The sequence below is a fragment of the Belliella filtrata genome (genome assembly GCF_022549775.1).
GTDB classification, from domain to species: domain Bacteria; phylum Bacteroidota; class Bacteroidia; order Cytophagales; family Cyclobacteriaceae; genus Belliella; species Belliella filtrata.
Map to the genome: position 1 here is coordinate 1 of NZ_JAKZGP010000040.1, position 48,367 is coordinate 48,367.

Genomic DNA, 48,367 nt, shown 5'->3' on the forward strand with positions numbered 1-48,367 from the left:
ATGTATTCCTGTCGGACTATTACCAAAAGGTTAGAATCAAAACTTAAAGAACCGCCGTATACCGAACGGTACGTACGGTGGTGTGAGAGGACAGATAGGGAAATAATCCCTATCTTCCTACTCTATTGGGTATAATTGCGATTTTAATCAAAACTATTATAATTACCAGTTTATGGAATTATTCTATGGAAAGACCCTTTTATAGCATAATTAATTTGCCTAATGCTTCATTAAACAAGGTGTACTGAAAATACCAACTAGAGAATAAATTTTTAAAATTTTGATAAATACTACATTTATTGAGAATTCTCTCTTTATATATGTAAAAGATTATTTAAGGATCCAGCTTGATTTATGTGCTTCTAAAAATTTCAAAACTTGAAATTTTCGGGCTAGTCTCAGGTATACCATCTTCTATATTAGGATCATTCGAAGTATAAGTATACATCTTCATTCGCCCGACTTGATTCTGACATATTAAAGTCTATTGCTGCAAGTCCTAAATATATTTTCTACCATTCTTCAAATTGGAAGAAAAAATTTCATGAAATCGGTTGCATTGCATTTTTTATTTATTCATGTTTACTAAAAATATCAATGATTACATCGTCGATATATTAGTATTCCCGATTAATAACATTTTAAAAAACTTATTTTGTTTAAGGTTCGCCTATATATACTATTTCTGCCTTTTACGCTATTCATAATTTCAGCAGAGGCTCAAATTAAGCTTCCTAAACTAATCAGCAATGGCATGGTTATCCAGCGTAATGCTGATGTGAATATTTGGGGTTGGTCAGATGAGATGGCTGATGTGAAGATGAGTTTTGATAATGTTGATTTTGAAACCAAAGCTGACCAGGATGGCCGGTGGCATTTTGTTTTACCTACCAAAAGTGCTGGCGGGCCTTATGAGATGAGAATTTCTTCAAATGAGGATGAGAAAATTATAAATGACATTTGGATAGGAGAGGTGTGGGTATGTTCAGGTCAGTCTAACATGGAGACTACTATGGAACGAGTAGAACCAATGTTTCCAGAGGAATTTATAGATCCAGGAAACAATTTAATTAGGTATTTTGATGTACCAGATGATTATAGTTTCACTAGTGTGAAAGAAGATCTCAAAGGTGGTAAATGGGTGTCGGTGACTCCGGAGTCTATTAAAAGTATAGCTGCGGTAAGCTATTTTTTTGCAAAAAATTTGAGTAATAAATATGGATTGGCAGTAGGAATGATCAATGCTAGTGTGGGTGGGTCTCCAATTGAATCTTGGCTCAGTGAAGATGCATTAAGAGAATTCCCAAAAGATCATGAAGAAGCACTCCATTTTCAAAAACCAGGAGTTATCGAAGAGATTGAAGCTAATGATAGGGAGAAGATGAATGCTTGGAGAAGTGCCTTAAATCAGAGTGATCTAGGGATACAGGATGATCAAATTCCTTGGTATGATGAGCGTTTTCAACCAAAAAACTGGCACAGCATGAGTGAAGTCAATCTATGGCCAACTGAAAATGGTAGACCTGTCAATGGTGTATATTGGTTTAGAAAGGAATTTAGTATCGATGATCCTGATCAAGTTGGCCAAGAGGCAAAACTACTTTTGGGAACATTGATAGATAGTGATGAAGCTTATATCAATGGTACACTTGTGGGGAACACAAGTTATCAATATCCGCCTAGGAGGTATGATGTTCCTAAGGAAGTCCTAAGGTTAGGAAAGAATACTTTGGTGGTAAGAATAGTAAATGAAAGTGGAAGAGGAGGTTTTGTGAAGGATAAGCCTTATCAATTAGAGATTGGAGATCATATCATAGATTTGAGTACGGATTGGCGCTATCAAGTCGGTGCAACCTCACGGCCTGCACCAAGACAGACGGCTGTTAGGTTCAAGCCTATGGGATTGTACAATGCCATGGTAGCACCACTACACTCAATGACAGTAAAAGGTGTGCTTTGGTATCAAGGCGAGTCAAACGCAGGTCAGGCATTCAAATATGAAAAGCAATTTAAAGCGCTTTTGGATGGATGGAGATCGTCTTGGTCTGAACCTGATCTTCCCTTTATCCTTGTACAACTTCCAAATTATATGGAAATATCAGAACAGCCTCAAGAAAGTGGTTGGGCTGAGATGCGTGAAGTTCAGCGAAGAGCACTAAGTTACCCAAATGTCGGACTAGCAATTACTATTGATGTTGGTGAAGCAAATGATATTCATCCATTAGATAAGAAAAGCGTAGGAGATAGACTTGCACTTCAAGCCTATAAGATTGCATATGGAGAAACTGATAGTGTTTTTTCAGGTCCCTTATTAAATAGCGTTATTAGTAAAAAAAATAACATAACCTTGAAGTTTACTGAAGTGGGACGAGGTTTGCAAACTAAATACAATGAGCCATTAGGCGGTTTTGCAATCACTTATGATGGGGGAAATTATCAATGGATAACTTCAGTAAGCCTAAAAGGCAAAAACAAAGTTGAAATTCTTTTAGATAAAGGGGAAAAGCCAATAGCCATTAGGTACGGATGGGCTAATAATCCTCACAATGCTAATTTGGTGAATTCAGATGGACTGCCAGCGTCACCATTTCAAGTAAAATTATAAACGGAATTATTTCGCTAATTTAAGATTGAATATAGTGGGCTAGCACTATTTATTGGTCTCACTCGGAGGTATACCTATCAATAGGTCCATAAAATGTTATTTTTAATAACTCCCTTATTATCATAAGGTATTTGCAGTTTTGTAAATAGTAAATTCAAACCGGAGATGGATTTTTGTAAATTATTTTCCCTAGTAAATAGGACTTTCTAAGTATTTTCTTAAAAGTTACAACGCAGTGATTTTTATATGTTATTTCTCAAGTTTGAGAAGATATTTTAACAACACAAAGTTTAATTTTTCTCTTTTTTCATTATCGACTACTTTGATCCTTTTATTAAATTATCGGTTAAAGACGATGCTATTGTTCAATTCCAAAGGATCAGCTTAAATTCTAAATAGGAAACTTGTCCGCTTGATAGGATCTAATATTAATCAATATTTTTTATCGTCACTTATAATATTACCAATATACATTTTCTCTTTTATGACTCTCCGTGATTTTACACGTAGCCAAATATTCTATGATAGCTAGTGTCAACTAGTTTCTCAAAAGGATAAAATGATGTTACTTGAAGAAAATTTAGAATCATGAACATCATTGACTTTATAACCCATTTCCCTGACGAAGAGAGTTGTGAGAAATTTCTGAAAGCATACAGGGAAAAGGAAGGAGTTTACTGCAAAACATGTAGCAGTTTCACCAGACAATATTGGTTTAGTGGAAAGAAATTCTTCGAATACAGTAAGTGCAGAAGAAGGACTTCTTTAAAAGCAGGAACAATAATGGAATCCAGTAATCTTACATTGCACACTTGGTTTACTGCTTTTTTATTGATGTCTGCGACTAAGAAGGGGTTTTCTTGTCTCGAATTCCAAAGACAGCTAGGCTTAAGTCGGTATGAAACTGCATTTAACCTTATGCATAAAATAAGGTCTATAATGGGTAAAAGAGATAGCACCTATATGCTAAAAGGAATGGTTGAATATGATGAAGCATATGTTGAAAAGGCAGTTGATGAAGAATTAAAGAATCAACTGAAACGAGGAAAAGGTAGCCAAAGACAAGCAATAGTTGCTGTTGCAGCTGAATCGACCCCGCTTGAAGATGAAAATACAGGAGAGAAATCAAAACATTGTGGCTTTTTCAAAATGAAGGTGATTCCTGATGCTTCAGCGAGTTCTTTTGAAGGGTTTGTTAATGATGCAATTGATAAAGAATCGGTATTAATCACGGATAAAAATCAGGCTTATGTTAATTTGGAGAAGCTTGTAGAATGTCATATAAAAGTGAAATCATCTGAAAAATCGACAAATGATGAACTGAATTGGGTTCACACAGCTATAAGTAATCTGAAAAAGAATCTATTGGGCATTTACCATATGGTTACAGAAAAATACCTACAGAATTATCTTGATGAATTTGTCTACAAGCTAAACAGAAGGTATTTTGGTGAAAAATTATTTGACAGACTAATTATCGCAGCTATTCAAACATACGTGTAAGATTGTGGATAGTCATATTCTCTTTTATTACCATGTTATGACGATCGATTAATGCAACATTTTCCTGGCTAATTGTGAATTAATTATTGTAAAAATGAATAGACTACATTAAATGACTGTTGTTTGAGGAATGGCGTGATTTATATTTGGGAATTTTGTTTTGAATAAAAATTTTAAAGTATGTTGTTGTTTACTTTAAAAAATAAAAATTATTTTTTTTTAGTAAAATAATAAATGTAAGTATCTGAAAATCAGAAAGTATACTTAAGCGAAATGCAGAGGTTTCTGTTAATTTTCAAAAAGGGCTAAATTTCATAAAAAAGGCACTTTTTGAATACAAAATAATGTTTTCGTAAACAAAACACAAAAAATAAATAACTGTAAATCAGTTATTTGTGTCTTATGTGCAAATTGTTCTTTTTGTAAAAGGATTTATATATTTGATTTAGTCAAGTACAACAAAAACCCAAAAATTATGAAAAGAATTATACTACCACTTAACTTCAAATTGAAATCGGTTTCACTATCTCCCATGATAGATTTTTAGAACCTATCCTTAAGAATGTAATTTCTTATTTGTAAAAAATAATTAAACAAATAGTTTATTTAGGTTAAATCACATGCAGTGCAAATGAAATTTATCAAGATCTTAAATGGGTCTCAATAAATCTCAAAATGATATTCATGCTGATTTATAATTGTTGAAGAAGTTCAATTAATAGTTTAACCCAAAACCTTTAAAACAATGCATCCATATAGAAATTCCACATAGCCATTCTTTTGATAGGGATCTCATTTTCTTATCAGATCTTATCGATTTTGAATAAAAATCATTTAACCTTTTAAAAGAAAAAAATCAATTAGTATGAATAAAATTTTACATAGGCGATTCTCCAATATATTAGGGAGGATTACTGGTGTGGTAATGGTAACAATAATGCTTACAATACCATATTACGCACAAGCAGATGATGCCAATGTACATTCTATAGATGAATCTACTTTAGCGGTAGGTTTCAATATATTGAATGACTTTGCAAACAGAAATTCAGGGAAAGAGGTAAGAAAAAATATAACTTCAGAAAAGTCAAAAGACAAATCTGAAACTAAAATACTTTCTAATTCTGGAAATATCGTTGGTACTGAAAAAACTGCACTTGGTTTACCAAGAATCAACAGTAATTTATTGAACTCATCCAATGCTTCAATAAATTTAAAAATAGCACAGATCACTGGAGTTGTAACAGATGCAAGAGATGGCTTGCCTATCCCTGGTGTGACTGTTCTTGTGAAAGGAACCACAAGAGGAGTTGCAACTGGTATTGATGGAGAATATAGCATAAATGTCGAGCCTGGAGATGTTTTGGTTTTTAGCTTTATTGGATATAAAGCCAAAGAAGTTTTAATTGGCCAAAGCAATACTGTCTACAATATATCTTTAAATGAAGATGAAACTTCTTTGGATGAAGTTGTGGTAGTAGGTTACGCTGAGCAAAAGAGAGAAACTGTGGTAGGTTCAGTTGTACAAACTAAAGGTGAGGTTCTTCAAAGAGCTGGAGGTGTATCAAACGTTGGTCAAGCACTCACAGGTAACCTTCCAGGTGTGATTACAACTTCAAGTGTTGGAATACCTGGTCAGGAGATGCCACAAATTGTTATAAGAGGTCAAAATAGTTGGAATGGAAATTCTCCACTTATATTAGTTGATGGAGTAGAAAGGCCAGAGTTTTTTAATCAGATGGATATTGCTTCAGTTGAATCAATATCTGTTTTGAAAGATGCATCTGCTACAGCAGTATTTGGTTCCCGAGGTGCAAATGGGGTTATTATTGTAACAACCAAACGTGGTAAAGAAGGTAAAGCTGAGATTACTGCCAATTTCAGTTCAACCTTAAAGTCTGCATCAAAACTTCCAGGAAAGCTTGATTCTTATGACGCCATTGGTATAAGAAACCAAGCAATAGAAAGGGAGCTTTCTTTAAGTCCAAACAGTTGGGCAGAGATGATTCCAGAGGATATGAGGTTGAGGTATAGATACCCTCAAAGCTTAGAAGAAATGGAAAGGTATCCAAATGTTGACTGGCAAAAGGCTGTTTTCAAAGATCAGGCCATGGCTTATAATGCAAATGTTGCTATAAGAGGAGGTACTGATTTTGTTAAATATTTCTCAAGTATCGATTATCAACATGAAGGCGACTTATTTAGACAATTTGATACAGGTAGAGGCTATCAAGCGGGTTTCAATTTTGATAGAATTAACTTCAGGAGCAATTTAGATTTTCAATTGACCCCTACAACAAAATTGGGGGTTAATTTAGGTGGATCGTATGGGGTTCGTCAAGCTCCTTGGGCATATGATTTTCCGCAAAGTTATTGGAACTCCGCCTACAGGAGTCCACCAGATGCCTTCTTGCCAAGATACTCTGATGGATCATATGGTACGTATTGGCCAGATGATTATGCAGTCACAAACTCCTTGTTGAATCTTGCTATTAGTGGATCGAATCAGATTACTACCACCTTATTGTCAACAAATTTTGTTTTGGAGCAAGATCTTGGAGTAATATTAAAAGGTTTAAGTTTTAGAGGGACACTGGCCGTTGATAACTCGTTCCAAGAAACCAATAGAGGAATAAATGACCTGTACAATAATCCAAATACGAAATGGATTAATCCTTTAACTGGTGAGTCTTTCTACAGGAATATACTTGATGGAAATACAAGATTTGACTTTGTGGAAGCAATTACTTGGGGAAATGCTGGTGGTACAGTTAATAACAACGAGTCTCAAAGGAGGCTTTTCTATCAGACTCAATTAAATTATGTCAAGAGCATTGAAGGTGTTCACAATTTTTCAGCAATGGGACTTCTAAGTCGTCAAGAAGATGCAAAAGGTAGTATCATTCCTTCTTACCGAGAAGATTGGGTTTTTAGGACCGCTTATGATTACAAAAGTAAATACTTGATCGAATACAATGGTGCTTACAATGGATCAGAAAAGTTCTCCCCAGAGAATCGTTTTGCTTTCTTTTCATCAGGTGGCATTGGTTGGAATATTTCAGAAGAAAACTTCATGAAGAACGTGAGAGCTGTAGATGTTCTGAAAATCAGAGGTTCTTATGGTGAAGTTGGAGATGATAATATTGGAGGAAGGTTCCTTTTTATGGATGAGTGGTTATTTGGAGAGAATTCTCAATTAGGGGTTATTGGCGAAAGTGGAGAGAGTAGTCCATATACATGGTTCAGGCAAAATGCAGTGGGAAATCCAAATGTTAGATGGGAAACTGTATATAAATATAATTTTGGTACAGAATTCAGGTTTTTTCAAGGATTGTTTTTTGGTAGTGTAGATTGGTTCAGAGACAATAGAGTAGATATACTAATGACTAGCGGGCGATCCATTCCAACTTATTATGGAGCAAATGCACCTGCGGCTAACCTTGGAAGAGTAGAAACTACTGGATATGAATTGATGCTTGGTTTTAATCGAATTCTTAAGAATGGTATAAGGATATGGGGTGATTTTGCTATGACTCATGCAATTGACCAAGTTATTCAAAGGGATGATCCATTTTTACGCCCAGATTATCAAAAACAAGCTGGATTTCAGTTGGGTCAATACCGAAGTCACATCAGTGCTGGTTACTATAACACATGGGATGAGTTATATGGTAGTCCACAACATAACACAAACGATATGGCAAAACTTCCGGGGAACTATTACATCGCTGATTTTAATGGAGATGGAGTTGTGGATGATTTTGATTCTGCACCATATGGGTTTTCTGGTGTCCCTCAAAACACTTACAATACTAATATAGGAGTGGAGTGGAAAGGACTAAGCCTGTTTCTTCAGTTTTATGGAGTTAACAATGTAACAAGAGATGTTGGCTTAAGTAGTCTTAGCAATGGTCTCAACTTGGTATATGAAGAAGGAACTTATTGGTCTAAAGATGATCCAAATGCAGATTCCCCATTACCTAGATGGCGCTCTCAACCTTCTAATTTCAATTACGGACCAAGATACTTATTTGATGGATCATATTTGAGACTAAAGAATGCAGAGATAGCATATAATTTCCAACCTGAGTTGGTAAGAAGTTTTGGAATGGGAAATATGCGGGTCTACATAAATGGTAACAACCTACTATTATGGACAAAGATGCCAGATGATAGGGAGTCAAATTTTGGTGGACCTTCAGGTCAAGGAGCTTATCCAACGATAAGAAGGGTGAATTTGGGAATAAATGTTACATTCTAAGTGAGCTAATACAATGAAAAAGTATATAAAATTAATAATGAAGGGTACTGCATGGACCGTTATGTTTCTGTTCATATCCTCATGTGAAGATTATTTGGAAAGAACACCTCAGTCGATTATATCAGAAGAACAAGCCTTTCAAAATTTCACAAATTTTCAAGGATATGTTGAGGAACTCTATCACTGCATTCCTAATTTCACTTTATCCAATTGGACTAGTTCTTGGAATTGGGGAGAAGATGAAATAGAATCTACAGCAGGTACCTTCCATTTGTCTTACAATATAGATAGAGGGAACTTCTGGGCTTGGCAGGTAGAAAATGGTGCAGGGACAAATGGGTGGTTAGATGCTCCCTCAGTCAATACTAATAGAGATCATAAAAACAAAGGTCTTTGGCCATTGGCTTGGTATGGTATCAGAAAAGCAAATATGGGTTTGGAAAACCTTTCCATGATGGTAGATGCTACCCCGGAGGAAAGGCGTTTGATAGAAGGTCAATTGCTTTTCTTTAGAGGTTGGTTTCATTTTATGTTGATTCAATATTTTGGTGGATTACCATATGTAGATCAGGTTTTGCCGAGTGATGAACAATTGACTTTACCTAGACTAAGCTACTTTGAATGTGCCGATAAAGTGGCTTTGGACTTGGAGCGTGCTGCATCATTATTGCCTATCAATTGGGATAATACCGAAGCCGGTGGTAGAACTCCTAATAAAAACCAACAACGAATCAATAAGATTATGGCGTTGGGCTATTTAGGTAAAAATTACTTGTGGGCAGGAAGTCCACTTATGAATTCTGTATCTAATGGAAGCCAAACCTATAATGCTGAATATTGTAGAAAAGCCTCTCAGGCCTTTGGTGATCTGTTGCAATTAGTCGAATCAGGAGAAACCCAATACAGTTTAATTGACTTCGCAAGATATCATAATAATTTTTACACGATGGGCCAAAACTGGGCTTTAGCAGGAGGTACAGAAGCCATATTCAGGTCTCCATATTACTCTGCCAATGATTCACATTGGAGGATTTCCAAGCAGTATAAGCCTACATTTATGGATGAAGGTGACCCAACTAATTTTTATCCTACTGCTAATTACGTTCATGCAAATTTTGGTATGGCAAATGGACTTCCTTTACCAAAAGATGTCACTCAGGCAGATCCAGAGTCAGGATATGATCCTCATTACCCATGGAAAGGCAGAGATCCGAGATTTTATGCTGTAATAGTTTATGATGGAGTTAAGGTCGTACAAGGCTCGATTCCTGATCCTAACCAAGAGGTAAATCGATTTGCAAATCTACATAGAGGAGGTAGCTATAGAGAAGTTGTAACAGGTAGTCTATCGGGCTATGCCAATCGAAAAATTTCTCCGTTGACGGCGAATATATTCGATAGAGCATTTGATTGGGGTTCTTCTCTACACATAAATGTTCCTTACATGCGTTTAGCTGATATTTACTTGATGTATGCTGAAGCTACCCTTATGGGTTTCAATAGTGTAGGAGGAACATCAACCACTTTCAATAAAACTCCAGTTGAGGCTGTGAATGTTATTCGTTCTCGTGCTGGAATGGCTGGTGTACATGAAAGCTTCCTTGGTTCTGTAAGTAGTTTTCTAGGTGAAATTAGACGTGAAAGAGCTGTAGAACTTGCATTTGAGGGACATAGATTTAATGATTTGAGAAGATGGTTGCTTTTAACTGAAGCCCCATACAATATTAAAACTTCTTATGAATTTGATAGATCAGGCACTTTCAATGCAGATGATCCTACCGAAAATCGCATTATTAATATGAGAGAGGAAGTAATCATAGAGCGGAATTTGACTCCACGGCATTATTGGTTACCTCTAAAAGTTTCAGATGTTAGTTTATACCCAGATTTTAGCCAGAACCCTGGCTGGTAAACTTATCGCTTTTCGTTTAATAATATTTAAGAAAGAAATATGAAGATTAATATAAAAATAATTCTGTTATACTGCATTTGTCTGTTACAGTTTCCCCTGTCACTCAAAGCTCAGAATACACAGAAAATAAATTTGGAATTAGCGATTCGAGCTAATTCTAATGAGCCAATTCCAGATGCTACTGTGACTAGTGAACAGGATGATATAGTGGTCTTGACAGATGGTGAAGGGCTTGTGAATTTAGAGGTAACTCTTGGAACTCCTTTAGTAGTGACAGCAGCAGGCTATGAAACTAGGGTGATTTTAGCTCAAGCAGAAGTTTCAGAAATTGTATTGTTCCCGTTCCTTTCAGGAGATGAGGTTGTTACAGCATTTCGTACACAGAATAAAAGTGATTTGATAGGTGGGGTTTCTTCAGTAAACATGAGAGGTGTACTTGATGAGAACTTTATTACCTATCCACTGGATGGAATGGAAGCTTTTGTTGGTGGTTTTCACGGTAATATTTGGGGGAATAATAATTATTTAACACTCGTCGATGGAGTCCCTAGAGATATCACAAGTGTTATGCCCACAGAAATTGCTCAATTAACATTTTTGAAAGGAGTAAATGCAGTTGCACTTTATGGTAGTCGTGGAGCAAAAGGCGTTTTATTGGTGACTACTAAAAGAGGCGTTGCCAATAACCAAACTGTTAATGTAAGATCAAATATTGGAGTACATGTACCGAAAAGTTACCCTAGATATCTTGGGTCTGGGGAGTATATGTCTTTGTTCAATGAAGCAAGAACCAATGATGGTCTAAGCCCTCTATATTCGGATGAGGAAATTTACAATTACGCCTCTGGAATTAATCCCTATCGTTATCCAAATTTAGATTTCTTTAGCGATGAATATCTTCAAAGGGCCTACACACGTCAAGATGCCACTATGGAAATTTCAGGAGGAAACAAAATAACTAGGTACTACACAAATGTAGGTTATTGGAGTGAGGGTTCAGCATTGAATTTTGGTCAAGCAGCGAATAATGCAAATGAAAGACTAAATGTAAGAGGAAATGTTGATGTAAATATTAATGAGTTTCTTACAGCAAAAGTCGATGCAGCCGCAATTTTCTATAATGGTAGGGGAATTAATGCGGACTATTGGGGAGGTTCTACTACAATTAGGCCAAATCGTTTTTCTCCATTGATTCCAATCGATTTTCTCGCTCCTGAGGATGAAGTGGCTATGAGTTATGTACAGAGTGCTCAGCATCTGATAGATGGGAGGTATCTATTGGGAGGAACTCAGTTGGATCAGAACAATCCCATAGCAGGTAGCTATGCTGGTGGATCTAGCAGGTACAATAGCAGACAATTTCAGTTTAATGCAGGAGTGAATGCTGATTTGAGAAATGTTGTAGAAGGTCTTTCATTTAGTTCTCTTTTTGGACTAGACTACGCTACATCTTATAATTTGTCTTTTGTCAACAATTATGCCGTGTTTCAACCGAGCTGGACTAACTTTGATGGAAGAGACGAAATTGCTAGTTTGACCAGAATTGGACAAGATGCAAGTAGTAGAACTCAAAATATTAGTGATAGCTGGTTTCGTCAGACTTTATCATTTTCTGGTCAATTGAATTATGAAAAGAGTATTGGTAATAAACATCATTTTTCAAGTATGTTGATTGCCAATGGATTTCAAACAGGTACTTCTGGTATATATCATAAGGTGAATAATACAAATCTTGGATTGCAAGTTGGGTATAATTATAAGTCTAAATACTATGTGGATTTTAGTAGCGCTATGATTCACAGTACTATGTTAGCACCAGGTAATAGACAAGCATTTTCTCCAACGGGGTCATTAGGTTGGAGATTAAGTGAAGAAGATTTTATGGCTTCTTCATCAGCAGTAAATGATTTGATGCTATCTGTGTCTGGGGGTATTCTCCATACAGATTTAGATATACCAGGGTTTTACCTTTATGAAGGTATATATACCGATGAGGGTTCATGGTATGAATGGAGAGATGGATTGAATAATACAGCTACAGATGTTAGAAGAGGGCAAAACTATGAACTTAATCTTCCTAAAAGAGAAGAAATCAGCATTGGTTTGAACGCTACTTTGTTTAACAAGATGTTGACATTCAATGGTTCTTACTTTGTAAGCAGGATGACTGGATTATTCCTTCAAGATAATAATATTTATCCTAGCTATTTTGTAACAGGATGGCCAATATCTTCTTGGATTCCCTATGTAAATTACAATAATGACCTAAGGACAGGTATTGATTTTCAGCTAAACTTTAGTAAAAGAGTTGGTCAAATTGATTGGAATCTAGGAGTGTCTGGAATTTATTATGACACTAGGGCTACCAAAAGGTCAGAGAATATTGAATTTGATTATCTTTCAAGAATTGGTAAACCATTGGATGGATTATGGGGATTACAAAGTGATGGGTTTTTTAGAGGATTAGAGGATATAGCTAATTCACCATCACAAGAGGCAATTGCAGGAGGTGAAGTTAGAGCTGGAGATATCAAGTATATTGACCAAAATGGTGATGGAATAATCAATGCTCAAGATGAAATATACCTTGGTCGAGGGGGTTGGTCGGGAGCACCATTAACAATGGGTTTCAATCTTTCAGCCAAATATAAAAACTTCACCTTTTTTGTGTTAGGTACATCAAGAACAGGGGCTTATGCCATGAAAAACAGCAATTATTTCTGGGTGAAAGCTGATGACAAATATTCCGAAGTGGTTCGGGATAGGTGGACGGAAGCCACAAGCGAAACAGCAACTTATCCAAGATTGACAGCGCTAAGTGGAGCAAACAATTACCGCAACTCTGATTTTTGGCTGTATAGTACAAACAGGTTTGACCTCTCTAGAGTACAGGTTTCTTATTCATTTCCTACGAGGCTATTTGGTGAGAGATTCTTAAAGGGACTTGATGTTTATGCTAATGGAGCTAACTTATTGACAATTGCACCTAATAGGGATATTTTGGAAATGAATATTGGAATTGCTCCTCAAACTAGGTTCTATAATGTGGGTGTTAAAGCAAAATTCTAAACAGAATCTAAATGAAAATGAATATAAATTTTAAAGTAGGATTTATTATTGCAAGCTTAGTCTTATTTACTAGCTGTGCAGACATGTTTGATCCAGCACTAGAAAATATACAGAACAAGGATCGTTTGTTGGAAAGGCCTGATATGGTTCAAGGCTTATTGTTAAATGCTTATTTGAGGATTCCAACAAATAGTTTTAGTTTCAGTGAAGTGGCAACAGATGACGCTGTGACAAATGACCTTAATAGTGGGCTATTGAATACTGGTGTAGGTCAATGGGCTTCTGATTATAACCCTTTGGATCAATGGACTAATTCTCAATCTGCAATTCAGTATTTGAATGAAATGTTGTCAGTAGTAGAGAATTCAGAATTTGCAGCAAACCCTGTAGTTAATCAAATGTTTATCAACCGTATGAAAGGTGAGACATATGGATTGAGAGCGCTATTTATGTATTACTTATTAAGATCACATGCTGGAGTAGCAGATGGTGTCTTGATGGGTGTACCTATTCTGCTTGAGCCTCAAACAGCAAACTCTGATTTCAATATCCCTCGAGCCACTTTCGAGTCTTGTATGCAGCAACTATACTCAGATATTGACAAAGCAATTGAATTGTTGCCTGATAATTATGTTAACATAAGCAACACAAGCATGATGCCTGTCCTTTATAGGGATTTGGGAGCTGAAACTGGTGAGTACAATAGAGTATTTGGTGATGATGCTAAGCAACTAGTATCGGGGAGGATAGTGAGAGCTATAAGAACCCAAGCTGCGCTCCTAGCAGCTAGTCCTGCATTTAATCTTGATAATAATCAAGCAAAATGGGCTGACGCAGCTACTTTCGCAAGTGGAATGATAAGTGAAATCGGAGGTTTAAGTGGTTTGGATCCAAATGGGGTTACTTGGTACAACAATGTTTCCATGATTGAAAATTTAGGTGCAGGAGATAATCCTTCAGAAATTTTATGGAGAGGTTCTGTAGGGGGGCCGTCAAATAACTTGGAACAGCAGAACTTCCCTCCGACCTTATTTGGAAATGGAAGAGTTAACCCTAGCCAGAACCTTGTTGATGCTTTTCCTATGGCAAATGGTTATCCTATTTCAAATCCTTCATCTGGATATTCAGGAGAAACTCCTTATACAAATAGAGATCCGAGATTAAGACAGTTTATTTTAGTCAATGGGAGTACGGCTGGGCCATTAAATAGAACTATCAATACGGCTCAAGATTCAGATACTAATGATGGATTAAATAAAGTTGAGACTTCTACTCGTACTGGCTACTATATGAGAAAACTGCTTCGTCAAGATGTGAACTTAGACCCAGTTGCAAATACTGGACAACGTCACCTACAGCCAAGAATTAGGTATACAGAAATTTTCTTGATTTATGCTGAAGCTGCAAATGAAGCATTTGGTCCTATGTCTAGTGGATCATTCGGATTCTCTGCATATGACGTAATCAAAGCCATCAGGGCAAGAGCTGGTGTTGGGACAGAAAATGGGGATGCCTATCTCGAGTCGATTAGAAGTGATCAAGATGCTATGAGACAATTGATCCGAAACGAGCGTCGTTTGGAGCTATCCTTCGAAGGATTTAGATTTTGGGATCTAAGAAGATGGAGGGCTAACCTTACTGAGAGTGTGAGAGGTATGCGGATTTTGAATCAAAATAATTACTCTTCTATAAATGTTGAAAATCGTGTCTTTCGTGATCACATGATTTATGGTCCTATACCTTACAGTGAAATGTTAAAATTCAATGCCCTTCAACAAAATACTGGTTGGTAAATCATGGAAAAGTTCAAATAATTTGATTTGGAATTAGCTTTAAACTCAAAGAAAATGAAAAAAATAACTTATATAATTATAGCCCTTGTCGTGATGTTATCATCATGCCAAAATCAAGATTGGGAATTTCCAAACTTTGATTATCAGACTGTCTACTTTGCGTATCAGTACCCAGTTAGAACGATCACTTTTGGTGAAGATATCTTCGATACTTCATTGGATAATGAAGGGAAATTTAGATTGATGGTAACTACTGGTGGTGTATATTCTTCTCCAAGAGATGTTTCTGTTGAAATAGAAGTAGATGAATCAATTGCTGATGGTTTACTTTTCGAAGAGGGTGGAGATGAAATTGAAGTCCTTTCCTCCGAATATTATCAATTAAGTTCAAACACTGTTACTATTCCACGTGGTCAGATTGCTGGTGGGGTGGAAGTACAGTTGACAGGTGCATTTTTCAATGACCCAAGAGCAATTAAAAAAACTTTTGTATTACCTGTCAAAATTACAAACGTTATAAATGCAGATTCTATCTTATCTGGAGTTCCGATTGTACAGAATCCTAGAAGAGCAGTTGCAGATGATTGGTTTCCTGCTCCTAAAGATTTTACTCTTTATGCAGTCAAATATATCAATGAGTGGCATGGTTACTATTTGAGAAGAGGAAGAGACGTTATTACTGGAAAAGTGGAAGGTATAGATGATGGAACAATTACTAGACGTCAAAATAATGTTGAGAATGATGAATTAAATCAATTGGTCACTGAGTCTCGTTCTCAAGTTTTATTTCCAGTAGAATTCACTGGTGTTGGCGGTCAGAATATTACAGCGGAATTATTATTGTCTTTCAACGGAGATGGAAGCTGTACAGTTTCAGCTTCAAACAACAATTTCACAGCTTCTGGAAGCGGTAGATTTGTTCAAAAAGGTGAAAAATCCAGTTGGGGAAATCAAGACAGAGATGCGCTATACTTAACATATGAAGTTGATTTACCTCAACTACATGTATCTACAACAGATACTTTGGTTATGCGAAATAGAGGCGTAGTTATGGAGACTTTTACTCCCGTTTTGAGATAATTTAGATCAATAAAGAAAGGATAATATGAGTTATAAATATATAATTGGTATATGTACCGCCTTCGTTTTGGCAGGGACTTCTTGTGCGGACTTTGATCCTCTAGATTTTCAAGTAGAAAAGCCTGAAAGCATAATGCTTCAAGAAGAGTTAAATAGTTATGCTTCTTTAAAGAGCTTTTTGGACTCAGCTTCAAATCCAAACTATAAACTTGGTGCTAGTATGTCTATGGAGAGTTTTGTGGACAGAGGGTTAATGTACCGCTTGATTAAGAGGAACTTTAATGAGTTTACTCCATCAAATGGGATGCATCATAATAGTATCGTTCAGGGCGACGGAAGTTTTAATATGGTAAATGTTACTAGCTTTCTAAATGCTGCCCAAGTAGAAAATATGAAAGTGGTTGCTTCACCTTTGATATGGCATATGAATCAAAGGGCATCCGTTTTGAATGGAGCTTTATCTCCTTTGATAGTCAATTCACCAGCCTTTGCAAACGAATTAAATGTCCAAGAAATTTCAAGTGGTTCTTTGAGTAATTGGGAATATTCTACAGGTGCTAGTGTGGTTGCTAGTGAAGGGATGGGTGGAAATGCACCTGCTGTCAGTATCAATACTTTTAATAATGTATCCTCACCTAGTTCTACTCGATTTAGATCACCTATTATTGAAATTGAACAGGGTAGAACTTATGAGCTAGTTGCCTATGTGAAATCAGATGTACCAGGAAAAGGAAGAATAACTTTCACTGGATTATCTAATAATGAACCGGCTATAGACTGGATGTCTAATGGTTCAACATCAGAAACGTTTGAAACCAATTTATCTTGGCAAAAAATTAGTTTTAGAATTAGTGATTTTACAGGCGATCCTTTTAGTTTTCAATTTGAATTTGGTTATGAATCTAATGTGAACTATTACATTGACATAAATAACCTCTACCTATTCGATATCAATGGTGAACCAATCATTAATAATTTGATTTCAGATGGTGGGTTTGAAAATGGTACTTCGTGGGGAGGTTGGGGAAATAATTCCGAAAGAGGGTTGACTCAAGATGGGCAAGGTGTAGGAAATCAAGGAAGAGCTTTCTTTGTTACCAATCCTTCAACGACTGGTGGATTTTGGGAAGTTCAGACTGTTTATGAATTAGCTGAGCCTGTTAAATTAAATGAAGCATACAACTTGAGTTTTTGGATAAAGGGTACTGACGAAGGTTTTATTAGACCCGAACTTCAAAGTCCTGATTACTCTTCCAACGGATTTGGACAAGTTCTTGTCACGAAAGAGTGGAGGTTGGTTAATCTTTCTACAACAGTTACAGCAGCAGATAGGAATCGCTTCATCATCAGCTATGGAGAATTCGCTGGGACAGTATATATTGATGATGTGGTTTTAGCAAGTGCAAGTCTATCGGGTGGATCCACCACAGTAGTTGAAAGAACTCCTGAAGAAAAGACAGCAATTATTGAAGGACATTTCACCAATTGGATTTCTAACTTCGTTGGTGATACAAAAGAACACTTAAATGCCAGGTATGTATTAAGTGAACCAATCGACAATAGTAATCCAGATCAGTTAAGATCGGGTATTGGTAGATCATTGGGATCAAGTGAGTTCTATTGGCAAGATTACCTTGGAAAGGATTATGGAGTAATGGCGTTTCGATTAGCTAGAGAATATGGAAATAGCAACGACCTATTATTTATCAATGAGAGTGGAATGGAGACTAATTTGGACAAGTGTAGAGCTTTGATCGAATATGTTTCTTACATAGAAAGCAACAATGCTCAAGTTGATGGAATTGGTGCAAGGTTGCAGCTTGACTTAAATTCGAGCCTTGGTAATGTGGAATCTATGTTGAGATTATTAGCAGCCACAGGGAAAAAAATAAAAATATCTGGCTTAGAAGTTAGGCTGAATGTGAGTACTCCTACGCAATTAGTATTGAATGCTCAAGCAGATATGTTCAAGTCAGTGATTGAGTTATACAATCAAATAATTCCAGCCTCTCAGCAATATGGAATTACATTGACAAATCCAGTCGATACAGATAATACGATCCGTCAAGGAGTTTGGAATAGTAACCTCGTGAGAAAGCCTGCATATGTTGGTGTTTCTGAAGGGTTGGAGAATTGATCATGATTTAAGTTGATTATTTTGGAAGAGGTCCTATGCAGGATCTCTTCTAATTACAAAGTTTACCCACCCCAAAACCTAAAATCACTAACTACAACCTAATAATGAAAAAATCTAGATTTATTTCAATACGAAGTTTAGGAATGGTAGCTACGCTACTGATAGGCCTAGGCTGTATGGTGAAAACAGAAAAGAAAGCTCCTGAAACGCTAAAAGACGCCTTCGAAGGAAAGTTTCATATCGGTTCAGCTTTGAGTGCAAACCATATTAATAACCAAAATCAACCGTCTATGGGAGTCCTCAAAACCCACTTCAACTCTATCGTGGCTGAGAACAACATGAAGAGTGGCATGATTCAGATGCGTGAAGGGGAATTCAATTTTGAAGTGGCAGATAAATTCATTGAGTTTGGAGAAGCCAATGACATGCATATCGTAGGGCATACCTTGATTTGGCATTCTCAAGCACCAAGATGGTTCTTTACTGATAGTGAAGGCAATGACGTAAGTCCTGAAGTGCTTACCCAGCGCATGAAGGATCACATACACACTGTAGTAGGAAGATACAAAGGTCGTGTGAAAGGTTGGGATGTGGTCAACGAAGCGATCCTAGATGATGGCTCTTGGAGAAATAGCAAATTTTACCAAATCCTCGGAGAAGATTTCATGAAGCTTGCTTTCCAGTTTGCCAATGAAGCTGACCCAGATGCGGAGCTTTATTACAATGACTTCTCTATGGCTCAGCCAGGGAAAAGAGATGGTGTAGTGAAAATGGTGAAAGACCTTCAAGCTCAAGGTGTCAAAATAGACGGTATTGGTATGCAAGGTCACATTGGACTGGAGTATCCTACAATAGAAGAATTTGAAAAAAGTATCTTGGCTTATTCAGGTCTTGGAGTGACTGTGATGATCACAGAGCTCGACCTTAGTGTACTGCCTTCTCCACGCAGAGATATGGGAGCAGATATCGCTACCAATGTGGAATATCAGCAAAGCCTCAATCCATACACAGAAGGTTTGCCTGATGATGTTCAAAAACAATTTGATGATCGATACAAAGCCTTTTTCAAGCTTTTCTTAGATCACCATGACAAGATCTCTCGTGTCACCCTTTGGGGAATCAATGATGGTGATTCGTGGAAAAATGGTTGGCCTGTTCGTGGGAGAACAGATTATCCTTTGCTCTTCAACCGAGACAATACACCTAAATCTGTTGTGAGCGAATTGATTGAGATGGCAGCAAAGTATTAGCCTTTGCTCAATGGCCTGTCCATGGTCTGAGTCCCCACAGAACATTTAAAAAACACGAGTCTTCAGGGTTTTCCTGTGAGGACACAGGACAAGGATGGAATATTGAATTGGTTTGTGAAGACACAAATCAAAGGTAGGACACAAGCCAAGAGGGAGGACACCGACCAAGAAGATATCATTATCAATGAAGATTGATAATTAGTATTAAAAAAGTAACAACTAACAAACCTATAAACCTATTAGGCTATCCCATAAGCATGTATGTATATTTTCATGTTTAAGGGATGGCCTATTTTATCACCCTAATTCATATGAACAAATTCTTAAAGACTTCAATACTTTTATTTATAACCTTTTTTATCCATTGTGATTTGACATTTGCTCAAAAAGCAATCAACCCGATCATACACGCAGATGTGCCAGATGTCTCCATGATCAGGGTAGGAGATACGTATTATATGAGTAGTACAACTATGCATGTCAATCCTGGTGTACCGATCATGAAGTCCAAAGATTTGATCAATTGGGAATTGGTCAGCTACGCTTATCAGACACTTGGCGACAGTGACGACCTTACTTTGAGCAATGATAAAAACATGTATGGCAAAGGTTCTTGGGCAAGTAGCTTGAGGTATCATGAAGGGAAATACTATGTGAGTACTTTTTCAGGAAATACCCATAAGACATACATTTATAGCACCGAAGATATTGAAAATGGTCCTTGGGAAGCAATCGAGTTCAGACCTTCTCTGCACGATCACACTTTGTTTTTTGAAGATGGCAAAGCTTATATGATCTGGGGTGCTGGTGAGATCAAAATGGTCGAACTTGAAAGTGACTTATCTGGCATCAAAGCAGATACAGAAAGGGTGTTGATTGAAAAAGCTCACGAGCCGATCAAAGAGGAAATCATGCTTCCAGCAGAAGGTACGCAACTTTTTAAAGTCAAAGGAAAATATTACCTCTTCAACATCGCTTGGCCACGTGGAGGTATGCGTACGGTGATTGTCCACAAGGCTGATAATTTGTTTGGTCCTTATGAAGGAAGGGTAGCACTTCAGGATAAGGGTGTCGCCCAAGGAGGATTGATTGATACGCCAGAGGGAGATTGGTATTCATTTTTGTTTCGAGACAATGGTGCCGTAGGTCGAATTCCTTACTTGGTCCCTGTTCGATGGGAAAATGACTGGCCAGTGTTGGGAGAAAATGGAAAAGTCCCTATGGAATTGGATTTGCCAGCAAGCAAAGGCTTGATGCCGGGCATCGTAGCATCGGATGATTTCAAAAGAAAAAAGCGTGAACCAGCACTTCCTCTTGTCTGGCAATGGAATCACAATCCTGTAGATGAACTTTGGGCTATCGATGGTAAAAAAGGAAAACTTTCACTCAAGACAGACAGGACGGATCAATCTGTCCTAACAGCAAGAAATACATTAACTCAAAGAACAATTGGTCCTAAGAGTATGGGCACAATCAAACTGGATGTGTCGAAAATGAAAGAAGGAGACTGGTCAGGACTTACTTTGTTACAAAAAGATTTTGGACTGATAGGAGTTAAAATGCTCAATGGTCAAAAACACCTAGTGATGCAAAGGTCAGAAGATACCAAGGAGGCAGAGATTGAAAGTGTGCCTTTCAATGGGAAGTCAGTTTTGTTAAGAGCTATTTGTGACTTTGAGGAGAGAAAGGACGAAGCCAAGTTTTATTATAGTGTCGATAATGGGACGTCTTGGGAGCAATTGGGTGATACATTAAAAATGAAGTACAGTCTTCCACACTTTATGGGATATAGGTTTGGCCTTTTCTACTATGCTACTTCTCAGCCAGGAGGTCAAGTTGATTTCGATTATTTTCAAATTGATGATCAAATAAAACTGTAAGAGATATGGGAGCTTTAAAAAAACTGTCCAAGCAATCCTTATTTACTGGTCTCAGTATTTTTGGAATGATACTTCTTCATGTGAATTTGGCATTTGGTCAGAACCCTTTGATAAGAGACCAGTTTACCGCAGATCCTACTGCAAGGGTGATTAATGGTAAAATCTATGTATTCCCTTCACATGATATCCGTTGTGACTCTACTCAAGGTAGACCCGATTGGTTTTGCATGGAAGATTATCATGTTTTCTCTTCAGCAAATCTTACAGAATGGGAAGATCATGGGATGATTTTGAGTCAATATCAAGTGCCATGGGCTGATGATGAATCCTACAGCATGTGGGCTCCCGATGCTATAGAGAAGGATGGTAAATTTTATTTTTACTTTCCTAGCAAAGCCAAAAACAGGGATTTGGAAAGTGATGCTCCTGGTGTAAATGGATCAAGCTTTAAAATCGGAGTAGCAGTAGCTGATCAACCCGAAGGTCCCTACACTCCTGAATCCAATCCAATTGCAAACGTAAATGGGATCGATCCAAATGTTTTTATAGACCATGATGGTCAGGCTTATCTCTATTGGTCTCAGCATCATTTTTTTGGTGCTAAACTGAAGCCCAATATGAAAGAGTTGGATTCTGAGGTTTTCACTTTGAAAGATTTTCCAGACAAAGGACTCAAAGAAGGCCCATTTGTCTTTGAACGTGAAGGAACCTACTACATGACCTATCCCCATGTGGCCAACAAAACTGAAAGGATTGAATATGCCACTGCTGACAATCCACTCGGACCCTTTGAATACCAGGGAGTGATCATGGATGAGTCACCCGTAGGTTGCTGGACCAATCACCAATCCATAGTCCAATATGAAGGCCAATGGCTCTTGTTTTATCACCACAATGATTACTCACCAGATTTCGATAAAAACAGGTCGATCAGGGCAGATAGCTTGTTTTTTGATGAAAAGGGAAAGATCAAAAAAGTGAAGCCTACACTTCGTGGAATTGGGGTGTCCTCTGCATCTAGTCCCATTCAGATTGATAGGTATAGTGCCAAAAGTGAGGTTGGCTATGGGATTTCATTTCTAGATGATTCAAATCCTTTCGCTGGTTGGAAATCTACATTTTCAAGGGATAATGCTTGGGTTAGGTACAATCAGGTAGATTTCGACAATGGTCAATTCCGTAAGGTGAAATTTCGAATCAAGTCAAAAGATAATGATGGCTCACTGGAAGTGCGGTTAGGAAGTGAAAAAGGTGAGCTAATTACAGTGGTTGATTTAAAGGCCACAGAAGATTGGGCAGAGTTGAATTCAGACATGAAAGCCAGTAAGGCTGGTTGCCAGGACTTGGTAGTGGTGTATAGGGGTAAAAAATCTGTAGAAGTTGATTGGATTAGTTTCCAATGATAGAAAAAAATGGAAATGAGGATTAAGCAAACAAAATATAGCGCAAATACTTATTTAAGATCAAGTCTTTCGGTGTTAGTAGGATTACTTCTTATGTCCTTGACATTAGCCTCATGCCAAGCACAATCAGGAAAATTTGACCCTGATATGAAGCTTTGGTATGACAAGCCGGCCACACAATGGGTAGAAGCATTACCAGTTGGCAATGGTCGACTTGGTGCCATGGTGTTTGGAGGGCCTAATGAAGAGGTTATTCAGCTAAATGAAGATACTTTCTACGGTGGACAGCCTCACCGCAATGACAATCCAAATGCTTTGGCAGCGCTAGAGCAAGTTAGAGAGCTGATCTTTCAGGGGAAATATGTAGATGCCCAAAAGGAGATTGATGCTAATTTTTTCAAAGGACCACATGGCATGCCTTATCAGACTATTGGAGAACTAAAGATCAAATATGATGATGCAAGTGATGTCGAGGAATATTACCGAGAGCTTGACCTTGAGCAAGCTATAGTAAGCAATAGGTTCAAAAAATCAGGCGTGAATTATTCTACCGAGGTAGTATCTTCTTTTCCCGATCAATTGATTGTTGCCAAAATTTCTGCAGATCAGGCTAAAGCAATCAATTTCACAGCTACTATGGTTCGACCAGGCGACTTTGATCTTCGGGTAGAGGGTAATGATCAGCTGGTGATGACAGGAACATCAAGTGATCATGAAGGTATCAAAGGAGCGGTGAAGTTTCATGCTCAAGTGAAGTTTGTGAATAAAGGCGGAAGCCTTTCAGCAGAAAACGGACAAGTAAAAGTCACAGATGCTGATGAGGTGACCATTTACATTTCCGTTGCAACCAATTTTGTAAATTATGAAAGTTTAGAAGCCGATGAAAAAGAGCGTTCAATTGCTTATTTGGATCAAGGCTCTTCTAAAAGATTTGAAGCTATTCTCAAAGATCATATTGCAGACTACAGAAGTCTCTACGATCGTGTAAATCTTGATCTAGGTAGGACAGAGGCAGCTGATTTACCTACAGATGTTAGAATTGAGCAATTTGCAAAAGGGAATGATCCAAAGCTGGTTGCATTGTATTTCCAGTTCGGAAGGTATTTGCTGATATCCTCCTCCAGACCAGGTAGTCAGCCTGCCAATTTGCAAGGTATATGGAATCACCAGCTTACACCAGCTTGGGACAGTAAATACACCATGAATATCAATGCGGAGATGAACTATTGGCCAGCTGAACTGACCAATTTGAGTGAGCTTCATGAGCCATTTATTCAAATGGCCAAAGACCTTTCTGTCACGGGCCAAAAAACAGCTCAAGATATGTATGGTGCAAGAGGCTGGGTGCTACACCACAATACGGATCTTTGGCGAGTTACTGGACCAATTGATTTTGCAGCAGCTGGTATGTGGCCACTTGGGGGAGCATGGTTGTGTCAGCATATTTTTGATAAATATGAGTTTACAGGTGATGTTGACTTTTTAGAAGACACATATCCTGTCTATATGGGAGCTAGTTTGTTCTTTTTGGATTTTCTAGTGGAGGATCCAAGCACTGGTTTTATGGTCGTATCTCCTTCTGTATCTCCTGAAAACACGCCGTATCAGTTTCACAATGCCGCAGTGGCTTCAGGAACTACGATGGACACTCAGTTGCTTTTTGATCTATTTCGCAAAACATCCTATGCAGCCAAACTTTTAGGTAAAGATCAAGCTTTGGTCGAAGAAATTGAAGCCATGCTAGCAAGACTTCCACCGATGAGAATCGGTAAATGGGGGCAACTTCAAGAATGGCAAGAAGACTGGGATAACCCTAAGGATGATCACAGACATGTGTCTCATCTTTATGGACTTTTCCCATCTAATCAAATTTCAGCTTATCGTACTCCTGAGCTATTCACAGCTGCACGTACCTCATTACGTGCCAGAGGAGATGAATCTACTGGCTGGTCTATGGGTTGGAAGGTTAACCTTTGGGCAAGATTCCTTGATGGAAATCATGCATTTAAACTCATTCAGGACCAGTTAAGCCCAGCAATAGTTCCGAATCAGAGACAAAGAGGAGGTAGCTATCCCAATCTTTTTGACTCTCATCCACCGTTTCAGATCGATGGAAATTTCGGTTGTGCAGCTGGTATAGCGGAAATGTTACTTCAAAGTCACGATGGCGCTATCCACCTTTTGCCTGCCTTACCTGATGTTTGGAAAGATGGATCGTTCAGAGGCTTGAAGGCCAGAGGTGGATTTGAGGTAGACCTCATGTGGGAGAATGAAACCCCTGTAGAAATCAATATCAAATCTCATTTGGGTGGACTATGCCGGATCAGATCCTATCATCCCCTAGAAGCGAAAGGCCTTAAGGAGGTCAATGCTATCAATTCTAATCCATTTTATCGTGTCCCAAAAATTGAACAAGCCATCAACAATTCAGAAAGTGAATTGCAATTGATAACCACTCGGCAAGTATATGAGTATGAGTTTGAATCTGAAAAGGGAAAGAACTATACCTTTAAACCAAGCAAACCTAAAAACTAATTCAATAAACCAAATCAATAGATCAGTCACTTATGTCCTCAAAGTTATTCCTTGTATTAAGCGTCCTTATTGGGATGATCACCTTATCTAATTGCGCAATTGCTCAAGATGAGAACTTCTATATTTTCCTGAGTTTTGGCCAATCCAATATGGAAGGACATGCCAAATTTGAAGAAATTGATACAGAAGTAGATGAGAGGTTTCAAGTTCTTCAAGCAGTAGACTGCGAAAACCTAGAGCGGAAAAAGGGTATTTGGTATCCAGCTGCAGCACCTCTTACCAGGTGCCACACGGGACTTGGACCATCAGATTACTTTGGTCGCGAATTAGTCGAAAATTTACCTGCGCATATAAAAGTTGGTGTGATCAATGTCTCTGTAGGTGGTACAAAGATTGAATTGTTTCAAAAAGATAACTATCAATCCTATGTAGATACTGCTCCTGATTGGCTACAAAATATGGTCAAAGAATATGATGGAGATCCTTATGGCAGATTGATAGAGATGGCAAAATTGGCTCAAAAAGACGGTGTGATCAAAGGGATTTTGCTTCATCAGGGAGAATCAAATACAGGAGACCAAGAATGGCCTCTTAAAGTAAAGGGAGTCTATGATACTATTGTAGAAGACTTGGGATTGGATGAAAATTCATTACCAATACTTGCAGGTGAAATGGTGAGTGCAGAGCAAGGTGGTAAATGTGCAAGCATGAATGCGATCATTGCGACATTACCTCAAGTGATTCCTAATGCCTATGTAATCTCTTCGGAAAACTGTGAAGCGGTGAATGATGGACTACACTTCTCCGCTACGGGATACAGAGAGCTAGGCAGAAGATATGGAAAGCAGATGCTAGCTATTTTAGGCTATTAGATACAATCATTCGACTTAATTAAAAAATAGAAGAATAGAAAGCCATAATTATAACTCGGCCTTATTTGGCCAAAAAATCAATTTAATATCAGAATAATGAAAAGGAACCAAACAGTTATTTTAACACTCTTTTTGACTTTGATTTCCCTATTTGATGGGTATGCACAGAAGAAGAAAAACAACGCTCCCGTATTTGCTGAAGTTGTCTATGAAGGGAAAGATAAAATATATGAAACCAATCCTCTGAAAGAAGGAGAATTCTATAATCCATTGCTACAGGGCTGTTATCCCGATCCAGCTATTACAAGGAAGGGCGATGATTATTTTATGGTTGTTTCATCCTTTGTTATGTTTCCAGGAGTTCCTATATTCCATTCCAAGGACTTGGTGAATTGGACTCAAATTGGTCACGTTTTGGATAGGAATTCCCAACTGAAAGTGCAAGATGCTGGTATCAGCATGGGGATCTATGCGCCTGATATCAAGTATAATCCATACAATGATACATTCTACATGATCACTACGCAGTTTGCTGGTGGATTTGGCAATATCGTGGTGAAAACGAAAGATCCGTTTCAGGGATGGAGTGATCCTATCAAGATGAAATTTGATGGGATAGATCCAGGATTGTTTTTTGACGAAGACGGCAAAGCTTATGTCGTACACAATGATGCACCAAACGAAGGCGAAGAGCGATATAATGGTCACCGAGTGATCAAAATATGGGAATATGATCTTGAAAACGATCAAGTTGTAGCTGGAACGGACAAAATCATCGTGGATGGTGGAGTAGATCCTTCCAAAAACCCAATTTGGATAGAAGCACCGCATTTGTACAAGAAGAATGGTGCATATTACTTGATGTGTGCTGAAGGAGGAACTGGAGATAACCACAGTGAAGTGATTTTCAAGAGTGATAGTCCTACGGGGCCATTTATCCCAGCTCCTTCCAACCCGATACTTACCCAAAGGTATTTTGGAGATGAGAGAAGCTACAAAGTAGATTGGGCAGGACATGCTGATTTGGTATTGGGTCCTGATGATAAATATTATGGAGTTTTCCTAGGTGTGAGGCCAAATGAGAAAAATAGGGTCAATACGGGTAGAGAAACATTTATTCTTCCTGTAGATTGGTCTGGTGAGTGGCCAGTTTTTGAAAATGGATTGATTCCAATGGGGCCAAAATTGAAAATGCCTGAAGGAGTCACTGAAGTTAAATACGGTAAAGATGGTTTTTTTCCAAATGGCAATTTCGTGTACACCGAAAAGTTTGATTCCAAGGATTTGGACTATAGATGGATTGGTCTAAGAGGTCCAAGAGAAGATTTTATCTCTTTTGTCAAAGGAGGTCTGCAGATCAATCCTTTTGCTACTAATATCAAAGAAGTGAAGCCGACTTCAACTTTATTCTACAGACAGCAGCATCAGAATTTTTCCTTCACGACCAAGTTAACTTACCAGCCGCAGAGTGACAAAGACCTTGCAGGGATCACCTGTGTTCAGAGTGAAGCCTTCAATTATGTGTTTGGTGTGACCAAAGTGGGTAATGATCATGTGTTGGTTTTACAGCGAACTGAAGGAAAAGGTATGGGGAGAAATAGACAAATCAACTCACAAATCCTTGCAAGTACAAAGGTAGACCTCTCGAAACCACTTACACTTCAAGTGAAAGCTAATGGAGATGAGTATGAATTCGGTTATGCTGTAGCAGGTGGCGAAATTCAAAACCTAGGAGGGAAAGTATCAGGCGACATATTGTCTACAAATGTAGCAGGTGGATTTACAGGAAATATGTTAGGACTATATGCTACGACAAGTAATGATGCGATTGTGAAATAGAAAAAAACAGAGACCCAAAAATTTTCCAGGTTTTATCGATAATCAGCTGTTTGTAAAAAGAAAGTTGGTGAAACCTGGAAGGTTTTTTCTTACTATGAATCGACCGAATATCTACCAATAACTTGTCCGTCGCGACGGATCCAATATCAATTAATAACTTATCCGCCTCTGGTAAATCGAAATGAATCAAGAGAACGCTCTTCTTAAATAACTGATATCTGTCAAAATATTCATTATATACTCAGCCAAATAACCAAACTATGAGCAATCTACTCAACTCACTGGGGAAGTTTTCCCTCCTAATCACTTTCCTTTTCTATGCAAATTCTATAATGGCGCAGGATGGAACCATTTATCCACTTGAGACCCCAGATGAACCCAATGCTATTCCGCTGGGTACTGGAGGCGTAAAGGATCAACCTGCCTCAGAGACTTGGTTTCGCCAATGGGGCGATCCTATGGCAAGGAACATTACAGTAGCTACGCTTACTCCTTTTCTTCCAGAACCTGGAAAAGCAAATGGAACGACCGTGATTGTAGCTCCAGGAGGAGGGTTTAGATGGCTTTCATTGGATAATGAAGGTTGGAAAGTAGCAAAAGCCTTGGCAGATCAAGGGATCAATGCTTTTGTACTTAAGTACCGACTTCATCCAACGCCAGAGTCTTTGGATGGATTTAGGGAATCTATGAACAGAACCTTTGATGCGGCAGCAAACTCAGCACAAGGTGGAGAATCAAGACCTCGTCCTGTGCAAAGAGACCTTTCCGATCAACTTGAGGACGCAGAGGCGGCTTATGCCATGATCGTAGAAAGAGCAGAGGAATGGGGTGTCGATACGGACAGAATTGGTATGATAGGCTTCTCGGCTGGTGCAGGTCTTACCATGCATAGTACACTGAATTCTAAAACCATGAAGCTTGCCTTTATAGGCCCAATCTATGGTGGGATGGGCCCAGTTGAAGTACCCAAGGATGCCCCACCTATGTTCAATGTGATTGCTACTGATGATTTTCTTTTCAATGGTCAGAATGGTATTATCGAGTCTTGGTACAAAGCAGGTATACCTGTAGAGTTCCACCTTTATCAAAATGGCGGCCATGGTTTTGGACTTGGAAATCCTAATAGAACCAGTAACCGTTGGTTTGATGCATTTATTCATTGGTTGGATGTCAATGAATTTCTCTCGGAAAAATCAACAGATTGATACGCCTTTAGGATTCCCCTTTAGTTAACAAGTAAAATAGAAATTTAAAATCTCAAGAATTAACCTATTATATGAAGAACTTATCATTTTTCTTAAAAGAAAACCTACTTACGAAGTTAGTACTTGGAGTGATGGTAGCTTCCATTTCGGTAGCCTGCGGCCAAGAAGAAGTACAAGAAAGTTTGGTGAATGAAGATGGGAAATATGTCCACAATGCGGCTGGGAATCCCTATTTACCACTTTGGGAGCATTTGCCCGATGGCGAACCTAGGGTTTTTGAAGATCCAGATAATCCTGGGAAATACCGTGCTTACATTATTGGATCACACGATCTTAGATTTACGAGCTATTGTGGGCCAGATATCAGGATGTGGTCAGCTCCTGTGGAAGATTTGTCGAGCTGGAGAGATGAAGGAGCAATTTTCACCTATGAGATTGATGGACAGTGGGATGTGATGTATGCCCCTGATTTGGTCGAGATCAAGAAAAAGGATGGTACCAAAGAATACTACTTATACCCACACAGCAGAGGGCCTGGGAGAGAAGCTATGGTAGCCAAGGGTTCGAGGCCAGACGGTCCATTTACTCCAGTCAACATGACAGCAGATGGGAAAAGAACTGTAGAGGGAAGCATAATAGGATTTGACCCAGCAGTATTTATTGACTACATCACAGATCCAGATGATCCAGATTATGAAATTGGTTTCAGAGCTTATGCTTTCTGGGGATTTCAAAGATCTTTGGCAGCAGAGCTTGATCAGAATACCATGTATTCTTTGAGACCAGGCACAGAGATCATTCCTTATTTCCTTCCAGCGAGTAGCAGATATGGAAGATTGAGAGATCCAGAGGGTACTACCTATCCTGCAATCTATGAAGAGGAAGATTTGGGTACTTTCAACTTCTTTGAAGCTTCTTCTATCAGAAAAGTGGGTAACAAATATATCTCCGTATTCAGTGGCTATTCTGGACCTGAATATGGTGTGAGCAGCACCAACTCGACATTGAGGTATGCCGTGGGAGATTCACCGCTAGGGCCGTGGAAAAGTGGAGGCGTTTTGGTTGATTCCAGAGGTCCAGTACTGAATGAGGATGGATCAGCTATCATGCTCACCAATGGTGGTCACAATACCCATGGGAGTATAGAGAATATCAATGGCCAATGGTATGTGTTCTATCACAAGCCGCCGAGAGGTTTTGGGTTTGCACGTCAGCCTGTAGTGGCTCCTATTTCCCTTGAAGTAGACGAAACGCCAGTAGCAGAAGGTGGTGGTGCAAGAATTCGTGCATACGATCCTTATGCTTCTAATCAGCAATGGACGGCTAAGGATAAAGAAGGAAGGGAGTATAAAGGTGCAGAAATAACTTCGGAAGGGTTCCACATGTATGGCTTGGATCCATATCAATACTACTCGGCAGGCTATGCCGCTTACCTCTCTGATATCAGTATACAACAAGATTCATGGGACATTTGGGATAACCACATGTCGATTTCACCTGTCAAAAATGGACATATCATAGGCTATAAATACTTTGGATTTGGTGGTCTGAGTGAAGATAAATTTGGTCTGAAAGCATTCGACGGTACGAAAGAAGGAAATCAAACAGCCTTCAACCTTTTCTTGACTCCAAAGACAGACAAAGCTTTCAAAGTAAATGTCTGGGTAGACGGCCCCTATGACAATGAAACTTGGAAAGGTACAAAAATCGGAGTGGTCGAAGTTCCTGCAAACTCAAAACAAGAAGCAACTAAGTTCAAAATTGATGTGGCAAAATACGTAGATCAATTGGATAAGAAGCATGCGATCTACTTGGTAGCAGAGTCAGGAAATGATGAAGAGTTGTTCGAACTTCTAGGTCTTGGTTTTAGTGCCAATGGAAAAGAATTGAAAAGACCTGTAGCACCTAAAATCACCATTTCAGTGAATGGAGAAGCGGTAGAAGTACCAGAAACACCTGTGAGATCTACCAATGAAAATGGTATTCTAGGATATGATCTCTATGAAGTAAAAGCAAGTCTTCCAGCAGATGCAAGTGGTAGTCCCAAAGTAACGGCCAAAGCTGATCAATCAGGTGTAAAAATTTCGATAGATCAGGCTGAAGATAGAGAGGGCGAAGCCATTGTGACTTGTGATTATAGAGGTGTTGTCAAGACTTATAAAGTGAAATTTAACTGATTATCTTAATGTCTAATCTTTTAACCCTAAAAAATGAAAGATTAGCTAATCCCAAACTTTCCCAAAGTTTTGAACTTTGGGAAAGTTTATTTCAACTCTTAAACCTAAACCAAATGAAAATAGCCTTCAAATTTCTATTAATAGTAGCGTTCAGTTTTAACTTTCATTCAGGCTTTTCGCAAAACCCCATAATCAAAGACTTTTTTACTGCCGATCCTGCTCCAATTGTGTACAATAACACCGTGTATCTGTACACCAGTCACGATACAGCATCGGTAACATCCAAGAACTATGAGATGAAGGACTGGCTAGTCTTTTCTTCAACAGATATGGTGAATTGGGAGTATCAGGGAGCACCAGTTTCACCAAAAACTTTTTCCTGGGCCACGGGAGATGCTTATGCAGCGCATTGTACGGAACGAGATGGTAAATTTTATTTCTATGTGTCCACATTTCACAAAGAAGATGAAAACAGTAAAGGAGGTGCAGCCATTGGTGTAGCAGTTTCAGATAGTCCAACCGGTCCATTTGTAGATGCTATCGGAAAAGCGCTTGTAGTCAATGAAATGACTAAGGACAACAAGCATGGTTGGGATGATATTGATCCAGCTGTATTTATTGATGATGACGGTCAGGCCTACATCTACTGGGGAAATGGAAGTCTAAAATGGGCGAAGCTGAGGGATAATATGATAGAAATGGATGGTCCGATCAACTACCTGAACCCTGAGAATTTCATAGAAGGTCCTTGGGTTTACAAACGTAAAGATTTGTATTATTTATTGTATGCAAGTAAGGGTGAGAAGGCTGAGCAAATAGATTATGCTATTGCAACAAGTCCAGAAGGTCCTTGGGAGCACAAAGGAGTGATCATGGAAAGTGTTCCCAATAGCTTCACCGTACATCCAGGAGTAGTTTCATACAAGGGTAAAGATTATTTCTTCTATCACAATGGTGTGTTGCCGACTGGAGGAAGCTACAGAAGATCGATTTGTATAGACTACATGTACTACAATGAAGATGGCACCATTCAGAAAGTGATCCAAACAGAAGAAGGGGTCGAAGCTGTGCAATAGGGAAAAGAGAAATAAGAAATCAATGAAAAGGATTACTAGATACAGGTTTGGGCTTATTACGCTAATGATGCTTCTTAATCTCTTCCTGATTTTTGATCAATCATTTGCCCAAAGGAGCTCAGATGCAATTTTTTCCCCAAATGGGAAAATTAAGGTAAGCCTAGAGGAAGCAATGCTTCCAAAAGATAAAAAATGGACACTGGTTTTATCTTATTTGGATGAATCAAGAGAAGAGAATGAGGTAATTCCTATGATTGAGCTTGGATTGAAAAGAGAGGATCAAGAGTTTGGTTCTGGTTTGAATCTACTCAAGGTGAGCAAGCCAAAACTTATCAAGGAGCAATATGAGGCAGTTCATGGAAAAAGGCTCTCTCGCTCCAATACAGCTTATGAAGTTGTTGCTAACTTTGAAAATGCTCAAAAGGCGAAGCTTGATGTGGTTATCAGGCTTTATGATGACGGGCTAGCTTTTCGCTATCATTTTCCTGAAAAAAACTCAGGAGAATTCAAGGTTTTGGATGAGTTTACGAGCTACCATATTCCCGATAGTACGATGCGTTGGCTTCAGAAATTCAACCCTGCCAATGAAGGTTATTATAGGGCAAGCAAAGATGGAAATACACAAGCTGATTGGGCATATCCGGCATTATTTCATACAGCTGATACAACTGCATTTTTTCTGATTCACGAAGCAGGGCTTGATAGAAATTATTGTGGGACCAAATTAAGTAATCAAGGTGATAGTAAATCTTATAAGCTCGTGTTCCCAGATGATTGGAATGGTAGGGGACAAGGGCAAAGAGAACCTACTATTTCTTTACCTTGGAGTTCGCCATGGAGAGTGATACAAGTAGGTGATATCGGATCCATAGTTGCTTCCACTCTGGTGGATGACCTATCTCCTGCATCAATTTTGACCGATACAGAATGGATCAAGCCTGGTTTAGTTTCATGGAATTATTGGTCTCACAATCATGGAACCAAGGATTTTCAAGTAGTAAAAAAATTCGCAGACTTGGCAGCTGAAATGAATTGGCCTTATACTTTGATCGATTGGGAGTGGGATGCGATGGGTAACGGCGGAAACTTGAATGATGCGCTCACTTACATTCAAAACCTTGGTGTAAAACCTTTGATTTGGTACAATTCGGGTGGAAATCATACTTGGGTAGAAGCTACTCCAAAAGATAGAATGCTTACCCATGAAAACAGGGTAAAGGAATTTACAATGCTCAAAGAGAAGGGCGTCGCGGGTGTTAAAATTGATTTTTTTGAAAGTGAAAAGCAGGATATGATCAATTATTACATTGATATCTTGGAAGATGCCGCTGAATTTGAAATGCTGGTTTATTTTCATGGTTGCTTAGTGCCTAGAGGTTGGTCGCGAACATATCCTCACTTGATGACTTATGAAGGTGTCAGAGGTGCAGAGTGGTACAACAATGGGCCAGATTTCACTATTGAAGCCCCAGTTCACAATACAATCATGCCATTTACAAGAAATGTAGTAGGGTCGATGGATTATACACCAGTGACTTTTTCCAATTCTCAATTTCCTCACATTACCTCTTATGGCCATGAGATAGCATTAGGTGTTTTGTTTGAATCCGCTCTACAACATTTGGCTGATCGGCCTGAAGGGTACGAAATGATCCCTTATGCGGCTAAAGTTTTCTTACGAGATATTCCGACAATTTGGGATGATACACAGTTCATTTCTGGTTATCCAGGAGTGGATATTAACCTAGCTCGAAGAAGCGAGAATCAATGGTATCTAAGTGGAATACATAGCGAGTCTAAGCCAAAACGAATAAACCTTTCCCTAGATTTTCTAGATGAAGGTCAGAAATACAAACTTACTTTGATCAAAGACGGTAATCATGATCAAGTATTAGAAACCTCTTATAAAGTAGTCAGCAAGGATGATACAATCTCAATTAGAATGCTGCCTAGAGGAGGGTATTTAGGAAAACTTGAACCAATAAATTAATTCAACAAGATATTTATCATGAGAAAATTACTATTAATAGCCTTCACTTTTATCACTTGCCTAACTTTTGGTCAAGAAGTAGGACAAGTTGAAAGTCCAGATGGACTTGTCAGAGTAAGTTTAGTATTACAAGATGGGAAGCTATTTTATTCCGTGAAATACAGTGAGAAGACCATGCTCGAAAATTCACCTTTAGGTTTGGAAACTAATGCTGGATCCTTCACCGATCAACTTTCTTTTGTCAAAACAAAAACTGGAAATGTAAATCAGTCTTACACTCAAGATAGAATCAAGAAGTCAGATATCCATTACAAAGCCAATACACTCACCTACACAATCAAGAATGAAGCTGATCAAGAAATTTCAATTCATTTCCAAGTCAGTGACAATGATATCGCTTTCAGGTATGAGCTTCCAATGTGGAAGGAAACCAAAGGTATTGTAGTAGAAAAAGAGATCACAGGGTTCAGATTCCCAACCTCATCTACAGCGTTTTTGTCAAATATGATGCGTTCCATGACTGGATTTGCAAGAACTGCACCTAGTTATGAAAGTGGCTATGTCACTGATGAACCTATCGATAAGACCAATGCTAGACTAGGTTATGTTTTTCCTGGACTATTCAAAGTAGGAAATGATGGTTGGGTATTGCTTTCAGAGACAGGTGTCGGTAGCAATTATACCGCATCACACCTGAGTGGTATTCAAGATGGTGTTTACACCGTTTCATATCCTCAAATGGAACAAAACAATGGATTTGGGAGCACTGGAGCACAGCTAGGTCTGCCAAGCCATACACCATGGAGAACGATTACTTTGGGATCCTCATTGAAACCTATAGTAGAGACAACTATTCCATACGACGTGGTAGAACCACTTTATGAAGCTTCTCAAGATTACAAATACGGGAAGGGTACTTGGAGTTGGATCATATGGCAAGACAATAGCATGAACTATGAAGATCAAGTTAAATATATCGACTTGGCCGCTGCCATGGATTTCGAATATATCTTGATAGATGCCTGGTGGGATGAGAGAATCGGTTATGACCGGATGGAAGAATTGATTCAATATGCTAATTCAAAAGGTGTAGATGTTTTCTTATGGTACAATTCTAATGGAACTGCCAATGATGCTTTTCAAACACCACTAAACAAAATGAACACTTCCATTGCACGTAAGAAGGAAATGAAGTGGCTACAGGAAGCAGGAGTAAAGGGGTTGAAAGTTGACTTTTTTGGGGGCGATAAGCAAGAGACATTGAGATTGTATGAAGATATCCTTTCGGATGCAAATGAATACGGCCTGATGATTATTTTTCATGGTGCGACCTTACCAAGAGGTTGGGAGAGGATGTATCCAAACTTTGTAGGAAGTGAGGCAGTATTGGCTTCAGAGATGCTTGTTTTCGTTCAGGATACAAGAGAGAAAGAGGCATTTTATGCCACACTTCATCCTTTTATCAGGAATTCAGTGGCTAGTATGGAGTTTGGTGGGATTATTCTGAACAAATACCTGAACAGAGGAAATCAGCGTGGGCAAGAGCGATTGACTACCGATATATTCCAACTTGCCACGGGGGTTTTATTCCAAAATCCCGTCCAAATGTTCGGGCTTACACCAAACAATCTTACTGATGTGCCTGAATTTGAACTTGATTTTCTAAGGAAGCTTCCAACAACTTGGGATGAAACAATTCACATCGATGGCTATCCAGGAAAGTACAGTGTGATAGCTAGAAGGAGTGGAGCACATTGGTATATCGCTGGAGTCAATGCAGAAGCTGATGTAAAGACATTGAAGCTCAATTTGCCAATGCTCAAAGGAAAGAAAGTCTCTTTGTACAACGATGATAACAAAAGAGAACCTAGCGTGAAAACCATAGAAATTGATAAAAATGGAGAGGTTACGATCACGATACAACCTCGGGGTGGGTTTGTATTAACTGATTAAACAAAAATGAAATGAATAACAAACAAAAGAAACTAGTGCTGACAGTATTTATGATGGGGGTATTCTGTCTGATAGCGAAGGGTCAAAACCCAATCATTCAGACAAAATTCACCGCTGATCCAGCTCCAATGGTTTATAATGATACCGTTTTTCTCTATACTGGTCACGATGAGGATGATGCATTTGGTTTTAAAATGCACAATTGGCTCCTCTATACTTCGACTGATATGGTCAATTGGACAGAGCATGGTGCTGTGGCTTCACTGAAGAATTTTGACTGGGTACCACATGAAAATGGAGCTTGGGCTGCTCACTGCATAGAGCGAAATGGCAAATTCTACCTCTACTGCCCCATGCCTGGTGGAGTTGGCATCGGAGTATTAGTTGCCGATAGTCCGTATGGACCTTTCAAAGATCCTATTGGGAAACCTTTGATTAAAAACAGTGACCACGATATTGACCCTGCTGTTTTCATAGATGATGACGGGCAAGCTTATCTGTATTGGGGAAATCCTAAGGTCTATTATGTGAAATTGAATGATGATATGGTCTCCTTTTCAGGAGAGATCAATCAAGATGCTTCCACACCAGAAAATTACCAAGAAGGCCCATGGGTTTGGAAACGGAATGACCACTATTATATGGCTTATGCTTCGACCTGCTGTCCGGAAGGAATTGGATATGCTATGAGCGATTCTCCTACAGGGAAATGGAAGTATAAAGGAATGATAATGGATGGAGACAAGCGATCCAATGGAAACCACCCCGGTATTATTGAGTTCAAAGGTAAAACCTATGTCTTTGGGTTTAATTACAATATACTTAAGCAAACAATGGCCAAGCATTATGAAAGGCGTTCTGTAATTGTCGAAGAGCTGAAATACAATGATGATGGTACTATTCAGAAGCATCCTTTCTGGTCAAAGAATGTCGAACAAGTCGGGACATTGAACCCTTACAATCGTGTCGAGGCGGAAACAATGGCTTGGAGTCGGGGGGTGAAAACGGAATTTGCTACAGAGTGGGAAAGGAATATTTCTTGGGATAAAGGGGAGAAGATTGCTGATCGGTTGTTTGTTTCCTCTATTCATCATGGAGATTATATCAATGTACAAGGTGTGGATTTTTCAGCTGGAACCAAGTCGATTGAAGTAAATATTGCCCCGCTGTATGGTGGAGCAATCGAAGTACGTATTGACAGTTTGGATGGTCCGTTGATTGGAACCATGGTAATAGAAGACCAAGGTCAAGGAGATATCTGGAGAAGCATCACTGCATCAGTGAAAAATGTAAGCGGTGTTCACGATTTGTTCTTTGTGTTTAAAGGAGAGAGTGACTTATTCTATTTTGATTGGTGGAAATTCGCAAAGTAATAATGAATATACGCTACTTTGCCACAAGTCAAACAAAGTTTCTCCAACAACAGATTTTCATTACTTCATCAAGGAGCACGAGTGATGACTGTTGTCCTTTGACAGTTGACGATTATCCGCAATGCTACCATTTGTTGAATGAAAAATTATCTATGTATCAAGTGTTTTAAAAGATATATCGTTTTGTAAAGCGTCTGACGCAAAAGTGTATAAATACAATAAAATATAGCTGAAATGATTAAAAAACTAAAGTATAAAATACTAACCTTTACTGTCCTAATTGCTATAATTGGCATTGCCCAAACCAAAGCCCAAAATCCAATCATTCAGACTGCTTACACAGCAGATCCTGCACCATTGGTTTACAATGATAAAGTCTACCTATATACTTCACACGATGAAGATGGATCGACTTGGTTTACCATGAACGACTGGAGATTATATACCACAGAGGATATGGTAAACTGGACAGATCATGGAGCCATATTGTCTTACAAGGATTTTTCATGGGGTAAAATGAACGCTTGGGCACCACAGTGTATTGAGCGAGACGGTAAGTTTTATATGTATGTACCGATTACCGATAGGAACAATAAAAACGGAATAGGTGTAGCAGTATCGGATAGTCCATATGGGCCATTTATTGATCCATTGGGTAAGCCTTTGATAAGCAATAGTATGGCTGATATTGACCCAACAGCATTTGTAGACGATGATGGACAAGCTTACTTGATGTGGGGAAATCCAGTGTGTCATTATGTCAAATTGAACGAAGACATGATCTCACTTGATGGTGAAGTTGGAGAATTTCCAAATACTATTGAGTCCTTTGGGAAAAGGAAAGCTGATGACCCTAAGAGGCCTACTACCTACGAAGAAGGTCCTTGGCTTTATAAGCGAAATGGTATCTATTATCTACTTTTTGCCGCGGGTGAGTTACCAGAGCATCTGGGTTACTCTATGAGCGATAGTCCGACAGGACCATGGGAATACAAAGGGGTGCTAATGCCATCAGAAGGGAGAAGCTTCACGAATCATCCAGGAATTATTGATTACAAAGGAAAAACATACCTCTTCTATCACAATGGAGCTTTACCTGGAGGAAGTGGCTTTACCCGATCAGTTGCTGTGGAAGAAGTGACTTTCAATGAAGATGGTACAATAGTTCCCATGAAAATGACAGAAGGAATCACTAAAAGCATAGGATCTGTCAATCCTTATGTGAAAAATGAAGCTGAAATGATTGCTTGGTCAGAAGGTGTTAAAGCAAAGAGCAATGAGGTAGTGGGGAATTTTATCACAGCCACACGAAATGATGCTTTCACCAAAGTTGTAGGAGTTGATTTTCGAGATAGCGGAGCTACCAGATTCACTGCACGCGTAGGCACTACCCACAATGGCGATGTGAATATGGAAGTGAGGTTGGGCAGTAAAGATGGAAAGCTTCTGACAACAGTAAAAGTTCCGCTCACTGGAGGAGACGACAGGTGGTCCTTGGTAAATACAGAGGTGGAGCAGTTGAGCGGTGTACATGACCTGTATTTTGTGTTCAAAGGAAAAGCACCAAGTAATATCATGTATTTTGATTATTGGACATTTGGAAAGTGATTGTAGATTAGAGATTGAAATATTTGAAGAAATTGTCTGCCTTGGGGGATTTAATATTTAATGATTGCAATAAAACTATATTCTCCTTGGTTTGTGTCCTCACAAACCAATCGAACTGGCAATAGGACAATAGACAAATTAAAAGATTATAAGTATCCGCTATGTTTCGCTTTGGTCTGTGTCCTCACAGATCAATCAAATTGATAGATTGAAATATGGATGAAATTCCAAAAAAACAATTAACCCAAAACACCTAAAATAATGAAAATCAATAAAAAAACATCATGGGCCTTTATGGCTTTGGTCTTAATTGCCTGGAGCTGTGCAGACCCAGGGGAAGTATCTCCTGAATTGAATGATCCTGATGATGAGGATATGGGAGAAATTGCCATTCCACTTAAAGAGTTGTTTGAAGCTTATTTTCCAATCGGTGCTGCAGTTACTCCTCAGCAGGCTACCGCATCAAGCCCGCATGGTCAAGCCTTACAGACGCATTTTTCCAGTTTGACAGCAGAGAATGTGATGAAGCCTGATGCACTTCAGCGTGTCAAAGGTCAATACACTTGGACCAACGCTGATCAAATTGTTCAGTTTGCCAAGGATAACAACATGAAAGTTAGAGGGCATACTTTGACTTGGCATTCACAGTCTCCTGACTGGATGTTTTATGACGAAAACGGAGACTTACATACTCCAGAAGTTGCTATGAAACAATTGGAAGAGCATATTACTACTGTGGTGTCTCGTTACAAAGGGGATGTGTATGCTTGGGATGTGGTGAATGAGGCCATGTTCGATTGGGATCCGAATGGTCAGATTATTTATAGGGAGGATTCTCCATGGTTTAAAATCATGGGGCCGGCTTACATAGATTCAGCATTTGTGTATGCCAGAAGGGCGGATCCAGATGCCAAGTTGTTTTACAATGACTACAATTCAATTTTTAGTTGGAAAAGAAACAAAATATATGATTTGGTTAAGAGGTTGAAGGATAATGGTATTCCAATTGATGGTATTGGTTTGCAGGGGCATTGGTCAGTGAATACGTCTGAAGCTGATATAAGGACTACTTTGGATTTGTTTAGAACTTTGGATGTGGAAATTCAAATTACTGAACTTGATTTGCCAGTATATACCTCAAATGATGAGGCTGATTCAGAAGTTTACACAAGTACATTTTCATTTAGACAAAAAGTAGCTTATTCTATGATATTCAATGTGCTATTAGATTATAGCGATATCATTACGAATGTTACATTTTGGGGAATAGGAGATGATCATACATGGTTAGATAAGCCTGGCCGAAAAGCGTTTCCTTTTTTATTAGATGAAGAGCTCCAGCCAAAACCAGTATATTTTGAAGTACAGAACTTGGTTCTAAACCGATAAAATTACTATCCCAAAAAATAGTTTAAGGTAATGCATAGGGTTTTGCAATCGTGTGCGTAGAATTTTACAATCGGTTTCTATTTGAATGTATTAAGCAGTATTTTGGGGGTTAAACTATAATTGAATCAAGATGAAAGATAAATCCAATAAACCTAAACAATCAAAAGGCGACAAAAGAAGAGATTTTCTTAAGAAAAGTGCTTTGGCATTTGGAGCATTCCATGTGATTCCTAGCCATGTATTATTTTCTAAACCAGAAATTAGAAATAAGGCTGGTGAGATAGTTCAGATGGCATCAAAAGTCCCAAGTGATAGGGTCAATTTGGCATGTATAGGAATAGGAAATAGAGGGGAGCAAGTGATCAATGATTTTGATAGGACAGGTTATTCTAATGTTGTTGCACTTTGTGATGTAGATATGGGGGCACCACATACCACCAAAATCATGGATAAGCATGCTAAGGCTAAAAGGTACAAGGACTTTAGAGATTTGTTCGATAAAAATGAGGTTGAATTTGATGCGGCGGTGATCTGTACACCAGACTTTTCTCACTTCCCAATCACCATGCATGCCATGGCATCAGGAAAGCCGGTTTACGTAGAAAAGCCGATGGCCAGAACATTCCAGGAGGTGGAGTTGATGATGAAAGCTGCCAAAAAGTATGATGTAATCACACAAATGGGTAATCAAGGACATTCTGAAGCCAATGCATTTCAATTCAAAGCTTGGGTGGATGCTGGGATCATCAAAGACGTAAAAAACATCTCTTGTCACATGAACAGCAGAAGAAGATGGCATGGATGGGATACTTCAAAGACTACTTATCCAGCAGCAGAGCCAATCCCTGAAACCTTAGATTGGGACTTGTGGCTTACAACTGCAGAACATCATGATTACAATAAGGATTTTGCCAATGGTCAATGGAGATGTTGGTATGAATTCGGAATGGGTGCTTTAGGAGACTGGGGTGCACATATCATGGATAGTTTTCACAGGTATTTGGACTTAGGTTTGCCAGAAGAAATCAATGCTGTCAAGCTTGATGGTCACAATCCGCTATTCTACCCACAAGCCACTACATTGGATTTCAAATTCCCAAAAAGAAAGAAAATGCCAGCACTTACAGTGACTTGGTATGATGGATTGGAAAATCTCCCACCACTTCCTGAAGGGTATGGATCATCTGAGCTAAGCTCTGATATACCCGCAGCTGGTACTGGACAGATTGAACAGAGAACATTGAATCCTGGGAAAATAATTTACGGCAAGGATCTTACTTTCAAAGGTGGATCCCATGGAAGCACACTTTCGATCATACCTGAAGAAGCAGCCAATGACATGAAGAGCAGCCTTCCAGAAGTACCTGAAAGTTCATCAAACCATTTTGCCAACTTCCTATTGGCAGTGAAAGGAGAGGAAAAGACAAGGTCTCCATTTGAAGTAACTGGCCCACTTAGCCAAGTATTCTCTTTAGGGGTTCTTGCTCAGCAATTGAATGCTAACCTCAAGTTTGACAGAAAGAAAAAAGTAATCACGAACAATAAAGTAGCCAACGAGCTACTCACAGGAACCCCTCCAAGAAAAGGTTGGGAAGAGTATTATAAATTGTGAGAAGCGAGATGCTAGAGATGAGAAGCGACAGACCTCTTTTATAGACAACCTTTGAGGTTTCCTAAAACCTCGAAGGTTTACATATAGAAGCAAGAAGCAAGAAACAAGAGACAAGGAAAAAGTGTCAAGTAATTTCAGGACGCGACAAAGATTCTAGAATCGACCTTTCCTATTAAATCTAATCCCGAAAGCTATCAGGACAAAAATCTAAAACAACCCTCCCTTGGTGTCTTAGTACCTTCGTGGGAAAAAATTAATACAATCAACAATAAAAAAAACTATCACTTTGGTTTGTGTACTCACAGATCGAAACCTAATTCTTGGCCAGAGTTTTCTAACCCTTGATGTGTGTCTTCTCGAACCAATTAGTTGAAGAGTCTTAAAATACCAAACATTTGAAGTTCTTCATTTTTATTTAGATAATATAAAAACCTTAAACCTAACACCCAATAACCCATGAAAGCACTAAAAACAACAGCCTTGATGCTCAGCTTGGCGCTTACAAATTTCGCATTTGGTCAGTCAGATCAGCTAATTGCGCCAGAAGGCTTTGATAAACCTGATACTAGTAAGCCTCAAGGGGAAGTCAAAGAGTTTAAGTATCCTTCCAAAACAGTTGGAGTGGATAGACAAGCAAATATCTATTTACCACCAAACTTTGATGCCAATGAAGCTTATCCCGTATTATACTTGCTACATGGCATAGGTGGAGACGAGCGTGAATGGCTTGATCAAGGTAATCCGAACGTTATTCTTGATAACCTATATGCTTCAAATAAGGCAAAACCTATGATCATTGTGATCCCTAATGGTCGTGCCATGAAAAATGATAGGGCCGAAGGAGATATATTTGGAGCAGAACCAGTGAAGGCTTTTGCCACATTTGAAGAAGATTTGATTAAAGACCTGATTCCTTACATTGAGAAGGAATACAAAGTAAAGCCTGGAGTGGAAAATAGGGCTGTAGCTGGTCTTTCGATGGGTGGAGGACAATCAATGAATTTTGGATTAGGCAATCCAGAGCATTTTGCGTGGGTTGGGGCATTCTCACCAGCTCCTAATACTAAGAGGGGAGAGGCATTACTTCCTAAGCCAGAGGTTACCAAATCAAACCTGAAGTTATTGTTTTTGAGTTGTGGAGATAAGGATAATCTGATGAATGTGTCAAATGGAGCTCATGAGTTTTTGAATAGTAAGGGTATAACTCACACTTACAGGGTAATACCAGATCATCACCACAATTTTGAATACTGGAAAAATGAATTGTATTTCTTTGCGCAGGAGATATTTTAGAAATCACATATTAAATCCATGCTTCTTCTAAAGGCATGGGTTTTTTATTTGAATAAATACCATGTTTGAAGCAATACAGTTCCCCTTTTCTTATAGGCTTTAAATTCAGTCCTAATAAATTGAAATAAGTATTCTGATAAATGCACAACTATTTCTTATGATGAACGGTTTTGGGTTAAATCGGATTTTCATCTCATTAAGCTAAATTCACCTATAGTGTCAGATTGATAATTTTATTTCAATTCCTTCTAACCTTTTTACTCCAAATAATTATGTCTACTGTTTTGAGATTATCCAATTTCCTTTTAACCATTAATCTGTTTATCAGCAGTTGTAGTCAAAAATCCACCAAAGTTGATCTGTTAGATGAGCCTGATGCTGAGCATATTGTTACAGTTAATTTCGATAATAAGTCGGAAATAAAGTATGAGGATTACATTGAGTTTGTCAAATATGTAAAGCTAGAGACAACCGATGAAAGTTTGATTGGTGCTGTAGATAAATTGCTTTTTGATGATGATATGATTTTTGTAATTGATAAGCAAGTCACCAAATCAATATTCGTATTTGATGACAAAGGGAAATTTATGCATAAGATTCATGCCGTAGGGGATGGTCCAGATAAATATTTCTCTATTCTAGACGTTTCTTTGGATGTTACGAATAAGCTCATTTGCTTAGTAGATTTGGATGGGCGAAGGATAAAATTTTATACGTATGAAGGAGATTTTATAGAAAATCTTCGAATGCCTTTTTTGTTTAGTTCCATGATTCATTTGACAGATGATCAATTTGTTTTTAACTCAGGGTTGTCAGCCAATCAGGATAAAGAAGAAATTGATGGATACTCTTTGGTGGTAGCTGATATGGAAGGTAAAGTAAGTTACAAAGCGTTCGAAGACAGGAATCACAATTTTTCTTTTTCAATACATGATCCTTTACAGAATTCTGGTTCGGATATTTTCTACAATCCTCGTTATAGTAATGTGATTTATTCCATAAGTCAGGAGGGTGCATCACCTTTTTATAAGATTGATATGGGGATTCATGCTTTTCCTCAGGAGCGCTTGCCTAGCATCAATACGCAAGAATATTTGGAGATGGATGCCAATAAAAGTTTTGTTAATGGATACATCAGTTTGAAAGATGGAGCTATGTTTATCATTTTTGGTGATAAACAGGTTTTTAATGTTTTATATTCCAAAGAATCAGGTAATTCGATTTCTTTGTTGAGACCTGTATTTAACCACTTTTCCCATTCCCTGTTTAGCTCTAACGGTTCCGCTTCTTATTTCCATTATTTTGATCAGTCCATCGTGACTGTGTCTTGGCCGGATGTAGTTCTTATGTTAGGTGAAATCTCTCCCAAATCTGGGAGGGAGGAATCGGGATTGGACCAATTATTAGAGGGGATAGATAAATCAAGTAACCCTGTCTTGAGCTTTTTTAATTTGAAGAGTTTTTAATAGCATGTTTCACCTATCAAAAATCCAAAAACAATCAAATGAAATATTCAAGAATATCGGTTAGGGACATTGTTATAAGGTGTTGTTTGTCTAGCGTAATGCTGTTTCAGGCTTGCGACAGTTCAAATGATGGAGTGGAGTATACAAATGAATTTTATGGGGATGCAGAGATCATCAGGATAGATCCTAAAAACGATATAGATGAGGAGTATTCTATGAAAGCATCGCTAATCGTGTCGAGTATAGATTATTATCCGCTTACCTTGCCAGGAGATATGATTATAGGCGAGATAGAGAAAATGATTCATCATAATGGACATGTTTATATTTTCGATCGGCATACAGAATCCATTTTTATATTTAATGATGAGGGTGAATTTATAAATGCTATCCAAAGTAAAGGTGAAGGGCCAGAAGAATATGGAGATATCAAAGACTTTGAGGTTGATAGAAGTTCAGGGAATGTTTTAATTTATTCACCGAGAAGTCAAAAAATTCTGCGCTATACGATCACAGGAGAGTTTTTTGGAGCTATAAATAATAAGATTCAACATACCTCATTTTTTCCAATTAGTGATTCTAAAATAGCTATCTATAATTCCAGACTATCAAATGGACATGTCTTTGAAAGAACTTTCCCTATTCAACCTAGATTTATTATTGCAAATGATGAGGAGGAAGTCGAAAAGCAAGATTTGGAGACAGCTTATCGTGAACAATTGCTGATGTTCCCTTTTTCTGACTTTGGTTTTTACCAAATAGGAGACTCTCTGAGGCTGATGGATTCAATCAACTCCGTGATATATAGAGTTGATCTTTTAGAGGGGAGAGTGTACCCAAGATTTATTGTTGATTTTGCTTATGATAACCCTCCAAGGCTATACGATATGGATGACAAAGAGCTTTCATTATTTATGGATAAATTTAAAGAAAGCAGAAAAAAAGATTGGGCTTCGATTTACAAAGTATTTGAAAGCAAGGATCATCTATTTATTTCATATGGTTATGATGGACTAATGTATCGGGTCTTTTTTTCTAAGAGAACCAAGGAATTGGTTAATTCAAAACATGGATGGGTCAATGATATAGATAACTTTCCATTGCTGTCTGTTGAGACTGTTACTAATGATGGATACTTTTTAAGCTCTCTTACTTCAGATATGCTTTCTATGATGGTCACACATAATAAAAATTTGAGTTCCCAAAGAATTCTTGATTTGGAAAAAAGTCAAAGAGATGCGGAAAGCATAATTTTGGTAAAGTTTAGGTTGAAAGATTTTTGATTTCAAAAAGAATGAAGAAATGAGAAATTTTACTTGCATAATCATGCTTGCAAATATACTCTTGCTATCATGTGATAGGTCAAGAGATATTATTGATAAGTTTCATTATGATCAATGCTATTTAGTTTCAAATAAAAATCATTAGTTTATTAGATAGTTGCCCTTTTTAAAACACTTAAGAATAAATCAAATGAAATATTCAAGATTATCGATTTGGAATATTGTTGTCAAGTGTTGCATGTCTTGGGTAATTCTACTTCAGGCTTGCAACAATTCAAATGAAGCAATTGAGTTCGTAAGTGAATCTTATGGGGAAGCGGAGATCATCAGTATAGATCCGAAAAAGGATATAGATGAGGAGTATTCGATGAAAGCATCGCTGATTGTGTCGAGTATAGATTACTTCCCGCTTACCTTACCGGGGGATATGGTTATAGGTGAGGTAGCCAAAATGATTCATCACAATGGTTATGTTTATATTTTCGATCGCCATACCGAATCCATTTTTATATTTACCGGTAAGGGTGAATTTATAAATGCTATCCAAAGAAAAGGCGGAGGGCCAGAAGAATATCGAGATATCAAAGACTTTGAGGTTGATAGAAGTTCAGGTAATGTTTTAATTTATTCACCGAGAAGTCAAAAAATCCTGCACTTTGCGATCACAGGAGAGTTTTTGGGAGCTATAAATAATAAAGTTCAACATACCTCATTTTTTCCAATTAGTGATTATAAAATAGCTATCTATAATTCCAGACTATCAAATGGACATGTCTTTGAAAGAACTTTTCCTATTCAACCTAGATTTATCATTGCAAATGAAGCGGAAGAAATCGAAAAGCAAGATTTGGAGACAGCTTATCGTGAACAACTGTTGATGTATCCGAATTCAAGCTTTGGCTTTTATCAAGTTGGGGATTCGTTGAGGCTTATGGAGTCAATCAATTCGGTTGTTTATGGGGTTGATTTAGAAGAAGGAAGAGTTTATCAGAGGTTTGCATTTGACTTTACCAGTGCTAATCCACCACGGTTGTATGACATGGAAGCTGATGAGCTATCCACATTTGTGGAGGATTATAAAAACAAAAAAGTGGGTGGTTGGGCGTCTCTCCATAGAGTGAATGAAACAGCAGATTTACTGCATGCTACCTATTTTTATGACAAGCAAGTTTGTAGGATATTTTATTCAAAAAACAATAAAAGTCAGGTCAATATAGGCGCTTCTTGGATGAATGATATGGATAATATTCCAATGCCATTAGTTGAGACCACAACCAATGAAGGTGAGTTATTAGGTTACTATGGTTCAGATATGCTTTCTATGATAGTCAAACATGGTAAAAGTAAACCTTCCCAAAGAATTCTTGATTTGGAAAAGAGTCAAAGAGATGCCGAAAGCATTATTTTGGTAAAGTTTAGGTTGAAAGATTTTTGATAACTAAGGGGTAAATAGGTGAGAAATTTTACCTACATATTCTTCCAGATAAATTTAAGTTTGAGAATCTTGATTGCACAATGGTTATTTTTTATAATATGACTCCCCCTAACTTTACACGTATGTTTGAATTGCCGCAACAATTAGACGGTCAAACAATTTTTCTCCAAAATATCTTCTGTTGAGTTTATAAACAAACTCATCGATATAGTTTTGGATATATTTTTCGGTTACCATGTGGTAGATTCCCAATAGATTCTTTTTCAGGTTACTTATGGCTGTATGAACCCAGTTTAGCTCTTCATTTGCAGTACTTTCTGAAGACTTTACTTTTATGTGTGTCTCCACTAACTTCTCCACGTGAACAT

General features: G+C 38.2%; 28 protein-coding genes. 27 read left to right on the forward strand and 1 reads right to left on the reverse strand.

The window, feature by feature from the left end; all coding sequences use genetic code 11:
* Positions 1-754 precede the first annotated feature (754 nt).
* From MM239_RS14100 to MM239_RS14230, 27 genes are all read left to right on the forward strand, one after another.
* Positions 755-2,605, forward strand: coding sequence for a sialate O-acetylesterase (locus MM239_RS14100; RefSeq protein WP_241348892.1), 1,851 nt, complete (start codon positions 755-757; stop codon positions 2,603-2,605).
* Positions 2,606-3,193: 588 nt separating this feature from the next.
* Complete coding sequence (locus tag MM239_RS14105; protein WP_241348893.1) at positions 3,194-4,108, forward strand: IS1595 family transposase; 915 nt, start codon at positions 3,194-3,196, stop codon at positions 4,106-4,108.
* 865 nt (positions 4,109-4,973) lie between these two features.
* Complete coding sequence (locus tag MM239_RS14110) at positions 4,974-8,369, forward strand: SusC/RagA family TonB-linked outer membrane protein (protein WP_241348894.1); 3,396 nt, start codon at positions 4,974-4,976, stop codon at positions 8,367-8,369.
* A gap of 13 nt (positions 8,370-8,382) precedes the next feature.
* The gene (locus MM239_RS14115; protein ID WP_241348895.1) at positions 8,383-10,281 is read left to right on the forward strand and encodes a RagB/SusD family nutrient uptake outer membrane protein; all 1,899 of its coding nucleotides are present in this window, start codon (positions 8,383-8,385) and stop codon (positions 10,279-10,281) included.
* Positions 10,282-10,413: 132 nt separating this feature from the next.
* The gene (locus tag MM239_RS14120; RefSeq protein WP_241348896.1) at positions 10,414-13,350 is read left to right on the forward strand and encodes a SusC/RagA family TonB-linked outer membrane protein; all 2,937 of its coding nucleotides are present in this window, start codon (positions 10,414-10,416) and stop codon (positions 13,348-13,350) included.
* An 11-nt stretch (positions 13,351-13,361) separates the two neighbouring features.
* Positions 13,362-15,143, forward strand: a complete 1,782-nt coding sequence (locus tag MM239_RS14125; protein ID WP_241348897.1) for a RagB/SusD family nutrient uptake outer membrane protein — start codon at positions 13,362-13,364, stop codon at positions 15,141-15,143.
* Between the two features lie 54 nt (positions 15,144-15,197).
* Positions 15,198-16,223, forward strand: coding sequence for a DUF5627 domain-containing protein (locus MM239_RS14130; RefSeq protein WP_241348898.1), 1,026 nt, complete (start codon positions 15,198-15,200; stop codon positions 16,221-16,223).
* Positions 16,224-16,248: 25 nt separating this feature from the next.
* A complete protein-coding gene (locus tag MM239_RS14135; protein ID WP_241348899.1) occupies positions 16,249-18,360 on the forward strand; it encodes an endo-1,4-beta-xylanase in 2,112 nt (703 codons plus the stop codon).
* Positions 18,361-18,464: 104 nt separating this feature from the next.
* A complete protein-coding gene (locus MM239_RS14140; RefSeq protein WP_241348900.1) occupies positions 18,465-19,610 on the forward strand; it encodes an endo-1,4-beta-xylanase in 1,146 nt (381 codons plus the stop codon).
* A gap of 311 nt (positions 19,611-19,921) precedes the next feature.
* Entirely contained in the window at positions 19,922-21,490 is a 1,569-nt protein-coding gene (locus MM239_RS14145; protein WP_241348901.1) for a glycoside hydrolase family 43 protein, read from the forward strand.
* Positions 21,491-21,495: 5 nt separating this feature from the next.
* Positions 21,496-22,893, forward strand: coding sequence for a family 43 glycosylhydrolase (locus tag MM239_RS14150; protein ID WP_241348902.1), 1,398 nt, complete (start codon positions 21,496-21,498; stop codon positions 22,891-22,893).
* A 15-nt stretch (positions 22,894-22,908) separates the two neighbouring features.
* The gene (locus MM239_RS14155) at positions 22,909-25,428 is read left to right on the forward strand and encodes a glycoside hydrolase family 95 protein (protein ID WP_241348903.1); all 2,520 of its coding nucleotides are present in this window, start codon (positions 22,909-22,911) and stop codon (positions 25,426-25,428) included.
* 74 nt (positions 25,429-25,502) lie between these two features.
* Positions 25,503-26,300 carry a sialate O-acetylesterase gene (locus MM239_RS14160; RefSeq protein ID WP_241348904.1) on the forward strand — a complete coding sequence of 266 codons (798 nt, stop codon included), beginning with the start codon at positions 25,503-25,505 and terminating at the stop codon, positions 26,298-26,300.
* Between the two features lie 96 nt (positions 26,301-26,396).
* Positions 26,397-28,139, forward strand: coding sequence for a glycoside hydrolase family 43 protein (locus tag MM239_RS14165; RefSeq protein ID WP_241348905.1), 1,743 nt, complete (start codon positions 26,397-26,399; stop codon positions 28,137-28,139).
* A gap of 260 nt (positions 28,140-28,399) precedes the next feature.
* Complete coding sequence (locus tag MM239_RS14170) at positions 28,400-29,344, forward strand: alpha/beta hydrolase (protein ID WP_241348906.1); 945 nt, start codon at positions 28,400-28,402, stop codon at positions 29,342-29,344.
* Positions 29,345-29,415: 71 nt separating this feature from the next.
* Positions 29,416-31,521 (forward strand): hypothetical protein, encoded by a 2,106-nt coding sequence (locus MM239_RS14175; protein ID WP_241348907.1) that lies wholly within the window; start codon positions 29,416-29,418, stop codon positions 31,519-31,521.
* A gap of 113 nt (positions 31,522-31,634) precedes the next feature.
* Positions 31,635-32,597, forward strand: coding sequence for a glycoside hydrolase family 43 protein (locus MM239_RS14180; protein WP_241348908.1), 963 nt, complete (start codon positions 31,635-31,637; stop codon positions 32,595-32,597).
* Between the two features lie 22 nt (positions 32,598-32,619).
* Positions 32,620-34,587 (forward strand): glycoside hydrolase family 97 protein, encoded by a 1,968-nt coding sequence (locus tag MM239_RS14185; RefSeq protein ID WP_241348909.1) that lies wholly within the window; start codon positions 32,620-32,622, stop codon positions 34,585-34,587.
* Positions 34,588-34,605: 18 nt separating this feature from the next.
* Positions 34,606-36,540: a glycoside hydrolase family 97 protein gene (locus MM239_RS14190; protein WP_241348910.1), complete on the forward strand. Its 1,935-nt coding sequence runs from the start codon at positions 34,606-34,608 to the stop codon at positions 36,538-36,540.
* An 11-nt stretch (positions 36,541-36,551) separates the two neighbouring features.
* On the forward strand, positions 36,552-37,913 hold the full coding sequence (locus tag MM239_RS14195; RefSeq protein ID WP_241348911.1) for a glycoside hydrolase family 43 protein: 1,362 nt from the start codon (positions 36,552-36,554) through the stop codon (positions 37,911-37,913).
* 234 nt (positions 37,914-38,147) lie between these two features.
* Positions 38,148-39,521 (forward strand): glycoside hydrolase family 43 protein, encoded by a 1,374-nt coding sequence (locus tag MM239_RS14200; RefSeq protein ID WP_241348912.1) that lies wholly within the window; start codon positions 38,148-38,150, stop codon positions 39,519-39,521.
* A 261-nt stretch (positions 39,522-39,782) separates the two neighbouring features.
* Complete coding sequence (locus tag MM239_RS14205; protein ID WP_241348913.1) at positions 39,783-40,910, forward strand: endo-1,4-beta-xylanase; 1,128 nt, start codon at positions 39,783-39,785, stop codon at positions 40,908-40,910.
* Between the two features lie 130 nt (positions 40,911-41,040).
* Positions 41,041-42,522: a Gfo/Idh/MocA family oxidoreductase gene (locus MM239_RS14210; protein WP_241348914.1), complete on the forward strand. Its 1,482-nt coding sequence runs from the start codon at positions 41,041-41,043 to the stop codon at positions 42,520-42,522.
* 456 nt (positions 42,523-42,978) lie between these two features.
* The gene (locus MM239_RS14215; protein WP_241348915.1) at positions 42,979-43,815 is read left to right on the forward strand and encodes an alpha/beta hydrolase; all 837 of its coding nucleotides are present in this window, start codon (positions 42,979-42,981) and stop codon (positions 43,813-43,815) included.
* Positions 43,816-44,087: 272 nt separating this feature from the next.
* Positions 44,088-45,281 carry a 6-bladed beta-propeller gene (locus MM239_RS14220; protein WP_241348916.1) on the forward strand — a complete coding sequence of 398 codons (1,194 nt, stop codon included), beginning with the start codon at positions 44,088-44,090 and terminating at the stop codon, positions 45,279-45,281.
* Positions 45,282-45,319: 38 nt separating this feature from the next.
* Complete coding sequence (locus MM239_RS14225) at positions 45,320-46,564, forward strand: 6-bladed beta-propeller (protein WP_241348917.1); 1,245 nt, start codon at positions 45,320-45,322, stop codon at positions 46,562-46,564.
* Positions 46,565-46,754: 190 nt separating this feature from the next.
* Complete coding sequence (locus tag MM239_RS14230) at positions 46,755-47,999, forward strand: 6-bladed beta-propeller (RefSeq protein ID WP_241348918.1); 1,245 nt, start codon at positions 46,755-46,757, stop codon at positions 47,997-47,999.
* Between the two features lie 114 nt (positions 48,000-48,113).
* On the opposite strand, the gene MM239_RS14235 is transcribed toward MM239_RS14230, so the two are convergent.
* The coding region (locus tag MM239_RS14235) for a transposase (protein ID WP_241348919.1) at positions 48,114-48,367 on the reverse strand (254 nt) is incomplete at its 5' end.

What these genes read in the sequence shown, in the direction of transcription:
- MM239_RS14185 (WP_241348909.1), top strand. Translation starts at nt 32,620, where the DNA reads ATGAAAAGGATTACTAGATACAGGTTTGGGCTTATTACGCTAATGATG.
- MM239_RS14215 (WP_241348915.1), top strand. Translation starts at nt 42,979, where the DNA reads ATGAAAGCACTAAAAACAACAGCCTTGATGCTCAGCTTGGCGCTTACA.
- MM239_RS14100 (WP_241348892.1), top strand. Translation starts at nt 755, where the DNA reads ATGGTTATCCAGCGTAATGCTGATGTGAATATTTGGGGTTGGTCAGAT.
- MM239_RS14155 (WP_241348903.1), top strand. Translation starts at nt 22,909, where the DNA reads ATGAGGATTAAGCAAACAAAATATAGCGCAAATACTTATTTAAGATCA.
- MM239_RS14220 (WP_241348916.1), top strand. Translation starts at nt 44,088, where the DNA reads ATGTCTACTGTTTTGAGATTATCCAATTTCCTTTTAACCATTAATCTG.
- MM239_RS14145 (WP_241348901.1), top strand. Translation starts at nt 19,922, where the DNA reads ATGAACAAATTCTTAAAGACTTCAATACTTTTATTTATAACCTTTTTT.
- MM239_RS14225 (WP_241348917.1), top strand. Translation starts at nt 45,320, where the DNA reads ATGAAATATTCAAGAATATCGGTTAGGGACATTGTTATAAGGTGTTGT.
- MM239_RS14175 (WP_241348907.1), top strand. Translation starts at nt 29,416, where the DNA reads ATGAAGAACTTATCATTTTTCTTAAAAGAAAACCTACTTACGAAGTTA.
- MM239_RS14190 (WP_241348910.1), top strand. Translation starts at nt 34,606, where the DNA reads ATGAGAAAATTACTATTAATAGCCTTCACTTTTATCACTTGCCTAACT.
- MM239_RS14115 (WP_241348895.1), top strand. Translation starts at nt 8,383, where the DNA reads ATGAAAAAGTATATAAAATTAATAATGAAGGGTACTGCATGGACCGTT.
- MM239_RS14125 (WP_241348897.1), top strand. Translation starts at nt 13,362, where the DNA reads ATGAAAATGAATATAAATTTTAAAGTAGGATTTATTATTGCAAGCTTA.
- MM239_RS14130 (WP_241348898.1), top strand. Translation starts at nt 15,198, where the DNA reads ATGAAAAAAATAACTTATATAATTATAGCCCTTGTCGTGATGTTATCA.
- MM239_RS14180 (WP_241348908.1), top strand. Translation starts at nt 31,635, where the DNA reads ATGAAAATAGCCTTCAAATTTCTATTAATAGTAGCGTTCAGTTTTAAC.
- MM239_RS14200 (WP_241348912.1), top strand. Translation starts at nt 38,148, where the DNA reads ATGATTAAAAAACTAAAGTATAAAATACTAACCTTTACTGTCCTAATT.
- MM239_RS14160 (WP_241348904.1), top strand. Translation starts at nt 25,503, where the DNA reads ATGATCACCTTATCTAATTGCGCAATTGCTCAAGATGAGAACTTCTAT.
- MM239_RS14205 (WP_241348913.1), top strand. Translation starts at nt 39,783, where the DNA reads ATGAAAATCAATAAAAAAACATCATGGGCCTTTATGGCTTTGGTCTTA.
- MM239_RS14105 (WP_241348893.1), top strand. Translation starts at nt 3,194, where the DNA reads ATGAACATCATTGACTTTATAACCCATTTCCCTGACGAAGAGAGTTGT.
- MM239_RS14170 (WP_241348906.1), top strand. Translation starts at nt 28,400, where the DNA reads ATGAGCAATCTACTCAACTCACTGGGGAAGTTTTCCCTCCTAATCACT.
- MM239_RS14230 (WP_241348918.1), top strand. Translation starts at nt 46,755, where the DNA reads ATGAAATATTCAAGATTATCGATTTGGAATATTGTTGTCAAGTGTTGC.
- MM239_RS14110 (WP_241348894.1), top strand. Translation starts at nt 4,974, where the DNA reads ATGAATAAAATTTTACATAGGCGATTCTCCAATATATTAGGGAGGATT.
- MM239_RS14135 (WP_241348899.1), top strand. Translation starts at nt 16,249, where the DNA reads ATGAGTTATAAATATATAATTGGTATATGTACCGCCTTCGTTTTGGCA.
- MM239_RS14150 (WP_241348902.1), top strand. Translation starts at nt 21,496, where the DNA reads ATGGGAGCTTTAAAAAAACTGTCCAAGCAATCCTTATTTACTGGTCTC.
- MM239_RS14195 (WP_241348911.1), top strand. Translation starts at nt 36,552, where the DNA reads ATGAATAACAAACAAAAGAAACTAGTGCTGACAGTATTTATGATGGGG.
- MM239_RS14210 (WP_241348914.1), top strand. Translation starts at nt 41,041, where the DNA reads ATGAAAGATAAATCCAATAAACCTAAACAATCAAAAGGCGACAAAAGA.
- MM239_RS14165 (WP_241348905.1), top strand. Translation starts at nt 26,397, where the DNA reads ATGAAAAGGAACCAAACAGTTATTTTAACACTCTTTTTGACTTTGATT.
- MM239_RS14140 (WP_241348900.1), top strand. Translation starts at nt 18,465, where the DNA reads ATGAAAAAATCTAGATTTATTTCAATACGAAGTTTAGGAATGGTAGCT.